Here is a 57,671-nt window from a genome sequence, read left to right on the forward strand (position 1 = left end):
AAGCATCTGCAAAGAGATCCTTTAAGACTCGTTGCTTGGTGACAAGGGTTGATTGGCGTTTTTTATTTTCGATTTGTTGGGTTTCACGTTGCAATTGACGTTGAATCCGCTTGAGCTGCTCGGAGCGTTGATTGAGTTTATCTTGGATCAAACGCTCTTCTTGCGCAGTCTCTTCTTTTAGGATGGTTTCCTTGGCCTCTTCTAAGAGTTTACGCCCTTTTTCGTGGGCTTGGGCCAAGATCGAATCCTTTAATTGGGTTTGTTCATCCATATCGTTTTTTCTCCTATTGCATGCGTCTTGTGTTTTTCACCTCGCGAGGCAAATTCATCAAAGCTAGCTCTTAGCCGACGCGTAGGGTCAATAGGAAGGACACAACGAAGGCCAAGATGGCATAGGTTTCAACCATGGCCGCAAGGATAACACCTTTCATCATGTCTTCAGGACGTTTTGCCAAGATTTGCATCCCTGCTGTCGCAACATTTCCTTGGTGTTTTGCTGAGAAATAACCAACGATCGCAACTGGAAGAGCTGTAAAGAAGTAAGCAACCCCTGTTTCCAGTGGCATATCTGGCTTAATTTGCAACCAGATCAAGATCCCGATAACGAAACCGTACAAACCTTGTGTACCAGGCAACAATTGCAAAATCAGGGCTTGGGCAAATTTTTCGGGTTGTTCTTTCAAGAGCGCTGCTGCTGCTTGACCTGTTTTACCAACCCCAAGGGCAGATCCCATCCCACTAAGTGCGACTGCGATCGCGACACCAAATGCTGCAAAGAAGGCGCCCCCATGGGCTGAAAAATATGATGCTAAAGATTCCATGAATATACTCCTATTTTTTTAAGATAATACTTATTTTTTTGTTTTAATATAGCGTTCAGAAGGTTTAAGAGGACGAAATGGCTTGCCTCCTCCTTCGTAGAACTTACCGAAGAACTCCACAAAGATCAAACGGGCTCCATGCACATAACCTGACAAGAAGGACAGGAACATGTTAATGGCATGTAGGACGATAAAGAGCACAAGCCCTACCGTAAACCGTCCAAGCGGTGGGAAGAGATTGACAATAAGGTTAAAGGCTGAACCGATACTAGCTCCAGACAAGCCCAAGGCCATCAAACGGGTGAAGCTGACCAAGTCTCCGACGTACCCACTGACATTGTAGAGGTTAAAGAGACCAGACGCTAAACCGGACAGCTTCTTGGCACTGACAATGGAAACAATCAAGATCCCAATGGCATTCAAAATAGCCAGCCACTTGCCAATCGGAACCAGAACGCTCATCCCTGGCAAGATATTGCCTACTGCTAGAAGCATCAAGCCAAGTAGGATCAAGACCCAAGCAAAGCCCGCATTATAGGCTTCCGTGTAGTCTTTGAGGCGAACATTTTTCATTCCCCCTAGGAACAATCCCACTAAGACAGTGACAAAACCAAAGACCACTGAGAGGATCAGGATGGTCATGGCGTTACTGGTCGTACTGATCAAGGCAAAAGGCATCTCAAATCCAAAGAAAGAGCCATAGACCACACCCCAAAGGGCAACTGAAATTCCGAGGAGACTGAAGAAACGAAGGTTCTTGGCTGTAGCAGGCTTGAGCTTGAAGGCTTTAAGGGCAAAGCCTGTCGCCAAGGTTAGCAACAGTCCATAACCGATATCTGCGACCATCATGCCAAAGAAAACAAAGTAGAAGAGAGAAACGATTGGTGTCGGATCTTTCTCGTAATACTTAGGCAGGGCGTACATCTCTGTGACTAATTCAAAGGGCTCTACCAAGGCATTATTTCGCAACTGGATCGGAACGTCATCCCAATCTTTTTCCGTCACATCGCGCGTCTCTAGTAAGACCCGAGAACCAAAACCTTCTTGCAAGAAGTCTCGCAATGAGGCCACTTGGGATGTTTCAATCCAACCCTCTAGGGCTACCAAGCTTTGCGTACTGGCAAGAAGCGACTTGGCTTCCTCACGAGCTCCCGAACTCAGCAAGTAATCCATCTGGTACTTGAGCTGGTCCAACTCCTTCTGGGAGTTTTGCAACTCTGCTAGGGTTGCTGCAACTACAGCTTCTTGCTCTTTGATTTCCCCTTCTAGGCGATCCAAGTAGGCGGCCGGGACCTGCTCTTCTTCATAGTCCAATTCTTTGAACCCATGGTCTTCCAGAAGCTCCTGAACAGCTACACGGTCTCCCGAACGATACAAGATGACATAGCCGTGTTCAGTCTCAGACGTAAAGACTTCTTCTAACTCCAGCTCTGGATGAGCTTTTAAGGAAGAACGAACAGCGTCTGTATCGCTATTTGGGATGGTCCCGATCAAGCCATGCACATAGTGAAAAGTAGCGAGGGCAGCTGGCGTCACCTCTAACGGTCGCCATTTTTCTAAGCGCTCTATCTCACCCTTTGCATCCGCAATCTTCTGGCGAGCCTTGTCTAACACGCGCAATTGGCGTTTCAACTTGGTCAATAGAAGATCCTCATCTCGAATCATCCCGTGGGCCTGCAAGTCATCAAAAGACAAGCTTAAGGGTTCTTCCTTCAGAGCTTGCAGGGCCTTCTTCTCATGCATGTAGGGCTCCAGAGTCTGAATCATTTTTTCAACTTGTTCTTGACGTTTTTGCAGCTCTACCAAGGCTTGACGATTGTCCTCTGTCAAGGGTTGAGACAAGGTATTTGCCTCAAAGGCAGCCTGCCATTCTTCATGCTCACTGAGGTCATAAATCTGGATTTTTGCCTCAGACTGTAGCGCTAGTAGGAGACTGTCCAAGTCATCTTTGGGCAAGATGAGGGACAGTTTTTGCATCTGACTAACGGCCATAGCTTGCTACCACCTTTTCTACAATGGCTTCAACTAACCCAGCTCGCTTGTCGGTCATCGCCTCTTGTACCTTGGCATCATTGCGCGCAACCGTTTCTTCCAGATCTTTCGTTAAACGGACGAGTCTTTCCTGGGCGTTTTTTTCTGCCTCTGTGACCAATTGCTTGGTTTCCTCATCGTAATGCTGTGCCACTGTTGCAAGTCGATCGCGCGAATCCGTTCGGATTTGTTCAACTTGAGCTTCATAGCCTACGATCACGCCCTGAGCAGCTTGCTCGATCTCTTGCATCATCTCGAGTGTTGCATTCGACATCGTCACACCTCCTTATTCAACTATTGTTCTTCCAACAACAGTACAATTATCTTAAATTATACCACAATTCATATCGTTTGTTCAGGCCCAACCGGGAATTTTCAGAAAATTGTGGACAACAAATAAGACCTTAGTTTCAAGTTTGGTAGCGTTCTCTTCTTTTCTCCTATCCTGTTCCTAGTTTCAGTATTTCTTGATTTCTTTTACTTGAATAAAGCGGTTACCCATGTTATAATGTGTAATATATTATAGGAGTATCCTGTTATTTCATCTCGTGAGAAAGGAGGATTGCTGTGAAACAAGATCAAGATTTACGCGCCATTATCGCCAGCCATGAAGCTGAGTTAACAGATATGGAACGCGACATTGCCCAATATTTTTTATCATCCGAAGCACGACAGCACTCCCTGTCCTCTTCTCGTGTAACAGAGTTACTCCATGTTTCAAAGGCGGCTTTAACGCGTTTCTCTCAAAAATGTGGCTTTTCCGGCTATCGGGAATTTGTCTATCACTTTAACGAAGAAACCAAAAATCAAAAACAGGTGCAAGAGCATGACGAGCTGACGCTGAGCGTCTTGCAACGCTACCACCATATCAGTAACGTCACTGAAAGTCTGGTAAAAGATTCCCAATTAGATCGGGTCGCTGAACTAATCGGTCAAGTAGACCGAGTCTATTTCTTCGGGATCGGTAGTTCCGGTTTAGTCGCTCGAGAAATGAAATTGCGCTTTATGCGACTAGGCGTCGTTTGTGAAGCCCTGACTGATCAAGATGGCTTTGCCTGGACGACCAGTATTCTCGATTCCTCTTGTTTAGTCATCGGTTTCTCATTGTCAGGAGGTACCAACTCCATTACAGACAGTCTCCTGGACGCCAAAGAAAAAGGGGCTAAAACGGTTCTTGTGACGGCTAACCCGGCTGCCATCCACCAAGGATTCACAGAAGTGTTACCGGCCGCACCTCTTCCTAGTAGTACCTATATCGATCGAATTTCTGCTATTTTACCACTCCTCATTGTGGTCGATTTGATCTATGCTCATTTCCTTAATAAAAGCCGAGAACAAAAGGAAATTGTCTTTAATAGCTACTGGGAAAACAAAAAACTTTCTAATCAACGTTCTCGAAAATCTTAATATGGTCTCCCTATTTAAAAAGCATGAAAGATCAGGTTTTCTTCATCTTTCATGCTTTTTTTGATGAATCAAAAACAAGTCGCCAGCGCGACTTGTTTTATGTTCCATGTTTTTGTCTAAAGTGGTAGTAGGCCCCCAACATACCTGCGGCGTTTTGATGGTGGGCAAATTCCAAACGGATCTTATCTGCTAGGCTAGGAACCAGTTCAGCACACAGGGCTTGATAGATTTTAGGTTTCAGGATGGCTTCCTGAGCCATAATCCCCCCTCCAAGAACAATGACCTCTGGATTGACCACATAGGCGATATTGGCTAGTCCTTTGCCAAGGTAGGTCACCATTCGATCAATTCCAGCCATACAGATCTTATCTCCTTCTGTTGCCTGCTTGAAGATCCGGCGACCATTCCACTGTTCCACAGGATCACCATGATGTTCTGCCACATACTCGACTAAAGCCGTCGTTGAAGCTAGATCCTGAAAGGCACCGTCTGGCAAATGAAGATAGCCAACCTCACAGGCTGAATTGCTAAAGCCATGAAAGACTTGACCATCGAGCAAGAGGCAACCACCGATCCCTGTCCCAATCGTCAGGCAAACAGCATTGTTCGATCCTTTTGCATGGCCTGTAGTGACCTCTGCGAGACCGGCACAGTTGACATCATTTTCAATCTCGCAAGGGATCTGAAAGGTCTCTTCGATTTCCTTTTTGAATTGGGTGCCTGCATAGTTGGGAATTTGTGGGCCGGCATAAAAGATTTCTCCCTTATCAGGATCTACCATTCCGGCCGAAGAAATCGCCACCCCTGCCAAGGGATGCTTCTTCAAATAACGAGCTACGATTTCCTTTGTTGTGTTAAGAATGTGAGGTCCTCCTTTTTGAGCCTCCGTTGGCATTTCATGGGTCTCTAGGAGTTGCCCTTTTGCATCGGCTAAACCATACTTGATACTGGTCCCTCCGATATCAATTACAACATATGGATTCATCTAGACCTCCTTTGATCAAAGGAATCTGGCTTTTGTGTCCTGAATGAGTTGAGCAGCACGTTGAATCACTTCTTGATCCGCTTCTACTACTGGCGTCAAAGGGGAGCGAACAGATCCCAAGTCCAAACCTTCATTAATGCGCAAAACCGCTTTGATGACCGCATACATATTGCCATGAGCAGATGTCAAGACTCCAATAATGTCATTGATGGCAAACTGCAAGGCACGCGCAGTCTCCAAGTCTTTCTCAGCAATCAGCTGATTGAGCTTCAAGAAGAGTTCTGGCATCGCACCATAGGTGCCACCGATTCCAGCATGCGCTCCCATGAGACGGCCACCTAGGAATTGTTCATCTGGACCATTAAAGACGATATGGTCATCGCCTCCCAAAGAAGCAAAGGTCTGGATATCCTGAACAGGCATCGAAGAATTCTTTACCCCAATCACCCGTGGATTTTTCAACATTTCCTTGTAAAGACTCGGTGTCAAAGCGACCCCTGCCAATTGCGGGATATTGTAGATGACAAAGTCTGTATTGGGTGCGGCTGCACTGATTTCATTCCAGTAGTGGGCCACACTGTATTCTGGCAAGCGGAAATAGATCGGTGGAATGGCCGCAATGGCATCCACTCCTAATTCTTCCGCATGTCGTGCCAATTCCACGCTATCCTTGGTGTTGTTGCAGGCTACGTGAGCAATGATGGTCAATTTCCCTTTAGCTACTGCCATCACTTCTTCTAGAATCAGCTTGCGGTCGGCCACGCTCTGGTAGATACATTCGCCAGAGGATCCGTTGACATACAAGCCCTGCACACCTTTCGCGATAAAATATTCTACCAGCGCACGTACCCGCTCCGGGCTAATTTCTCCTTGGTCATCATAGCAGGCGTAAAAAGCGGGGATGACTCCTTCATATTTTTTTAAATCTGACATTTTTTCTCCTTTTGTCGTATCAGTAATATTATTAACCCATGATCTCTGATAATTTAACTTTTCGGTCCTCATTAATGGAACGAGTACAAGCATCAGCAGACGCAATCGCTTCTAACGCCGCTTCTCCGGTTAATAGTTTTTCAAATTCTTTTGATACAGGAGCACCATTCATTATGTCATGAAGGTATTTCATTTCTTTATCAATAACAGAAGATAGCCACAATGGAGTTCGTTTCCCTGGTTTACCATAGGCAATAGCACCATCCATCTCCGTGCTATGATAAATTCTTGTACGGTCATCATCTTCTTCCTGAGATTCATGAATTAAGAAATATGATTCTTTTCCATCTACTTTCAGAGTACCTTTACAATTAAATAGGTCTAATTTTATAGCACCCTTCGTTCCCTGAATCAAGACATAGTGTTCTCCCCAACGATAGGCAGAACCCCATTCAAGCAAGGCAAATCGCTTGCCAGGGAATTCCATATTGACAAAAATCATGTCATCTTCATCACCAAAGTTTTCTCCTTGGTGAGCTACATTTCCACCTGTCATCGTAACTGTTTCAGGAATACCTCCCATTAAAAATTGAACGCAATCCAACTCATGGATATGGTGGTAAAGATGGCCCCCTGATTTTTCACGAATTTTTTTCCATGAAATGGATGGTTGTTGTTCTTCCCAGCCATTTCTCGCTGTATGACAGTATAAAACGTCCCCAATAACCCCTTGATTAATCAATTCTTTAGCATGATGGACACCATTAAAGAAATTCATAATGTGACCAGCCATGAAAATCACACCATTTTCTTTACATGTTTCTACCATCTCTTTACAATCTTCATATGATAAAGCAATCGGTTTTTCACAAAATACATTTTTTCCATTCTGAGCAGCTTTAATCACGGGTTCTTTATGCAAATTATTAGGGGAAGCCACGATCACACAATCCACATCGTCACTTTGAACCAATTCATCTAGTGACGAAGCCACTCGTGCTCCTAATTCTTCTGCTACAGCTTCTGCATTTTCTGGATCATACACAACTGTAATTACTGCACCATCATTTTTTTTCATATATCTTGCTAATTCAGCACCAAAGTATCCTGTGCCGACAACACCATAATTTACAACCATTGTTTTTCTCCTATTCCTATTTTTACTATTTTACGGATCCTTCAGAAAGACCACTTGCGATTTTATTTTGGATAATTGAGAAGAAGATAATTGAAGGCAATACTACAATTACGGATGCCGCCATCATATCTCCCCAATCCAGTATTTCCGAACCATTTAATGAACGCAAAGCCACCGCAACCGTCATCTTACTTGTATCGTTAATCAAGATCAATGCATAAAGGAATTCATTCCATGCATTGATAAAGGTATAGATGGCTGTGGCAACAATCCCTGGTGCAACAATTGGTAACACCACTTTATAGAAGGTAACAAATTTATTCGCGCCATCTATTTTTGCTGCTTCCTCGATTCCAATTGGAACTGTTTGGAAGAATCCTACTAACAACCACACTGCATAAGGGACACTAAACGAAAGATAAACAATCATTAAACCAATTAAACTATTGGTTAATCCAACTTTTGCAATGGCAATAGAATAAGGAATTGCCAACAAGATCGGAGGGAAGATATAGGTAATGACTAGCAACCGGGACATGATCGCCCCTAATTTTGGAAAGAAGCGAACAATACCGTAAGCAGCCATTGCAGAAATGATAATAGCGATGACCGTTGTCGTTAATGCGATTAATAAGCTATTTTTTATATTATTTATAAAATGTAGGTCATTAATAACATGCGTAAAATAATCGAGAGTAAACTGTTTAGGCCAAAATCTTGTTGGAAACTGGGTTAATTCACCTTTTCCTTTCACAGAAGATAGAAGGATCCAAATTAAAGGAAAAATTGCGATAATAGTTGAAATAACTAAAACAACATGTGACCCAATATCAAGGAGTACATTTGTTCTTCTCTTCATCATTTTCTACCCTCCTTCTCCCATTTACTAATTACTCCAAAGTAAATGAAACATACTGCCAATAAGAAAATAAATAGCAAGACTGTTACCGCTGAGGCACGCCCAAGAAGTTTTGTTCCCCAACCGAGATTATATGCAAATATTGGCAATGTTGTTGTTGCGTTTGAAGGGCCACCACCGGTAATCAGATAAATAATATCGAAGTTATTAAAGATCCATACTGTTCTCAGTACAACAAGTAATCCGACTACTACTTTAATGTGAGGTAAAATAACAAATCTAAAAACTTGCCAACTGGAAGCTCCATCAATCCTAGCGGCTTCAAACTGTTCCTCCGGAACCGTTTGTAAGGCAGATAGAACATTGACCATGATCATAGGGGCACCAAACCAAATATTAATAAATACTAAACAGATAAAGGCCCAGGTACTTTCTGTCAAAAATCCAGGAACATGATTCATCAGTCCTAATTTCACAATCAAATTAGGTAGATAACCATATACTCCATTTAAGATCCATTGCCAAGAGAAGGCAATAACAATTGTTGGGAAGGCCCAAGGAACAATCAACAATGTTCTATATAACTTCTTAAAGCGTCTAACTCTATGCAATGCAAGTGCTAACACAAAACCAACAAGCACTTGTCCCAAAAGAGAAAAGACTGTCCATTTAAGGGAGTTAAAGAAGGCATTGTAGAAATTAGGATCCGATAAAACTGCTTTGTAATTTGCTAATCCTACAAATTTATACCGCGGCATGATCAAATGTTTGTTTGTAAAGCTAAAATAGATGCTGGAGAAAAATGGGTAAACAAATAATAGTCCAACAATGATAATAGCAGGTAACACAAACACCCATCGAGTCAAATTTCTATTTTTGACCATATGCTTTTTTCCTCTCTAAAAACAGAGGCTACATTATTGTAGCCTCTGCTATTATTATTTAACATCAACTGCTACAGTTTCGAATAAATCATTCAATTGTTTTTCTGCATCCTTAGCAGCCTCCATTGGGTCTTTACCATTTGTAATAATATCTTGGAACATTTGTTCAATGATATGTTGGTTTGTTAACATTCCAGCTTGAACACTTGGACCATTTTCATATCCAATAGCTGTACCTTTTTCCGCTGCTTTTGTAATAACTTCTTCTGCATGTTGGAATTTCTTGCGGATGTCATTATCTTTATAGGCTGGATCATTACTAATTCCTTTGATGGCAGGCAACATTCCAACAGGAGTTGAATCTAAGAAGCTAATATAATCTTTCTTTTCATACAAAGATTCTAAGAATGCTTTCGCTACTTCTGGATGTTTTGAATTCTTCCAAACTACCAATGGAATATTAGAAGTTTCAATGCCATAATCTTTATCTGATTCTTTTACTTTTGGAATAGGATAAGCGTCAATCGCATCAATCAATTGAGGGCTATTTGCTTGAATACCACCTACATGGAATCCTGAGTTAAAGTCAAATGCTGTCTTTCCTTGATAGAACAAAGTAGCTTGTTGCAAGACATTAAAGTTCAATGAATCTTTCGGAGAAAATTCTTTGTACATCTTCACCCAATATTTAATTCCATCTTGAGCCAGTTTGCTTGTCAAGTTAGCTTTCAAATCTTTTGTCAACAGGCTACCACCGCCACTTCGTACATAGAAATTCAAGAAGCGTGTCCCCATCATATCATTTGTCCCGAAAGGAACAGACAATCCATAAACTCCATTTTCTTTTAATTTTTTAGAAGCTTCATACAACTGATCCCATGTTTTTGGAACTTCAATATTATATTGTTTCAATAAATCAGTGCGAACCCACATAACTTGAGCATGTGAGTACAAAGGCACGGAATAAAAATTGCCATCAACCTTCGCTTCATCTAATGCTGTTTTATTAAATTTGTCTTCTCCAATTGTCTTAATAGTATCATTCAATGGAACCAAAGCATCTGAATTGACCATTTCCATAACTTGGTTTGGCAAAGCTGTACTAATATCTGGAACATTGCCATTTGCTAATCCAGTCGTCCATTTTGTATAGAAGTCATTCCATGAAAATGTCTCAATCTTGATTTTAACCTTTGGATGCTTCTTCATGAACTCATCAGCTGATTTTTGAATACTTTCTAACCGAGGTCCCTGAGTAAATGAGTGCCACATTACAATTTCACCAGATAATTCTCCAGATTTATTACTTCCTTCTGCATCATTTTTTGAAGATGAACATGCAGTGACAAACAATGCGAATAACGCGAGAACCAAAGCGAAAAGAATTTTCTTACTATTTTTCATTGTTTTCCTCTTTCTATTTTAAATACAAAAAATGCAATCTGTGCTTTGAAGCCTTAACTTCTCCGAAAAAACTAACTATATCGCTTATCTCCTCCATTTTCTATTTGACATATCTAATCAATCGCAATTTTGAATAGATACTTTCTGACTATTTCTTCCTGACCTGAATAGCCATTTGGTTGATGAGGTTCACCAGGGAAGAAGACTGCAAAATTATGATAGCCCAAATGAAGTGGATAGAATTTCTCACAATGAACAAAGCCAATATCACTTGCTTCATCAAATGGAATAGCTTCATCTAGGATACGGGAACCGTAGCTAGAAAATTCATGTCCTTCAACTAATAAATGAAGGTCGGCATAACGACGATGATGTTCAAAGCGATCATTTTCATCTTTGTTAAGGGTGTTTTCTTGGACAACGAGAAAGACCTTGTCACCGTCGATATCATATCTCCCGAGATCAAAAGAATCTTTCCGGTGTTCATAGAGAAAATCAATCGCTTGATCCAGATTAGGATGAATCCCTTTGTACAATTTTATGTTTATTAAATCATCAAATATCATCTATTTCTCCTTTTACACTAGATTTATGTTGCAGAAAGTTAAGCAAATATGACTTCCTTCTTGAAATCTTCATCGTTATCCTTCACTGAAACACTCTCATTAAATGAATTCGACTACTCTCTATTCGGTCTCCTCCTCCTTCAATCTACTGTTTTGTTTTCTCATTTTAAGGCTGCGACGAAGCGCTCTGTAATCTCTTTTGGTCGAGTAATGGCACCACCTACAACGATGCCGCGAACCCCGAGATCATGGATTTTATTGGCTTGATCCGGATAGTGGATCTTGCCTTCTGCGATGACATCTACTCCTGCTTGGCAGAGGCTATGGATCAGTTCAAAATCTGGTCCATCGACCTTTGGACTGTAGTCTGTATATCCAGATAAGGTCGTTCCGACAAAGTCTACTCCAGCTTCAACAGCCGTCAATCCTTCTTCCAAGGTCGAGATATCGGCCATCAACAGCTGATCGGGATATTTTTCTTTGACTTGATGGATAAAGTCACTAATCAAAAGGCCATCATGACGGGGACGTTTGGTACAATCCAGAGCAATGACCGCGATATCCAAAGCTGCTAATTCATCAACTTCTTTCATGGTAGCCGTGATAAAGGGTTCTTCAGGTGGGTAATCACGTTTGATAATCCCAATGATCGGTAACTTGGTCACTTCCTTGATTTCCTTGATATCTCGGACACTATTGGCTCGGATCCCGACAGCTCCACCCTGCTCAGCCGCTTTAACCAAGAGAGGAATGACTCCTCCAGTTTCTGTATAGAGCGGTTCGTGAGGGAGAGCCTGACAAGAAACAATGATGCCATCTTTGATTTGCTGGATCAATTCATCTTTTGTAATCTTTGACATAACTCCTTCTCCTTTGATAATAAGGCAACTCGAGTACTTGTAAATTGATTATAATCCATTTTTAAAACGCTTACAATATTAACCCTGCAATTGGATTATAGTTTCGCATTTTGGGAAAAATAAAAAGATCTCTGAAACTAGTTTCAGAGATCTAGGACATGGTGATTCCTTAGGCCATCTTTTGAGTCGCTTTTTCCTTTACGACAAATACAAAGCCAATAGAGCCGACGACTGCTCCAAGCAAGATCCAATAGACCATATCCGATGAAGCCATTGGGCCTGCCAAGAGACCTGCTAGTAAAAAGAGATTGATATACAGTCGGGTATCGCGATAAAAGGTCCAATTGAAATGGTAGCTACCTTCTGGATACTGCCGTGTCGATACAGGCGGTTGAAAGACCTGAAGAAGGATCAAAATTCCAACAAAAGCAAGATAAGCGAGGCTAACTACCGAAAGCGGAGCCTGCATCGTTAAAGCTACAGTCGCTAAAAGCAAGACCAAGATCCAGAAATGGAAGTCCATCCAGAATTCATGATGATAACAAAACCGTTTCATAAGATCACACCTTCCTCTTTATGTAATCGTTTTCTGTACTTCTATTATAAGACAACGAATTTATTTTGCAAGGAATCATTGGCTTTTTGGGGTTGAAAATAGGACCAGAATATCTCTGGCCCGTCTAAAAAAACTATGAACAAATATTAGTCACCACTTCATTCACTGATGTCATTTTCGATAATGACCTTGAGTGCATGGTTTTCACCCGCATGTTTAAAGACATCATAGGCTTTTTCAACTTCTGAGAGTTTGAAGTGGTGGGTGGTGAGCTTGATCCAGCAGTTGCAGATTGCCTGCAGATACATAAGTTGCAGCTTTCACAAGCGACTCCTTTTTTGTTGGTTTGATAAAACCATTTTATTTTCGTTTCTTTGTGAATATTATAACATACTAAGTAAGCGATTGCAAGAATTTATAGGCACATTTTTAAAAGTTTTCGAGCAAACAAAAACATTCCTCTTATCTCTACCAGAGGAATGTTTCAATCACCTTGTTCTAATTGTTGACGCTGCTTATAGTACTCTTGCTGCTCGCGCTCACGCTCTTCTTCTAAACGCTCTTCATAGCGCTTGAGTTCTGCCTCAAACTCTTCTTGCAAGGCAAATAAACGCTCCAAGCCACTTTGGGCCTCCGCACTTGGCGCTTGAAAATGCAAGGCACTCAGCCAGTCCACTAAATTTTCTGTATGTTGGCGGACATCCATACGCATATCCGCATAATCCCACTCCAACTCACTGAGCTTTTGATTGAAGCGGTAATGTCGATCTTCTAGTTGTTCTAATTCACTATTTCCTGAATGGTACATCACATACCTCCTTTAATCGGACTCAATAAAATCGGCTTCTTCACTGCTTTCAGTGCTGTTTCTACCGCGTCCGCTGCTCCTCCTGTAAATCCATCTTTCAAATCACTAACGAGGGTCGTTGTAGCAAAAGAGCGCATCTTTTCGGATTGACCGCCCAAGGTTACCTGCAAACTCATCCCTTCCAACATCATCAAGGCTTTCTGCGTTGCAATCAAACTTCTGATCGCAATCCGCTCTTGCTCCTTTTTAATCTCTCGATGGAGCTCCTCAATTCGTTCTCTGTCCTCTCCCAGGATCTCTAACATCTTTTTCTCCTACTTATGAAAAATCAAAGGCCGTCGCTTGTCCCTTGTCCAAGTCCACCAATTGAGCTGATGCAGCCTCCAGCTGACCTGCCAAATCTGACAAGCGAGTGGAATAGGCCTTTGCTTGGGCGAGGTTCTCCGCCTCTACCGCTTGGTCCCAACAAGCATCCATGGAGAACTCTCCTAATAGTTGCTCCACTTCTGCGTCTGTTAAAAATTGGGCCATGCTGTGGGCCATTTGTGACACCTCAGCGACCTTATGAGAAACCGTCTCCTTGGCCTCTTCCAGCTTATCCTTGACCTCTGCCTCAAAGGCAGTTGCTTGCGCTGAAGCATTCTGCGCTACCGCCAGCACCAATTCCTCCCGCAATTGAATGGTCTGGGTTCCAGACGCGCTCGCTAGTTGCTGATGGAGGCTAGAAATGCTTGGCTTTTCCTGCCCATACATGGAGACCACCGAAGCAGATGATGGCTGATTTTCTGAAGTGGAAGTTTCCCGATCTCGTTGGGGCATTTTAATAATTTTCTGTGCCTGATCTTGTCTTCCTTGCACGTCACCTTCTAACTCCATTTGAGATGGCCTCCTTTCTTGGATTTGTTTTTTCGTTTCCTATAACTGAAAAAGGATCATAACCCTTCAGCTACAGGCAGATTCACACACTATAGGGTAACATAAAATAGCTCGGAATGCTATAAAAATAACACAATTTCTGAAAAAAAGTCTAATTTTTTATGAAAAAACGAGTTTTGGACCCAAATAGCAAAAATCCCCCACTCTTTCGAGTGGGGGTAGCTGATAAACATCAGTTGTTCCTTGGCGTCTTATTTACGACGTCCTGGACGTTCCTTGTAACCATAGTATGCATCTTCGATGATTTCTTGCATATGGTCTACCATTGGAAGACGTGGGTTAGCTGGTGAACATTGATCTTCGTAAGCAAGGAAGGCCAATTCACGAGAATGTTTCTTCCATTCTTTTTCATCGATTCCTTGTGCTTTGAAGTTCATTTCGATACCACAGCGTTCACCGAGTTCGTATACAGCTTTTGCGTAAGCTTCAACGGCTTCTTCTGGAGTAGAGCATGGAAGTCCTAGCATACGAGCGATATCTTGGTATTTTTCATCTGCACGGTAGTAGTTGTACTTAGGCCATGTAGCTGTCTTGGCTGGGCGTGTACCGTTGTAGCGGATAACGTATGGAAGCAAGATGGCATTGGTCCGTCCGTGGATGGTGTGGAATTGCGCACCGATCTTGTGGGCCATGGAGTGAGAAATACCGAGGAAGGCATTGGCGAAGGCCATACCTGCGATGGTTGACGCATTGTGCATCTTTTCGCGTGAATGGAAGTCCGCATTCTTGACTGAGCTTTCCAAGTTTTCAAAGACAAGTTTAATAGCTTGAAGAGCAAGACCATCTGTGAAGTCGCTAGCCATTTGTGATACGTAAGCTTCTGTCGCGTGCGTCAAAACATCCATACCAGTGTCTGCTGCAACAGATCCAGGAACTGTCAATACCAAGGCAGGGTCTACGATGGCAACTGTTGGAGTCAATGAGTAGTCTGCGATTGGGTATTTACGGTTGTTTGCTTTATCAGAGATAACGGCAAATGGAGTAACTTCAGATCCTGTACCAGATGTTGTTGGGATCGCAATAAATTTAGTCTTCTTACCAAGCAATGGGAACTTGAAGGCACGTTTACGGATATCCATGAATTTTTGAACCAAGTCACGGAAGTCCACTTCTGGTTGTTCGTAGAAGAGCCACATTACTTTGGCCGCATCCATTGGTGATCCACCACCAAGAGCAATGATGGTATCCGGTTTGAAGGCACGCATGATCTCTGTACCACGTTCAACAGTTGTGATATCTGGATCTGGTTCTACGTCTGCAAAGATTTGGTAAACTACCTTATTGCGACGAAGGTCAAGCTGTTCGATGATACGATCAAGGAAACCAAGCTCTACCATAGCGTGGTCTGTAACGATCATGACACGTTCAACGTCACGACATTTTTGTAGGTATTCAATTGAATCACGTTCAAAGTATGTTTTTGAAGGAAGTTTCATCCATTGCATGTTATTTCTCCGGCGTCCGACTTTTTTGATATTCAAGAGGTTGATGGCACTAACGTTGTCCCCAACAGAGTTACGTCCGTAAGAACCACATCCAAGTGTCAATGATGGCAAGAAGGCATTGTAAACATCCCCGATACCACCGAAAGTCGAAGGAGAGTTGCAGATCACACGAATAGCTTTGACCGCTTTACCAAATTCTTTGGTCAATTCTTCATCAGCAGTATGGATGGCTGCTGAGTGACCAAGACCGTTGAATTCAACCATTTGGCGAGCTTTGTTAATTCCGTCTTCACGGCTTTCAGATTTCAAAACAGCGATGACTGGTGACAATTTTTCACGAGTCAACGGTTCTTTTTCGCCAACTTCTTTACATTCTGCCGCAAGGATATTGGTTCCTTCTGGTACAGAGAAGCCAGCTTGTTCAGCGATCCATGCTGCTGGTTTCCCAACGATGTCCGCATTCAATTTCGCACCTGCACAGTTCTTGCTATTGGCTTTTACGCCGAAGCAGAACTCTTCAAGAAGGGCTTTTTCTTTTTTGTTAACAAAGTAAGTGTGGTAAGATTTGAATTCTTCAACAAACTCATCGTAGATTTCTTTATCGATGATAACCGCTTGTTCAGACGCACAGACCATACCATTGTCAAATGATTTAGACATGACGATATCGTGTGCTGCTTGGCGGATATTGGCTGATTTTTCAACGTAAGCAGGAACGTTTCCGGCACCTACCCCAAGAGCTGGTTTTCCACAAGAATAAGCTGCTTTTACCATGGCGTTACCACCGGTCGCAAGGATGGTCGCAACTCCTTCATGGTTCATAAGGGCACTGGTTGCTTCCATAGAAGGTTGGGTAATCCATTGCACACAGTTCTCAGGTGCTCCAGCTGCAATTGCTGCATCGCGTACGATTCGTGCCGCATGAGCAGATGATTCTTGAGCAGATGGGTGGAAGGCAAAGACGATAGGGTTCCGTGTCTTCAAGGAAATCAAGGCTTTAAAGATTGCTGTTGAAGTAGGGTTGGTTGTAGGAGTGATCCCGCAGACAACTCCGACTGGCTCAGCAATCAGGGTCAAACCAGTGACGTCATCTTCTGAAATGACACCAACCGTCTTGGTGTGACGCATGTTGTTTACAACGTGTTCACAAGCGAACAAGTTCTTGGTTGCTTTGTCTTCAAAGACTCCACGACCAGTTTCTTCATAAGCATGAAGAGCGAGCTCACCGTGTGCGTCAAGAGCAGCTACAGATGCTTTCGCTACAATGTAGTCCACTTGCTCCTGGTTCAATTTGCGCATTTCTTCAAGCGCCACTAGCGCTTTTTGCACCAACTCGTCTACGTGTTTTTCAGCAGCGAGTTTCTTTTCTTCAGGTGAGAGAGTTTTTTTATCAGCCATTTGATGCTTTCCTCCAATGTTTGAAACCCTTATCCTTTTCTAGAACTTTTTCATGTTTTCTGAAATTTTCAAGAATAGTGTAAGAAATTTCGATTTGTTAATTATTTCACAATATAATTGTACTCTATTTTGAGATTTTTGTAAACACTTCCAAGCAACTTTCACAAAGATTTTTTTGAAGTTTGTGAAATTTTTATCAATCTTATTGATGTGAAAGCAATTGTCTAGCAAAATTGTGAAAAAATAATTAAAAAAATTTTTTCTTCACAAAGAGATGTTTTCAATTGATTTTTGTAAGCGTTTTCTTAATCTTACTAAAATAAGCAGCTTTTTACAAGTAAAAAGTTGCTTTTTGTTTTATTTTGTTAGGATTTGTTTTGTTTCAGTTTCAGAGAAGCATTGTTACTTCTTGACCGGACCTTTTTCGGCCTTATCAAGGGCTTCTTTGACTGTTTGAGCATAGAGTTCCCCACCATTGGTTTCCATATTGAAGTGAACAGAGTCTGTTCCCACCCAAATGTTTGGATTTTCAATTGCTACTTGGTACCAGTCCGCAATCGTGATAAAGTCGTATTTCTTAGCTAGTTCCAACTCATAAAGACGCGTTTGAACCGATTCACTGGACTGATCGTTGGCATAGCGCCCATCATATGGTGTCACAAGGATCAAGCGACGGCCTTTTGGAAGTTTCTCAACATACTGATCCAGCAATTCTTTGTAGTTGCTTACAGTATTGGTTCCTAGGGCAATGACCACATTTTTTAGGAGAACTTTATTGGAGATATCGGTCTCAAAGACCTTCATTCCATTTTCCAACTGACGGCTCACCACTGCATCGATCTGGATGCCAGGGATGGCTTTAGTCAGGTAGTCCTGCGCTCGCAAGTTAACGGAATCACCGATCATGGTCACACCATTTGAGACGTTATAGTCTGTTGCCGTCGCATTATCCACTTGCGTCCGTGTGACCTGCATTTTGCTGTCTGCTTGATTGAGCCCACTCACTACCAAACTCTCATCAAAAGCTCCAACGGTTGGTGCAAAGGCGGAGATTCCAATCATCAAGAGAGCCAGAGGAATCATGAGGTAAAAGATCGGCTTGGTCAAAAAACTGAGATCCATCTTCATGCCGAAGACACGAGGTTCCTTGCCTGCAATAGTTGGCTCCAAAATATAGAAGGACAGAGCCGTTAGAATCAAGGAAACGATCGTCGTCACAAGGGCTGCCATCATATTTCCCAAATGTTGAGAGAAGATGATAAAGAAAGGCCAGTGGAAAAGATAGACACCATAACTAGTATCTGCCAAGAAATTGAGAATGGCTGGTTCTTTTTTATCTGGCGTCTTTTCATGGAGAATGCGGGCCGACAGAATCATGGCACAAGCTGCGATTGTCGCTGCTAAAAAGCCAAACAGATAGGTCCACAAGCTATCAAATGGCAAGAAAAGACTGAGCACAAACAAGAAGGCAAAGCTTCCACCCAAGACCGATAAGGTCTTTTTCATGCTCCAAGACTGCACCAACTTTGTAAAGTTCGGGCTGACATTAGCAATCCCTGTTACCGTTGCTAGACATGATCCCGCAAAGAAGGGGAAGATGTGAGTGAAGCTAGAAAAATAGATAGTGGAGAAATTAGCTGTCAGAAAGGCGCGGATGAACATAGACAAGAAGGTGAAGAGAAAGAGTCCGCTGGACGCCAGGAAGAGCATGCCTCGGTATTTCCCAACTGTCTTAGCCCGCTTAGCCAAGAACCATGCCAAAAGTGCCCAGAGCACATAGTAATGCACTTCTAGAGCCAAACTCCAGGTATGAAGGAAGAGATGTGGAATGAAGTTACTTTCGTAACTACCACCCGTTGCCATCTCAAAGAAATTGGTCACAAAACCGAAGACCGCCGCAATCTGAGTCCCAATACCAGCCACGTAGTCCCGTTGGACCATAAAGGTAAAGGGCATCACGACCAAGACCATAAAGACAAGGGGTGGTACGATCCGGTAAAAGCGCCGTTTCAAGAATGCCAGGTAGTCGATTCCTTGCTTGCGCGCAAATTCATCGATCAAGAGCGCTGTAATCAAAAATCCTGAGAAGGTGAAGAAAATATCTACCCCAATAAAGCCTCCAGGAAAGGCTTTTTGGAAGAAATGGTAAAGCAATACCAATAAGAGTCCTGTAACACGGACTAGTGAAAACCATTTAATGCGCATTTTGATAAATCCCCTGCTTGAATGTTCCTTTGTATACGACGTTGGCTTCTGTGGTTAAGGTGCCTTTGCCCTCCGGCTGGCCATTAACAAACTGCCCTTCATAGGTCCAGCCATCCTTGGACTTAAACTTACCATAGCCACTAAAAGAGCCGTTGACGAGGTTACCTGTATAGGTATCCCCATTTTTAAAGGTGACGGTTCCCTTGCCATTCATCTTGCCACGGACCAAACTTCCGTCGTAACGGATCGCCCCCTTGTCCAAGGTCAAGACGCCCTGACCTGGAATGGCTGAAAGGAAAACCAGCAAAGCAGATAGAATAATCACGACTAATGCTGCTATTTCTAAATTTTTTCGCGTCAGATAGACCTTATAGGTCTCATAAAATTCTTTCATATTCTGTATTCTCTCACATATCAAACTCTTAAAAAGTTGCTAACTGATCTAACCAAGCCTTACAGCCGCTCAGGACTCTGGAATAGGTCTCTTCAAAATCACCGGTATACCACGGATCTGGCACACTTTCAGCAGCAAAAAGATGAATCTTGTGTTCTGTTCCTGCAGGAGCCATTTGCTTCAGATCTGCTACATTGTTTTCGTCCATCCCTAGGATCAAATCAAAGTTGTAAAAATCCTCTTCCTTGATCTGTAAGGACGTCTTAGCTGGATCATATGGGACCTGGTGTTGTTGAAAGATTTTCCGGGTTCCCTGATGGATGGGATTGCCATGTTCCCAGCTCGAGGTGGCCCGACTTTCAATCTCATACTGATCCGTCAAGTCCTTCATGACAAACTCCGCCATGGGGCTCCGACAAATATTTCCTAAGCAGACAAAGACGATTTTTTTCATGATTCCACCTAACTCCTTGTTCGGACTGCCCAACCTAGCTGAGCTCTTGGCTTTCCACTATGGAAAACCAGCATACTATTACCATTATAACAAAAATGTGACAGAAAGATGACAAAGGGACTCCATCATTTTAAAGAAAAATCAGATTCCTTTTTCAAATCTGATCTGTTTCTCTATTTTGGAAAACGAACCTCTAATGGAGGCCATTTACTCTGCCAATCCTTCTTTTTCATCCGCTCTGTATAAACCGCTAAACGCTCTGGGCTGGCTAAAAAATGCGGAGTTGGCTGAACGATGAAGTCTTCGATATCCTTTGTCCCATAAGGGAGAAAGAGCTCTAGCTGACCATCTTTTCTTAAGCGAACTGCAAGTGCCGTACACTGCTCGGGGTATTTGGAAACCGCATCACAGGCACTGCGATAAGGAGCCGTCCCCGGACTATGCTGGTGCATGTAGACTTGATTCTTCACTTCCCAAGCGTACTGGGGATAGGTCTTCTTTAATTCCTGCTCGATCTGCAGAGTCTCCTCATAGCTGATCGCAGGGTCATAAAAGACCAGATCCATATCGGTTGTCGCATCAAACCCTGGTTTTCCAGAGAGCCGGTTCCAGATGAAATTTCGCACCGCGCCCGCCACTAACCAGGCATCTGCCAAGTTGAGATCTCGAATAATGGCCAAGACTTTCATCATCTCCTGATCCGCTTGGATCTGTTCTACGATCGCTTTTTCCGTCAGCATCTTCTTCTAATCTCCATTGTAGGGATAACCCAGGTGTTCATAGGCCTTGCGGGTCGCCACGCGCCCTGTCCGGGTCCGCATGATAAAACCTTTCTGAATCAAGTAAGGCTCATACATATCTTCTACGGTCTCGCGCTCTTCGGCAATATTGACCGATAGGGTCCCAAGACCAACCGGGCCACCGCCATACATCTCAATCATGGTGCGCAGGATCTTTTGATCGACATAGTCCAGCCCTTCATGGTCCACATCTAGCATAGAGAGGGCCTTGTCCGTAATGGTGTTATCAATCAAGCCATCGCCCATAATCTGAGCAAAATCGCGCACCCGTTTAAGCAAACGGTTGGCAATCCGAGGAGTCCCCCGACTACGAAGAGAAAGCTCTTCGGCAGCTTCGTGGGTAATCTCCATCTCAAAGATTTCGGCGGTCCGCTCGACAATCTCTGTCAGATCATCTTGCTCATAGTATTCCATGTGCCCCGTAATTCCAAAACGAGCGCGCAAGGGATTGGACAGCATACCAGCTCGAGTCGTCGCCCCAATCAGAGTGAAGGGAGGAAGATCCAGATGAACACTCCGGCTGGTCTCGCCAGCACCAATCATGATATCGATGTAAAAATCTTCCATGGCGCTGTAAAGCACTTCTTCGACTGACATAGGCAGACGGTGGATTTCATCGATAAAGAGGACATCGCCCGGCTCTAGATCATTGAGGATAGCTACCAAGTCACCAGCCTTTTCAATGACAGGACCAGAAGTCTGCTTGAGATTGACACCCAGTTCATTGGCAATGACAAAGGCCATGGTGGTTTTCCCCAGTCCCGGAGGGCCAAAAAGAAGGACATGATCCAGCGCTTCATCCCGAAGCTTAGCTGCCTCGATAAAGATTTTCAGCTGGTCCTTGACCTTATCTTGACCGATATATTCATGTAAATATTGCGGGCGCAACGTCCGTTCAACGGCCTCTTCATCGCCCATGATTTCATTGTCTAAAATTCTACTCATACAGTCTATTATAGCAAAAAATGATACCTTCGGTACCATAAATAGAATGTGTTTTTTAAAGATCCTGGTTCTCACTAGCGTTCGTTAGAATAAGTTGAACAGTTGCCCTCATCGCCAACCTTTCTTTTTATTATACAGTCCCTTCTTCATCTATCGCTCACCATTTCACTTTATAATTATTTCCTTTAATGATAAAATTAAAGCAACAACGTTTAGGAGGTAAATTTATGTTTACTAAAACAAAGAAGATCCTTTTCGGTTTCTTGGCATTCTTTGCAGTGCTCCTTATTGCGGGATGTCAGTCTTCTCCATCGCAGTCTTCTAAAACAAATAAGTCTTCTCAAACAGATAAATCTCCTCAAACAATAAAAGCACCACAAGATCTTACAAAGGATCAACAAGGAACTTGGAAATGGACTGACCAACAAATGACCATTCAAAAAGTATTCCTAGCTTCTAATATCAAAAAACTTGCCGCTGTACTAATGCTTGATGACTTCGATAAGGTTAAGATGACGATGACCATTAAAGATAAAACCGTTGAATTGAAGTACCATTTTGATTACAGAGAACTGTATGAGGATCAAGCATTTGCAACAGGAGAGAACAAAGCAAATTATGAATCGTATTTAAAAAATAAAACTGCTGAATTTAAGAATTATATTCCAAATTTGAAACATACAAAGATTACTCTTGACGAACCTAATTATGCCTATGATTACTCTCTAACTGGAGAAATCGATACACAGAAACATACTATTACGTTCCCTGAAACACCTACATTTTTAAGTAGAATTGTTATGGGAACCACGTATAATTCACTTGTACCAATTACTTATACTTACACCGTTGAAGGTAACCAACTAACACTTTATGCTGAAGGTAAAGATGAACAAAGTCATTTTAGAGTAATACGTCTTCGTTTCAATTACGTAGAAGACAATCATTAGAAGGAGTGATCAATCATGAACAATATGAAAAAAAGTTCCCTATGGATGTTTTCCCTTCTTGCTCTTCTATTGGTATCAGGATGTGGGCAACAGAAACAACAGCAACAGAAACAACAAACAACCGCTGAGACTACAACAGTTGCAGAAACTACCACAGTAGCACCGACCCCAGTCTCACTCGAAGGGGACTGGAAAGCTGTAGATTTTAGAGATACAGTGGAACGTACTTTCTTAATTTATTATGGTGATGCTAATAGTCGATTAAAGGTTACTGAAGCCTTCCAAGATATCGTTCCGACTCTAAAAATCACAGGAACAGATGTAACTTATTCTTATAGTGCTGATATGAATAAGTATATTGATTTTTATGCTGAACAGAATAAAGATGAATATCCTACAAAAGAAGAAGCTACTGCCATCCTTCTAGGCGTAAGAGAAAAGAAATTTGGAAGTTTTAAACATCAAACTGGAACGTTTGATAACGATACAAAAGTGTTAACTGCAACGTTAAAAGATGGAGTTTTAAACGAGAATGCAAAAACGATCGTATTCCCTGAAGTCCCAAACATCTTTGGAGTTCTACCTCTTTATATTAATTCTACAGACGTACCAATTACTTATCACTACGAATTGAATGGTGACATCCTTACAATTTACGCTGAAAAAACATTCGAAGAAACAGGAGCACATCTCGTTTATCCAATGAAATTCAAGAAAGTTTCAGATCCTAAAACTAATTAAATAGCTCACCGCCCCTTGAGAATTTCTCAAGGGGCTTTTGCGTGCAAACAAAATAATTTAGGAAGCCTTGAGAATCTCATCTATTGGGTACTCTGCTACATACAATTTTTCCGTTTCTTATGTTGAATAATCGGTCAAGTTACAAAACAAAATTGTGATTCGTTTGAAAGCCCTTGCAAAACAATTATGTTGCACGTATAATATAAGCGTAATACAATCATCTATTTTAAGGAGGTCTAGCGATGATTAGACGTTATAAAAAATTATTTTTAGCATTCGTTGCTCTGCTCTCAGTCTTCCTACTAGCTTCTTGTTCTCAAAAACAAAGTGGCTCTAAAAAGGCTGCTAAAACAGAAACAGCAAAAGTCGAAACGATTGATGGCGAATGGGAATTAGTCGATACTCTCGATGCTTTAACGGAATCCATCGGTGCCTATACCCTCCATGGAATCCACTTTGCACACTTGCTTGAATCTGTTAAAGACTTCAAAATGGACATGAAGATTGAAAACAATACGGCAACCATTAAATACGACTATAACATTGATAACTTTATTAAAGCTTTCTCCACTGTCACAACAGAAGCTAGAGGCAAGACTGAAGAAGAATTCAAAAAAATCATGTATGACTCTCATGAAGGATTTGCAGGCGACTTTAAGAAATACAAAGTCAGCATGAATAAAGATACTGGCGTGTTTAGCTACGAAGCAACGGGTTCTATTGATCAAGGTGCCAAAACAATGACCTTTGATGAAGGACTTTCAGTAGCAAACTCATTCTTCTTCTCATTCGGTGAAAATCGCGTTTCGCCAAACACATATCACTACAAATTAAAAGACGACATGCTTTATGTCACGATTGATGGAAAAGCGAAGAAAAATAATCTTCCAGTTCACTATGAACTACACTTCAAACGTAAAGGAAGCACTACTCAAAAAGACCCTGTTCCAATTGAAGGAAAATGGCAAGCCATCGACTTCCGACCAGCTCTTGAACGTAGCTTAGCCTTTAAAGATTTTGACAATGATGATTCGGCTATCAAGCTTATCTATCCTGAGGCATGGAAAGATTTAAAACCAACGTTGAACATTACAGGTACATCTGTTGAATTCGACTATACTGTATCTCTAGCAGATGGTTTTGGAAGGTTCTACGATTACTTAAAACAAAAAGATGCATCTAAAGTGACTCAAACGAAAGAAGAATATATTAAAAATCAATTTAATAAATTATCAGTCAATCTACAGGATGGCGCTAAAGACTTGCCCAATACAACTTATGAATTTGATAGAGGTAATGCTAAAATTCATTCTGTATTGAAGAACGGTAAATTAGATACAGCAAACCAAACGATTATCTTCCCAGAAGCTATCAATATTGTGCAACTTGCAACCATGTCCATTGGACCTGTCGCTAAAGAAACTACGTATAAATACTCTATTGATGGAGATATTTTAACGTTGACGATTGAGCAACGCGATGGACATAATAATCTAAATACGATTATTTCAGCAAAATTCAAAAAAGTGTCTGACACAACGAGCGATTAGTCATTCCACTACCCCTTGAGAATTTCTCAAGGGGGCTTTTTTGTGTGCAAAAAAATAAAGAGCTTACGCTCTATTAAAATACTTCGGTACCTTTGGTTCGGTTAGGAAGGAACGTAGTTTTCGCTCCGCTCAAACTGCATCAATGTACCTAAGCTCGTCTACGTCCCTATCAGGCTTGGTTAGATGAAATAGGTTTAGTAATAATTACATAACGCAGTGGTTGATTGGTATCTTTGTTCGCTCTTATAGCTCCAAAGATTACCTAATCAACTGTGCGGGGGTGAGACAACGAACAATTTTAAAAAATTGTTCTGTCTCACTCCCAGAAAAAAGCCACCGGCTTTGGTGGCTCTTATAGGGAGATTATTATGAAAAAGTTTTAGGAGTTTTATCATTCAAAGTTAGGAGGTCTTTGATGATGGTATTAGTATACGATAGGAAGCTTAAAATTTCCTTATAGTTTTTCTAAAAAATTTTTTTTGAGAAAAAGAGGAGGTCTCAAGCAAGGATTTCACATCCTTGTTTGGCCACTCCCCTTTCCTTCTTATTTCTTAGCGATGGCATGGTAGCTAGTCTTGCTGGTGAAGACTTGACCTGCTCTCAAGATGACCTTTTCTGCCTGGTCGCTATGAATGGCATCTGGCACTGTTTGGAATTCTAGAGCCAAGCCATTGTGCTGAACCATTGGTTGGCCTTGCAGATGAACAGTCTCGTCTACGAAATTGGCTGAATACACCACCAAGGCTGGGGCTTCTGACTTGAAGGTCAAGAAACGTCCAGATGGCTGATGGTAAAGAAAGCCAGCATTTTCATGCCCTTCTGGAAGAGCAAATGGATGGTCTAATCCTTCTACCAGGCGGATTTGCGGATCAGAGTCCTTAAAAAGATCCTCCAAGAGCATAGCTTGGTAGAGATGCTGAACAACCGGACTTTCTCTATCCACGGTCTGAAGAGGAACACCGTCTGGATGGATAGGGTAAAGCCCTTGATGGTTGATCTGAAAGACATGGTCATTGATCGGTTGGGTGAAGTCCCCAGATAGGTTGAAATAGCTGTGGTTGGTCGGGTTAACTAGAGTATCTTGATCCGTTTCTACCCGATAAGCAATCTCGAGCTCACCTGCTTCAGTCAAACCATAGGTTACCCAGATCTTGAGATTTCCAGGGAAACCGCCGGTACCATCTGCACGCTCTGTGTACAGGGTGATTTCTTGGTCTGTCACGGATTCCACGCTAAACAAGGCGCTGTCCCAACCCGTCGGTCCACTGTGGTTGCAGTTGGCACCGTTATTGGCTTCCAAGTGGTAGGTTTGACCATTGAGTTCAAAGCTTGCCCCTGCAATCCGACCTGCTACCGGGCCAATACTAGCCCCATATTTAGGGCTATTGTCCACATAATCCTCAAAACGATCAAAACCTAAGATGATATTGGTAAACTGGTCTTCTTTATCAGGCGTCACATATTCTAAGATCGTCGCCCCATAGGTCATGACAGATAATTGGTAGCCCTTATCATTTTCGAGGCGATAAGCCCGAACCTCTTGATTCTGCCATTCCCCAAACACGCTTTCTTGATACTGTTTCACAAACCTTCTCCTCTCACTGTTTTTCTCCATTGTATCAGTTTCACAAGAAGAAACACTCCACTTTTTATAGAAAATTAGTGGCTATTCTTTATGAAATGGATGAATGATCACCCCTTGAACAACCCGATTGACGGTACCAGTTGGTGAAGGTGTGTCTGGGCGATTTTGCACCTTGAGCGAAGTCAAGAGAGAAATCAATTGACCATAGATAATGTATGGGAAGGCACGGTAGATATCTAGAGAGTCTGCTGATGCTTTCACCAACACTTCCCGTACATGCTCAATCCCTGCAGCTTGATCGGTCAAGAGGACAACTTGACGGGCAATTTGATCCCCTGCAACTTCTCGAACCAAGTCCAGATCATACTGACGTGTGTATGGATCAATGGATCCAAAGACCAAGACGAGGGTCTGGTCATTGATGAGGGATTTCGGACCGTGACGGAATCCGACAGGACTCTCATACATGGTTGCGATTTTGCCTGCTGTTAATTCCAAAATCTTGAGCTGGGCTTCATGGGCTAGGCCAAAGAAAGGTCCTGCCCCCAGATAGATCACGCGCTCGAAGTCTAGATCGACCACTTCTTTGACCGCACGGTCCTTCTCCAAGATTTGCTCAGATAGATGAACCAGCTCTTCTACTCGTTTTTCCTTGATCTCTTCCTCGCTTGGATCAAAGACCAAGAGAGCTGTCAAGAGCATGGAGGTAAAGCTAGAGGTCATCGCAAAGCCGGCATCATTGGTTTCTTTAGGTTGGAGAAGCAAGAGATTGCGCTCATCCCCATGCGCCTGCAAAGCCAGTTTTCCTTCTTCGGCACAGGTAATGGTGATCTGATAGAGTTCATCAACCAGATCTTGGGCCAACTGCACAGTTGCAACACTTTCTGGCGAATTGCCACTCCGGGCAAAGGATACTAAAACCGTCGGAACCTCTTTTTTCAAATAGGTTTGTGGATGCGCCACGATATCCGTCGTCGCAATGGATTGGAAATTCCAGTGGCGTTCATCGTGCACTTCCTGCAAGTAAGGAACCAAGGTATCTCCCACATAAGCCGAGGTCCCAGCCCCTGTCAAGATGACCTTGATATAGTCATGCTCTTGCCCAATTTTTTCTAAGAAAGCTTTTATTTCCGCTTTTCTTTCTTGGTACAAGCGAGCTGTTTCTTTCCAAACACTTGGTTGTTGGTAGATCTCACGAGTGGTGATCTCTGCTCCTAGCTCCTGCAAGTCTTCTTTTGTATAGTCTAACATAGAAACTGTTGTTCCTTTCTACAATCTAACGTTGATAAATGGGAAAGGAGCCTGAGATGATGCTCCCAGACTCCCATACCAACCTACTCATCTTCATCATCATCAAGGTTTGACAAGAGGTCATTGACCTTGACAATACTTTCTTTTGCACGTTCAGGGTAGTCCCCTTCATTACCAGTCAGGCTACTATTGATGAACTCGATGACCATCGGAAGATTCATCCCTGCGTATAAGTCAATCGCACGTCCTTCAAGGATCAAGCGGCTCACGGTGTTGCAAGGAGTTCCTCCCAAGAGATCGGCAAATACAATATAGTCTTCTAGACCTTGGACGGTTGCTTCAAATTTAGCGGTAAAGTCTTCTGGCCCTTCTTCTGGTAAGAGTGCAACCGTATGGATGGATTCTTGTGGCCCCATAATCATCTCTGTGCTCGCTTTGAGCTCTTCACAAAAGCGACCATGGCTGACCAGTACTAACTCTTTTGCCATACCCTACTCCATTACTGCATGCCGAAGCAGAAATGACCAAAGGCAGAGAAGGCAATCGCTGCGACGATAATCAACAAGATAGCTTTAGTTGAGTTCATTCCTTTACGTCCAAGCAACCAGTAAATCACACCTGTGATAATAGCTGGAACCAAGCGTGGGAAGATCAAATTGAGCATGTCTTGGATATCGATGGCTTTGTCCCCGATGTGTGGCATCCAGGTTACATCCACATTGATCATCGTTGCAATCAAGGCACCGACCATGAAGATACCAAGTACAGAAGCTGCTTCGATCAAAGCTGTCAAGGTACTTTGCATGTTGTTGATTAAGTTGGTACCTTCTTTATAAGCGAATTCCAACTGTTTCCAACGGAAGATATCATAAGCAACTGCCACAGCAATCCAAAGGAAGATACCCCATGGTTGACCTTGTGACGCGATGGTTGCTGCAATAGATCCCATAATAGCTGGAACCAAAGATCCAAAGATAGAGTCTCCAAGAGGGGCAAATGGTCCCATGAGACCTGTCTTGATCCCGTTAACCGCATCTTTAGAGTTGACACCATCTTTTTCTTCCAAAGCCAAATCAAAACCAGTGATAATGGTGTGGAAGAATGGAGAAGTATTGAAGAATTGCGTATGCAATTTCATCATTTCTTTCAATTCAGGTGTGCCATCTCCATACATTTTCCGCAATTGTGGAAGAAGCATGTAAAGGTAACCAGAAGCCTGCATCCGTTCGTAGTTCCAACCTAATTGGAAGGTGAAGAGGCTACGTTTGTTGATTTGTTTAAAATCCTCTTTAGTGAGTTTGTAGTTATTAGAATTCGTCATCTTCAATTTCCCCGCTTTCTACATTGCTTGCTGGAGCAGCTACAACTGTACGTTGGCTGTTTTTAAAGTGTTGCACTGCAAGGAAGATACCGATGATGGCAACCCCGATCATAGATACAGATTTGAAGTTGTTTGTGAAGGCAACCATTTGTTCTTTTGGAAGTTTTGCAAACGCATCTGTTCCAAGCATAGCAGAAATTGCAGCACCAACACTTTGAACATTGCTGTAAAGCACTGTCAACATCGCTGTCAAGCCAAAACCAAGGGCAAGATAGTGAAGGTGACGTTTCACAGGCAAGTAGTGAAGCAAGATCGCAAATCCAAGACCAGGAAGCATACGTCCTGCAAGAGTCAAGCCGTTTGCGAACCATTGATATTTTGCAACAAAGTCAACAACAGATTGGACAAAAGCACCACCAAAGGCAAGAGCCAAGAAGACTGGAAGGGCACGAGAGAGAGCCCAAGGAACAGCACCAAGAAGGTAGTTGCGTTCAATTCCTTTATAATCAAAGCGTTCGATCGCCGCATCAATACGGTGTGCAAAGGCAGTAGTACTCATACGGCCAAGGATATCTGCATAGGTCAAGAGAGCAGCTACGGGAACGGCAATAGTTGAAATCGCAATTTCTGGTTTAATACCTTGCGCTACTGAAAAGGCAGTTGCAAGAACGGCACCAGAAGTGGCGTCAATACGAGAAGCTCCACCGAAAGTACCTACACCGAGCACTGTCAATTGGAGAGACGCTCCGATAAAGAGACCTGTTCCTAAATCCCCCATAACAAGTCCTGTAATGAAACCAGCAAAGACTGGTGAGCCTGCTGATGAAACAATCGTCAACTCATCACAGATTTGATAAGCTGAGTACAAAGTAAGTAGTAAAATTTGCCACCATTGTATCATGACAATTTCCTCCTAAAAATTTTCTTTTACTTTAATAACTTCATAAAGTCTTCTGCAGTGTCGTTTGGCACCATCTGAGACGTAATCTTTACACCTTTTTCGTGGATCTTGTTGAAGTCTTCCACGTCCGCGTCCACCACATTGATCGAGCGGGTAATCGCACGTGTCTCATCAGATTGAGACATATTGCCGACATTCAGCGTTTCAAGCTGAACACCTGCTTCGATCAAACGAAGGAAACGATCAGGTTTGCGAGCTACGATAAAGAGTCGTTGGCTATCATATTTTCCAGCCAAGATATTTTCCGCAGCCTTTGCGACTGGCAAGATACTGAGCTTAACACCAGGTGGTGTCGCTAGTTTCAAGCCACTTTTTTCAATATCATTTTGAGCGACTTCATCATCGATCACCATGATACGTGAAACATTTAGTTTGGTAGTCCAAAGATTGGCTACCTGCCCGTGGATCAAACGTCCATCGATACGGCATCCTACAATAGTCATAAGTTTTCCCCCTTTACTTCTTTGAATGTAGGTTGTTGAACAAGTTGAAGTGTCTCTTGGTACCGCCCTTCTGTCTCAAAGACGATCAGGCTATTGGCTCCTTCTTTGAGGAAGCCATGAGGCACGTAAAGTGAAGTGGTCGGTCCGACCTCCCAGAAGCGACCAAGGTTATGGCCGTTGACAAAGACGACCCCTTTCCCAAATCCTGTCATATCCAGATAAGTGTCAAGGGTGTGGTCCAGCTGAAAATCATATCGGTAAAAGGCTGGAGCACCTGTCTGCCATTCCTTTGAAAAATCGAGCTGACTGAGATCTTGTAAATCCAGTGGGTACTGCTTCCAATGAAGGTGGAAATGCAAATCCACACAGACACCTGTGCGAATGCCCTTGTGCTGGCTATCAGCTAAGAGCTTGTGGCCGTAGTTGACACGTCCCATATTCTCAAGCAAGATTTTTAAATTCGTAACCGCTTTCTTTTTTCCTTTGATAAAAAGATCTTCACCGATCTCTGTTTGGTATTGCGTTGCTACATGTTGATCATCCAGGTAAATCTGTACCCGATCCCGGCCATCAATGATGCGCAGTTTTTCTTCTTCCGCATCCAACTCAAGGTCTGTCTCATATAGCAGATAACCTGTGGTTTGCCCTAACCCTTCCATCTTTTCCGGATAGAGACTGGTTTTGACTTGAGCCAAATTGTCCAGATTCCCAAAAAGACTAGTCTTGGTTGCCAAATGTAAAGTCTGCTCTGGCAAACACTCTTTGATGAGTGGTTCTTGCTGTGGGTATTCCGGATAATAGGTCGCCATCATTTTTTGAATAGCATAATACTTCTCCGTCGGATTGCCCTGCTCATTGAGCAAAGCCCCATAGTCATAGGATGTCACCTGTGGCAAATCAAGCGTACCCCGAGCTGAGCAACCATTCATGAAGCCGAAATTGGTTCCGCCATGAAACATATAGAGATTGATGGAGCCGAGCTCCAAGACCTCATGTACAGCTTCTGCCAACTCCTCTGGGTCCCTTCGAATCACGGGTTCCTTCCAGCGGGTAAACCAGCCATCCCAGAATTCCATACACATCAAGGGCCATTTCTTGCCGTATTCGTCAAAGAATTCTTTCATCTGACCAAAGTTATAGGCTGCTTTGGAACCGAAGTTTCCCGTCACAAAGAGGTCTTCTTCAATCAGGGTTCCTGTTCTTAGCGTTGCTCGCCATGGCCCATCCGATGTAAAGAGAGGACAGGTCACGCCTTTTTCCTTCATCAAATCCCGAATGGCACGCAGATAATCCTTATCTTCTCCATAAGAGCCGTACTCATTTTCCACCTGCATCATGAGGATTGGACCACCTTGATCCACTTGGTAGGGTGTCAACAAGCCAAGCAAGCGATCATAATAACGATCCACCGCTTCGATAAAGGCTGGGTCTGATGAGCGGATTCGCAGGTCTTCTTCCAAGAGCCAGGCTGGTAATCCACCAAATTCCCACTCTGCACAGATAAAGGGCGACGGCCTTACAATCATGTAAAGTCCTAGGGACTGGGCTGTTTGAATGAAACGCTCTAGATCCAATCGACCACTAAAGTCAAACTGCCCTTTGCGGGGTTCATGCGCATTCCAAGGGACATAGGTCTCAACCGTGTTAAAACCCAAAGCCTTTAGATTATACAAGGAATGATACCAGTCTGCTGGGTCAATTCGGAAATAATGGATCGCTCCGGATAAAATCTTGAAGGGTTGATCTTTTAAATAGAAAGCATCGCGAATCTCAAAAACTCCCATAAACGCCCCCCTTTCTTATATGTAACCCTTTTCATTTATTAATATAATAAATTATTTAAAAAATGTCAACACTTTTATAAAAAATATGTTAAAATAGGGTTAAATAAGAGAAATCTAAAGAGAGGTAGCACTATGGCAATTCCAAAGTACCAACACATCAAAGATGAATTGAAGCAGCAAATTATCTCCGGAAAATTTGAAAATGGAGATAAATTTTATACTGAAGCTGAACTCATTAAAATTTATGATGTCAGCTCTATCACCGTTGTCCGTGCTTTGAACGACCTCGCTGCTGATGGCTACATTGTCCGTCAGCAAGGAAAAGGAACCTTTGTTTCTCGTGCTCGAAAACACAAACTGGTTGAATTTTCAGATGTTGAAACCTTCCCAATCCAAAAGGCCAAAGTCAAAGTTCTCTCTATTAAACGTGGAAATACCTTAAGCATCCTAGACAAACTAGGCCTCAACCCAACGCAATTCTACTATAAGATCGAACGGACTCGCCAGACAGGGGATGATACCTATATCTTCCACCAAACCTATATTCCTGAACAATACATCAATCCAAACTATCCAAATTTGGAATACTATAGCTCTATCTATGATCGCTTCAAAGAAGACTACCACATTCATATGAATGATGAACACTTCGAAGAAGTCAACGAAATCGTCTTTCCTACACCAAACAAGGTTGCTAAAGTATTGAACATCGACGAAAATTTCCCAACGGTCAAACAAGTGAAGACGACCAAGCTAGAAGCGACTGGCCAAATCCTTGAATACACGGAAACCTATAAACGCGGTGACTACTACAAGATCAAGTTCATCTCCTGTGACCGCGATCACTAAGAACCAAAAAGACTGAGACATCTCGGTCTTTTTTATAGATCCAGTATAGCATGTTGAAAACGATTTCTAAAGACCTCTTTAAAAATATATATAATTAGTGATAGTTTAACTATAAAAAGTTTAAAAAGGGAGTGGGAAAGAACTCCGACTAGTTAAAAAGAGTTCGTCTTCCCCACCCCCGCACAGTTGATTAGGTCATCTTTGGAGCTTCATAAGCGAACAAAGATACCAATCAACCACTGCGTCTTGCAGTTAGTCTTATCAAACATCAAAGGCTGGACAGTTTTTGCCCAGCCTCTTTCGTCTATTTTTCAAATTCCCTTTTTCGTTGCGCTTAGTCACCCAAACCGATGCGTTCGAAGATTTCATCCACCCGTTTGGTGTAGTAAGTTGGGTTGAAGATTTCGTCGATTTCTTCTTGAGTGAGACGTGAAGTTACTTCTGGATCTGCTTCAAGAAGTGGTTTGAAGTCTACTTGGTTATCCCATGATTGGGCAGTCTTCGGTTGAACAAGGTCGTAAGCTTGCTCACGTGTCATCCCTTTTTCAATCAAAGTCAACATGGCACGTTGGCTGAAGATCAAACCAAATGTAGAGTTCATGTTGCGAATCATGTTTTCTGGGAAGACTGTCAAGTTCTTAACGATGTTTCCGAAACGGTTGAGCATGTAGTCAATCAAGATAGTTGTATCTGGTGCGATGATGCGCTCAGCTGATGAGTGAGAGATATCACGCTCGTGCCAAAGGGCTACGTTTTCATAAGCTGTGACCATGTGACCACGGATCACACGCGCAAGACCTGTCATGTTTTCAGAACCGATTGGGTTACGTTTGTGAGGCATTGCTGAAGATCCTTTTTGACCTTTGGCAAAGAACTCTTCCACTTCACGTTGTTCAGATTTTTGAAGACCACGGATTTCAGTTGCCATACGCTCGATAGAAGTTGCGATGCTCGCAAGAACTGCAAAGTACTCAGCGTGAAGGTCACGAGGAAGGACCTGTGTAGAGATTTCTTGAGCACGGATACCCAATTTATCGCAGACGTATTTTTCAACGAATGGTGGGATGTTAGCAAAGTTACCAACCGCACCAGAAATCTTACCAGCTTCCACACCAGCAGCCGCATGCTCGAAACGCTCGATGTTGCGCTTCATTTCGCTGTACCAAGTAGCCAATTTAAGACCAAAAGTTGTCGGCTCAGCGTGCACACCGTGGGTACGACCCATCATGATAGTGAACTTGTGCTCTTTCGCTTTGTCAGCGATGATGTTGAGGAAGTTTTCAAGGTCCTTACGGATGATGTCGTTGGCCTGTTTGTAGAGGTAACCATAGGCAGTATCTACTACGTCAGTAGATGTCAAACCATAGTGAACCCACTTGCGCTCTTCACCAAGCGTTTCAGAAACCGCACGTGTGAAGGCCACCACATCGTGACGAGTTTGCTGCTCGATTTCAAGAATACGGTCGATGTCAAAGTCCGCTTTTTCACGGATCAAAGCCACATCTTCCTTAGGAATTTCTCCCAATTCAGCCCATGCTTCGTCAGCCAAGATTTCCACCTCAAGCCAAGCACGGTATTTATTTTCTTCAGTCCAAATGTTCGCCATTTCAGGGCGGCTATATCTATCAATCATGTTTAATTTTCCTTTCTTTTGATGTTTTACATCAGTTAGCAACCGACAGTCGCTTTACTCAAATTCTTCTTTCCCGATCCACACAGATGGATAGTGATCGAGTGTATTCAAATCCGTATCCAGTGGGACATCATAGATGGCTAAATAGTTTTCAGGATATTGAGCAGTCAGCTCTTCATACTTAGCTTTCACTTTTTCGTGATCGCTACTCGCATACAAGACTTCAACGACTGCTCCAGTCTTATCCTTCTCAACGAAAGCATTGACAATGAGTTGAATCATAAAACCTCCTAAAGCGAAATGCCCTTCATATTTGCTTCCAGAATAGGCATCTTGACACCTAATTCTTGACCAGTCTGATAAACACTTTGACAACAATAGAAGATGTCCTGTTTATCATTGTGCAAAGTCATAATTTTTCGAGTCAGCTCATTTTTCGCAAACATGACTTTCATGGCTTTGCCGGCTATCCAAGCCGGAATTTTGTATGGCAAGAGTTCGGCTTTGTAAAGCTTCAAATTCACACCACGCGCTTCTACGACTTTCAAAGCTTCTCGAATGGCCTTGATGGCTAATGACAATTCCGAAGAACTATTCATTAAATTCAAAGCCAGTTCTTCTGGGTTTTCCAGATTCCCTGAACGTGCTGCTGTCGAAGTGACACCTGCATTAATCGCCATGTGAATCCAAATCCACTCGACCATATCATGAGGCACTTCCCACTTCAAATCTGCAGAAGTCAGTAAAGACGTCAAATCAGCATAGTTAGAAATCTGTGCTTTTTGCTCACCTTCTAGCATTAAATGGTCAAACAAGACACCATCCAAATGGTCCTCCTGCATGTGACCTCCAGCTGTCGGAAATGCCAGAATATAGTCGTAATCCCCTGCCCACTCTTGGACCTCTTTTCGAGTATCCCAGAAATTGCAGAAGAAAACAAGGGTACCTTTGATATTATTTTTTCGCAAGGTCTCCACAGCTTCTTTGACAAACCCATGACGCACACTCAGAAAAATAAAATCATATTCCGAATCAGCTTCCGCCACATGAACCTCATAGGTATCATGCTTATTCTCACCCTTGGAATGATAGCGACCATCTAGCAAATCAACCGACAACTCCTTCGGAGCTGTGCTTTTCTTACTATCTCTCAGTACGTGTTCCACTTGATGGCCTGCTTTTTGAAAGGCGTAGGCATAAGTGGTCCCGATGACTCCAAGTCCTAGAATCACTATTTTCACTTAAAAATCAATCCCTTTCCAGCAGTAGTTGTCTGGCTTCTCTTGTCGATTTTTCGCCTGCGACAAGCCTAGTCAACCTTGCAGGGGTAAGACGACGGACCTTATTGCTGGGGTCCTGTCTTACTCCCCAAACTCTTCAACCTCGTCTGCCACATCACTAAACAAAGTCACATGTCCCATTTTGCGGTTATGCTTTGCTTCTAGTTTACCATATAAGTGGAGGTGAGCGCTTGGATTTTCTGTCACATATGTTTCAGCAGCCTCGACGTGTTGGCCGAGAACATTGAGCATCACAGCAGGTGCATGGAGGTGAATAGCAGGAAGTGGTGCTCCGAGAACACCCAAGATGTGCGTGTCAAACTGGGAGAAGTCACAAGCTTCAATTGAGTAGTGGCCTGAGTTGTGTGGACGTGGAGCAATTTCATTGACAAGGATGTCATCAGAAGTTGCAAACATTTCCACACAAAGAGTTCCGGAGAGGGTCAGTTGTTCTGCGATTCGCACGGCCATGGCTTTGGCTTTTTCAGCTAGACTTTCTGAAATGCGAGCAGGCACAATAGTCTTAGACAGAATATTATTGCGGTGGATATTTTCCTGAACTGGGAAAACCGTCACATCCTTGCCATTTCCTGATACGATGACAGAAATCTCAAGGTCAAAGTTGACGAATTCTTCCAAGACGCAGTCTGCTGAATCGGCTAAAGTGTATGCTTCTTCCAAATCTGCTTCTGAACGAATGACCTTCTGACCATGGCCATCGTAACCACCGGTCGCCGTCTTGAGGACATAGCTTTTCGACAGGTCGATATCTGCCAAATCTTGGCTTGAGGTCACGACCTTGTAGGGAGCCACCGTTACTTGAGCCTTATTGGAGAGAAAGTCCTTTTCAAAAATCCGATTTTGAGAAATGCGAAGCAGATCTGTTCCTTGTGGAAGCTGGCCTTCTTTGATAACAGCATCAAGGCCGTCAGCATCGACATTTTCAAATTCATAGGTGAGAACATCACAGCGATCAGCCAACTGACGAAGAGCATCTACGTCGTCGTAAGGGGCCACGATGATTTCCGCCACACGGGATGCTGGACAATCAGCTGCTGGGTCCAAGGCGATAACCTTGTGTCCCATGTAGATAGCTGAGATCGCCATCATCTGACCGAGCTGGCCACCACCGATAATGCCGATTGTTTTAGATGAGCTCATTTGTAGACTCCTCTGCAATTTTTCCTTGTTCTTCTGCGAAATCAGCCAAAGATGTTGCGATAGCCTGATCCTCTACTGAGAGGAGACGGAGGGCAAAGAGAGCAGCGTTGGTCGCACCTGCTTCACCTATCGCCATGGTTGCGACAGGCACTCCACCTGGCATCTGAACGATAGAATAAAGAGAATCCACACCGCTAAGGGCACGAGACTTGACGGGTACCCCGATAACTGGAAGGGTCGTTTTAGCTGCGACCATCCCTGGCAAGTGAGCTGCGCCACCCGCACCTGCGATAATGACCTTGATGCCACGGCTACGTGCTTCTTCGGCATGTTTGAACATGAGGTCCGGTGTACGGTGTGCGGAAACAACTTTCTTTTCGTAAGCTACACCGAAACGGTCTAGGACTTCGGCGGTTTTTTGCATGGTAGCCCAGTCGGATTTTGAGCCCATGATAATGGAAATTACTGGTTTCATTTTTTCTCCTTTTTCGATAATCGTCTATTGTAGTGCGGACGTAAGCGACCGCCTGTAGCGTTCCATTACTAAAACTGGAGCCTGAGTCTCCAGTTTTCCGCTCCTAGTAGCTCTGCTACTAGGAGTTCCACTACTGCGACGATTATCCTATACTAGCTCGCTAACGCTCGCAAATCAAACGACCATTATCTTAGTTTGGCTCGCTTTCGCTCGCCATGACAAAGTTAGTATCTGTTAATCTTTTATTGCCTTACTACCAATGTCATTTCGGTAGAACAGGCCTTCTGTGTTTTGTTTGTTGAGTTCGTTGTAGATAATATTTTGGCCGTCTTTAACGGTGTCTGCTGTGGTGACGAGCATGTAAACACGTCCGCCGTTTGAGAGAAGGTCTTGGCCGTTTTCAGCGAATTTGGCACCAGCATAGTAAGTGATGATATCACCTTCTGTCTTGGCTGGAAGCTTGACACCTTTCTCATAAGCGAGTGGGTAGCCGTTTGAAGCTACAACCACGCCCAGTGTCACCCCCTTGTCCGTCCAAGTGATGGCCGGCTCTTTGCCATCCAAAATGTCAGTGATGTTTTGTGCAAAGTCAGATGTCAAACGAGGCAAGATAATTTGCGTTTCAGGATCACCAAAACGAGCGTTGAACTCGATAACTTTCGGTCCATCAGCTGTCAAGATAAGCCCCGCGTAAAGGACACCAAGATACGGACGCCCTTCTTTGATCATGCCTTCAAGAACTGGCTTGACAATAGTGTCAACCGCTGTGTCAACCACGCTCTGTGGCAAGTGAGGAACTGGCGCATAGGCACCCATCCCACCAGTGTTGGGACCCTTGTCACCATCGTAGGCACGTTTGTGGTCCTGCGCTGTTGGCATAATGTAGAACTTATCCCCATTGACAAAGGCAAAGAGAGAGAACTCTTCCCCATCAAGGAATTCCTCGATGACCACACGCGCACCTGAATCACCGAATTTATTGTCCAAAAGCATCTCGTGAGCGGCTTCAACTGCTTGCTCAACCGTTTCTGCAACGACGACACCTTTCCCAAGGGCCAGACCGTCTGCCTTGACGACGATTGGAGCGCCTTTTTCTTCGATGTAGGCCTTGGCTTCCTCGAAATCTGAAAAGGTTCCATAGGCTGCTGTCGGAACATTGTATTTGACCATGATTTCCTTAGCAAAATCCTTAGACCACTCAAGCTCAGCTGCAGCCTTGGTCGGACCAAAAGCCTTGAGACCAGCTGCATTGAAGTCATCCACGATCCCCGCCGCAAGGGCATCATCTGGACCGATAAAGGTCCAAGCAATATCGTTGACTTTTGCGAAGTCAATCAGCTTAGAATGTTCGGAAATTCCGATATTGATCAAATCCAGACCATCTAATCGCATCCCGTCATTACCAGGAGCCACAAAAACCTGCTCAACGTCTGTAGACTCCAACAATTTCTTAGCAATCGCATGCTCACGACCGCCAGATCCAACAACCAAAAGTTTCATCTCGAACCTCTTTTGCGAATTATTTTATTAAATTATATCATAATCGTTCGTTTTATTCTAATGATTTCAGCAAAAGTCTCCTATTTTCAGTAGAATCCAAACATTTTTTGCTATTTTCTCCTATTTCTCATTTTTTTCCGAATAGTATAGGTGAGACCTACTAATTGACGAAAAGGAGTATTATGCAAACGATCAAAAAATTTCTCGTATTGACTTGTGCGACATGGGGGATGCAAGCCTCTATTGCCCATGCAGATCAAGCGACCAATGCCATCTATGCCGAAAAAGGGCAGCTGGTAATTCATCTTGGAAACGTCCCGGATAAGTATCAAAAGATCCAAGTTCCCATCTGGTCTGACCAAAATGGTCAAGATGACCTTATTTGGTATCCTGTGGAACACAGTGACAAGGGATTTGACCTACAGGTACCATTGATCAACCATTCTGATCAAGCCGGACTTTATCATGTCCATGTCTATGGGGTGGAGGTAAATGAACAGCTAACCGGCCTTTACCCTCTCACGACCAGCGTCCAGCAAAAAGACCTGGCTTCTTCCCAGCCAAAAATCACGATCACACCCATCTCCTCACAAGAATTCGAGGTAGACCTGAAGTTATTCGAAGACGTTGACGAGATTGTCTTCCCCATCTGGTCAGAAGGAAACGGGCAGGATGATCTGGTCTGGTATCCCGCAAAGAAGATTGCACCTGGACATTTCCAACTGCGCTTTCAGGCTCAAAAACACAAGGGAAGTGGTCTATTTCATCTCCACGTCTACCAGAAAAGCCAGGGACAACTAAAAGGGCTATTCCCCACTACCTTTCAAGTAGAAAAGGCAAAGCCAAATCTCACTCCACTCGCGACACACCCGGGAAATACCTACCCCATTGGTGAGTGCACCTGGGGAGCCAAAGAATTAGCCCCTTGGGCCCACAACTCGTGGGGAAACGGTGGCATGTGGGCAGCTAGTGCACGCGCTGCTGGATTCCGGACAGGAGACACTCCAGAGGTCGGTGCCATCGCCTGTTGGGACAATGGGGGATATGGGCACGTCGCCTTGGTTACGGATGTCGAACATGACCAAAAAATTCAGATCCAAGAAGCTAACTACAACGGCCATCGCTATATCGACAACTTCCGCGGTTGGTTCGATCCAACCAACCCCATCTGGGGGACCGTCACCTATATCTACCCAGATTAAGGTCTTCTTAATCAGCAAAAAAGGCACTCATTCAACGATGAGTGTCTTTTTTGATTAATGTCTAAAATGTCTCACACCTGTAAAGATCATGGTCAAGCCATATTTATCAGCCGCTTCGATAGACTCTTGGTCACGGATATTGTTGAATTCTATTTCATGTACTTTTCTAGACTTATTTGAATTTTTGGCATGATTTGGTGCATGACTTTAAGATTCGTATAGGCTAATGCCATCGCTATGAAAAGGTAGACAATGACTGACAACAGGGACATTTCAGAAGGCCAATAGTGGAAAATGATCATTAAAACAATGGGTAATTCTAGAGTTACTGTGACAACCCCGGGAACATAACCTCTAAATTGCAGACACATGATATAATGGATCATGAAGTGAGATGTATAAGCTATTACAAAAGCTAAATAGAGTACGGTGTTGTGAGTCATTTGACAAAGACCAGAAATAAACAGCAAAATGATAAACTCCTCTAAAACACCTACTGCAAAAGCAGAGCCCTGCGTAACAGGACCAAAGAATGGTTTCTTAAAAGACACTAACTTTTGATGATACCGTTTTTTCCACAAGGGCATAAAGATCATTTCTTCAAAATCGTGTAAAATAAATAAAATAGGTAGCATCCAAACATCAAAAAGAATGCCCATATCTTTACCTCCTTAATAACAACTAACAATTGTACAATGTTCAAAACAAATAATAATTCTACATCGCGCGCAACACTTTTAGTATAAAGACAAACTGTTACAAAAACAAGAGGTTCAGTGAAATTGGCACAGTTTGAACAAAAGTGTGACAGGAAAGGAGAACTCTACTATGGAATCTCAAACACGGCAATGGCTGGAGGAAGCCTTGTTCGATTTATTAGCAACTAAGAAATCCCTGCACAATATCAGCATTGCAGAACTCAGTGAGCACGCTCAGATTGCTAGGCGCACGTTTTATCGTTATTATCATTCAAAAGAGCAGGTTCTTACGAACTATTTAGACCGTTTAATCCAAGACTATATCATCGAACTTCAAACAGAAAAACTGACTAATTTTGAGGATTTAGTAAACTTTTTCTTTCAGTATTGGAGCCAGTACACTGAGTCATTAAAGATTTTACAGGATGCAAACCTGCTAGTACTTATCTTGCAAAGGTCTTATGATAAGCTTCCTGATGCTTATAGTACTGTCATGGCACCTTGGCACATCACAAACAGTGATCAAAAACAAATCACCTATGATATCAGATTCATTACCGGCGGTCTCTACAATATTTTTGATGAATGGTTAAAAACAGATCACCAGACAATGCCTGTTAACGAGTTGGTCACTACAGCTTTAAACACCCTAAAACGAATGAAAGATAGTTAAGTGAGAAGCTGAGTTTTTCGAGATTAGTCATGAGCAACTCCAACAAAACATTTTCATAATTTCTAAAACTAAAATGCTTATTATTTCAGCCATACAAAAAGAGAAGACCACTTGCATCTTCTCTTTTTGTTAGCTATCAGTCATTCATGATAGTTGATAACGAGCTAATTTTTAAATAACCATTAATGTCTAAAATGTCTGACTCCTGTAAAGATCATGGTCAAGCCATATTTATCAGCCGCTTCGATAGACTCTTGGTCACGTACTGATCCACCCGGTTGGATGATCGCTTTAATCCCTGCTTTGGCGATTTCTTCCACATTATCCGCAAATGGGAAGAAGGCATCGGAAGCAAGAACAGCGCCGTCAAGACGGTCTTTAGCTTGGTCAATAGCGATGCGAACGGAAGCCACACGGTTGGTTTGACCTGGACCAACACCAAGTGTCATATGGTCATTGGTCACGATGATCCCATTTGATTTGACGTACTTGATCGCTTTCCAAGCAAACTCAAGAGCTGTCGCTTCTGTTTCAGTTGGTTGGCGTTTAGTCACCACTTGCCAGTCAGCTGGACTTTCTTTCACCACGTCTTGGTTTTGAACGAGGAGTCCACCGACAACACCTGTGTATTCTGCTTCCACTTCGCTAGCATCTTGAGCGTCAAATGGTAGCTCAAGAATCCGCAAGTTTTTCTTCTTGGTAGTCAAGATTTCAAGCGCTTCGTCTGTATAGCTTGGCGCAATGATGATTTCAAGGAAGACACCGTGCATTTTTTGAGCTGTCGCAGCGTCCACCTCACGGTTGAGAACGACAATACCACCGAAGATGGATACTGGGTCAGATTCATAAGCGTAGTCCCAAGCCGTTTCGATATCGTCAGCTTGACCAATGCCACATGGATTCATGTGTTTCAAGGCCACAACGGTTGGACGGTCTTTAAAATCACGGATGATCCGGATAGCGGCATCCGCATCACGGATATTGTTGAAGGACAATTCTTTCCCGTTCAACTGTTTCGCTGAAGCGATGGAGTAATCCGTTGGCAAAGCTTTTTGATAGAAGTCTGCGTCTTGTTGAGGGTTTTCACCGTAACGCATTGGTTGCTTAAGATCATAAGTCAATGTGAGTTTTTCAGGTTTTTCTTCACCCACTTGAGCAGTGAAGTATTCTGCGATCAAAGCATCATAGGCTGCTGTGTGGCGGAAGACTTTCGCTGCCAAACGTTGGCGAGTTTCATAACTTGTTTCGCCGTTGGTTGCCAATTCGTCCAAAACCACAGCATAGTCAGCAGGGTCTACCACAACTGTGACACTAGCGTGGTTTTTAGCTGCTGAACGAAGCATAGAAGGCCCACCGATATCGATATTCTCCACCGCATCCGCATAAGTCACATCTGACTTGAGGATAGTTTCCTTAAATGGGTAAAGGTTTACCACCACAAGGTCAATCAATTCGATATTATTGTCTTTAGCAGCCTCTAGGTGGCTATCGAGGTCACGACGAGCGAGGAGACCACCGTGGATATTTGGGTGGAGAGTCTTCACACGACCGTCCATCATTTCTGGGAAACCAGTCACATCGTTAATGGCGATAGTGTCCACCCCAGCATTATCAAGGGCAACTTTAGTACCACCTGTTGAGATGATGTCCCAACCGAGTTTTTTGAGTTCTTGGGCAAATTCAACAATGCCCGCTTTGTCTGAAACACTAATTAGTGCGCGTTTAGTCATTTTCTTTCTTTTCCTTTTTTAAAAAAGTTCTTTATCAGCTACAGTCGAAAATGTTTTTTCCGATCAATGGCTTCCTTATTTTCGTGCTACTCCCAAACGTTCCAAGACTTCTGGATAGAGCTTGTACTCTGTTTCGTGGATGCGAGTTTCGAAAGTATCAAGGGTATCCCCTTCAAGACGTGGCACACGGACTTGTTTGATAACCTTACCGGTATCAACACCAGAATCCACCCAATGGATAGTCACACCAGACTGATCAACACCTGCATTCCAAGCATCTTCAATACCATGAGCACCAGGGAATTCAGGGAGATAAGCCGGGTGAATATTGATGATACGGCCTTCATAAGCTGCTAGCAAGGTTGGACCGACGATTTTCATATAGCCGGCCAAACAAACTAGGTCAATCTGGTGCTCATCCAAAAGTTTGACGATAGCTTCTTCATAAGCTACTTTATTGTCAAATTCCTTGAGTTCAAAGGCATGACTAGCCACACCAAGGTTCTTGGCACGTTCTAAGACATAGGCATCACGGTGATCTGAAAATACAAATTCTACTGGAAATTGTTCTGCAATCACCTGGAAGTTTGAGCCGTTGCCAGAGGCAAATACAGCAATCCTTTTAGCCATTATTTAATCACCACACTTGCGCCATCTTTCTTCACAATCCGACCGATTTCATAAACAGGTTCGTCAAGAAGTTCTTTGACACGTTCCACATTTTCTGGTTTCACTGCAAGCATGAGACCAATCCCCATGTTGAAGATTTCAAACATTTCTTCATGTTTAATTTGGCCATATTTTTCAAGAGCTTTGAAAATTGGAAGAACTGGGACTTTGCTTTCGTCAATTTCAGCAGCCAAGTCATCTGAGAACATACGTGGTACATTTTCGATGAAACCACCACCTGTGATGTGGGCAATTCCGTTGACCAATTCTTCTTTGATGAGTGGCAATGCTGCTTTGACGTAGATACGAGTTGGCTCCAAAAGAACGTCTTTAAGTTTCTTCCCTTCCAATTCTGGGAGAACTTCTTCACCTGTGTAATCCGCAAAGACACGACGAACAAGTGAGTAACCATTTGAGTGGATACCGCTTGAAGCAAGTCCAAGAATCACATCCCCTTCAGCTACTTTTGAACCGTCAATGATTTGAGATTTTTCTGCAACACCGACAGCAAACCCAGCCAAATCATAGTCATCTTCACCATACATACCAGGCATTTCAGCCGTTTCTCCACCGATAAGGGCTGCACCAGCCTGCACACAACCTTCTGCAACACCAGCAACGACTTGCTCTAATTTAGCAGGTTCATTTTTACCAGTTGCGATATAGTCAAGGAAGTAAAGGGGCTCCGCACCTGCAGCGATGATATCGTTAACACACATAGCCACACAGTCTTGACCGATCGTATCGTGTTTGTCGTACTTAATAGCAAGCATGAGTTTAGTACCGACACCATCTGTACCTGAGATCAAAACGGGCTCTTTGACACCTGTTTTTGAAAGGTCAAACATGCCACCGAAGCCACCGAGAGCTCCCATAACACCTGCGCGTTCCGTACGAGCCACGTGTTTTTTGATCCGTTCAACAACTTCATAACCTGCTTCAACATCCACACCAGACTGCGCATACGCATTTTTATTTGTCATTTGTTTCATTCCTTTTCTTTTGCACTGCTCTTAATAGAAAGAAGTATGTTCTTTCAAACTTTCCACATAGCGTTCTTCGTAGTCATACAAAGGCGTTGGATATTTTCCATCAAAGTAAGCCACACAAAGACCGCCATTTGGAGCATCTGTATCAATTCCAATAGAATCAATCAAGCCATCGATTGACAAATACGTCAAGCTATCTGCACCAATGATATCGCGTGTTTCCTCTACTGTATGATTGGCAGCAATCAATTCCTTACGTGTTTGAATATCGATCCCGTAGAAACATGGGTAGGCAAGGGCTGGGCTACCGATTGCTACGTGGACCTCTGTAGCTCCTGCTTCTTTCAATAGCTTCACAATTCGACGTGATGTTGTCCCACGTACGATAGAATCATCAATCATGACAACCCGTTTGCCTTTCACGACACCGGATACGGCAGAGAGCTTCATCCGAACCCCTTGCTCCCGTAGTTCTTGTGTTGGTTGAATAAAGGTCCGTTGGGTATATTGGTTTTTAATCAAGCCCATTTCATTTGGTAGGCCAGATTCTTCCGCAAATCCCATGGCTGCGCTAAGTGAAGAGTTCGGTACACCGACCACAATATCTGCTTCATGTTTGAATTCACGTGCCAATTGAGCCCCCATACGTTTACGAGCTGTATGGACATTGACCCCTTGGATATTGGAGTCTGGGCGGGCAAAGTAGATATACTCCATTGAGCAAACAGCCAATTGAGTATCTGTTGTATACGTATCATAAGTGATGCCATTATCATCGATAATTACGACTTCACCCGGATTTACATCCCGAATCCACTCTGCTCCAACCACTTCAAAGGCACAGGTTTCAGATGAAACCACAATAGCTCCGTTGGCCATTTTCCCAATCGAAAGAGGACGGAAACCATTTGGATCCAAGGCCGCAATCAGCTTATCTTCCAGCATGAGAAGATAAGCAAATCCACCTTTCACCGTGTTCAAGGCTTCTTTCACCTTACCCATGAAAGAGGGGTTGTGGCTCCGACGAATCAAGTGAGCCAAAATTTCTGAGTCAGAAGTTGAGCTAAAGATCGCCCCGTTATTTTCCAACTCCCGTTTGAGGGACTTAGCATTGGTCAAATTCCCGTTGTGGGCTAGTCCAAACTGGGTATCATGAAAGCGAAAGAGGAAGGGCTGGATGTTATCCACCGAAGCTTCCCCAGCTGTCGCATAGCGAACATGGCCAATCGCTCCCGTTCCTGTTAACTTATCCAAGTTAGCAGGATTTCGAAATACTTCTGAGAGAAGACCCGTATCACGATACCGTTTTAGTTGACCCGCATCATTCGAAAGGATCCCCGCCCCTTCTTGACCACGGTGTTGAAGACTGTGTAATCCGAAATAAGTCAGTTTTGCAGCATCTGGGTGTCCCCAGATCCCAAAAATACCACATTCTTCATTAAGAGATTTAACTTCGTATGTCATTTTGTATACCTTTTATTTTCCAGTAAAGTATTTAACCGCTGATGCAAAGAGATGTTGATCTTTATTTCCTGGAATATTTTGGAAGAGACCGTTTTCGAAACGTTCTGAGTGACCCATCTTCCCAATAATTTGACCGTTCTTACTTGTGATACCTTCAATCGCATTGACAGATCCGTTAGGATTATATTTTGAATCCATGCTTGGTTTCCCTTCGAAGTCAACATATTGGGTAAAGATTTGACCATTGTCACGAAGCTCTGCGAATTCCTCAGCTGTCACGACAAATTTCCCTTCACCGTGTGATACTGGAATGGCATGGATGTCACCAACTTCTACTCCGGCAAGCCATGGTGAATTCGTGTTGGCAATCCGTGTTTCCACCATTTTAGCCACGTGTTGGTTGGCATCATTGTAGAAGAGGGTTGGACTCGTGCTGCTTGCATCTTCAAAGTTACCGTATGGAAGAAGACCTGATTTAACAAGGGCTTGGAATCCGTTACAGATACCGATGATCAAACCACCTCGTTCGATGAAGCTATCAATGGCTGCACGTACTTTTTCATTGAGCAAGATGTTCACGATAAATTTAGCTGATCCATCTGGTTCATCCGCTGCTGAGAAGCCACCTGCAAAGAAGATAATGTTAGCTTTTTCGATATTGTCAACCATGGTGTCAACAGACTTGACAATAGCTTCTTCATTCAGTGTGACAAATGGTACCAAGTTGACTTTTGCACCTTCTTTTTCAAAGGCCTTAGCTGAATCGTACTCAGAGTTAGTACCTGGGAATACTGGGATGTAAACCACTGGTGTATCAACTGTTTCTTTAGCTTTGATCACAGCATCTGATGCCACAGCTGGTACTTCTTCCAACTCAGTTGCCTGTGCAAATTCCGTTGGGTAAACTTCTTCCAATTTACCTTGGAAAGCGCTGTCAAGTTTATGTCCATCAAGCGTTACACCATTGACAGTAAGTGTAAAGTCAGCTGCTGTTTTTCCGATCGTAGCAACACCTGCAATTTCTTCAGGCGAAGTGAAAACGAATCCACCCAATTGGGCTGTCAAGCTAGTGTCAAGATTATCTAATTCAACATTAGCTCCGATATGGTTCCCAAATGTTGCAAGGGCAAGAGCTTCAACCACACCACCATATTTGACAGCGGATGCTGCTGTTACTTTGTGATCAGCTTGGATGGCTTCAAATTGAGCAAAGTTAGACTTGATAAGATCAAAGTCAATTTCTTGTGCCAAAGCTTGACCTGGGATGTAATAGATATTTTCACCAGTAGCTTTAAATTCTGGAGAAAGGACCTTACGGCTATCTGCAGTTGTCACCCCAAAAGCAACCAAGGTTGGTGGTACTGTCAATTCTTCAAAGGTACCAGACATAGAGTCTTTCCCACCGATAGATGGCAAACCAAGTTGAATCTGAGCTTCAATGGATCCAAGAAGAGCTGCTACTGGTTGACCAAAACGCTCTGCTTGTTTATCCATCCGCTCGAAGTATTCTTGATAAGAGAAACGAGCCTTAGACCAGTTTGCACCAGCAGCAACCAAACGAGCGGTTGCTTCGATGACCGCATAGGCAGCACCATGATATGGAGACCATTCTGCTACATAAGGGTTGAATCCTTGCGCCATAACAGAAGCGGTTGTTGTCACGCCATGTTGGACTGGTAATTTCTGTACAGAAGCTTCCGTTGGTGTGATTTGGTAGCGACCACCAAGTGGGTGATTGACTGTTGAACGACCAACTGAGCTATCAAAGATGGTTTGTAAACCTTTTTGACTGGCATGGTTCAGGTCAGCCAAGACTTCAAGAGTATCCGCTTCAAGGGTTTCAGCAGATGTTTGACGTTCTTCTGGAAGCTTGACATCCTTGTCAACCACCTTAGCATCTACAACCACACGTACACCGTTTGTATCAAGGAAACGACGTTCCAAATCAACGATTGTTTCACCATTCCAGTGCATGACAAGATTTGGTTTTTCAGTCACTGTCGCAACGACAACAGCATCAATATTTTCTTTATTACATTCAGCAACGAAGGCATCTACATCTTCTGGACGGACCACGACAGCCATCCGTTCTTGAGATTCAGAGATGGCAATTTCTGTACCATTCAAACCTTGGTATTTCAATGGCACTTTGTCTAGATCAATTTCAAGACCATCTGCCAATTCACCGATCGCCACACAGACACCACCAGCACCAAAGTCATTTGATTTCTTGATCAGACGTGTCACATCCCCATTACGGAAAAGACGTTGAATCTTCCGTTCTTCGATGGCATTCCCTTTTTGAACCTCAGCACCAGCTGTTTCAACAGATTCAACGGTTTGAACTTTAGAAGAGCCTGTCGCACCACCGACACCGTCACGTCCAGTTTTCCCACCGAGAAGAATCACGACATCACCTGCTTCAGGTTTTTCACGGACAACATTTTCCTTAGGAGCCGCACCGACAACTGCACCTAGCTCCATACGCTTAGCAACGAAACCTGGGTGGAAGTATTCACGAACATAAGTTGTCGCCAAACCAATTTGGTTACCGTATGAAGAATAACCATGAGCCGCTGTTTTAGAAATCACTTGTTGTGGCAATTTACCAGCGCGAGTCGCTGAAATTGGAGCTGTAATATCACCAGCACCTGAGATACGCATAGCTTGGTAAACGTATGAACGACCTGACAATGGGTCACGAATGGCACCACCGATACAAGTAGCTGCTCCACCAAATGGTTCGATCTCCGTTGGGTGGTTGTGCGTTTCGTTCTTGAACATGAGAAGCCATGGTTCTTTGACACCATTGACATCCACTTCAATTTCAACAGAGCAGGCATTGATTTCATCAGACACTTCCATGTCATCCAAACGACCATTAGCACGCTCATAACGGCCAAAAATAGTTGCCATATCCATCAAGGTTTGAGGTTTTTCGGTACGTCCCAACTCATCACGCATGGCAATATACTTGTCATAAGTCGCTTGCAATTGTTTTTCAAATTTAGAAGCTGAGAAGTCGATGTTTTTCAACTCAGTCTCGAAAGTTGTATGACGGCAGTGGTCAGACCAGTAAGTATCCAACACCTTCAACTCAGTCTCAGTTGGAACACGTCCAATAGACTTGAAGTAATCTTGAATGAAGAGAAGGTCATCCACTTCCATTGCCAATCCTTGCTCAGCCTTATACTGTGCAAAATCTTCTGCAGTATAAGTTTCAAAGAAATCCAAGCTTGGAATGGTCTTGTCAGACTCAGAGAAATCCTGTTTCGCAATACCAACAGTGATATCTTTGAAACGAGAATCCACTGGGTTCAAAAGGTAGTTTTTGACAGCTTCCAACTCATTCGCATCGATATCCTTGTTAACCAAGTACAATTGCGCTGTATTCACTGTTACGTCATTTGAACTACCAAGCAAAAGCAAAGCTTCTTGTGAAGATGCCGCACGTTGGTCAAATTGACCAGGCAAGCTTTCAATCGCAAAGAAAGCATACTTCTCAAGATCAGCCTGAACCGCAGCCTCGTCCAAAACAGTATCAGTCACTTGCTCAGAGAAGATGTGTTTTTCCGCACGCGCAAACAAGTCCTCTGCCAAACCAAAGACATCGTAAACTTGAACAATCCGAAGATCATTCAACGTTTTCAACTGAAGATTATGCTGCAATTCTTTTACTAAAGAGTCCGATTTCACACGAAAATCAGCTTTTTTCTCAACGAAAATACGTTTATCCATTTTAGTTCCTTTATTTCTATTCAAAAATGCTCTTGAAGACGAAGGTTTTCCGTTTCAACCAAATTATTTCAAGTCTTGCAACTTCTCTAATACAACCTTATATACATCCGTTAGGCTACCCAAATCTCTACGGAAAACATCCTTGTCCATATGGTGCCCTTCAGCATCCCAAAGGCGGCAGTTATCTGGAGAGAATTCATCTGCCAAGATGATCTTGCCATCCTTATCAAAACCAAATTCCAATTTGAAGTCAATCAAGCGAAGACCAATTTGTGCAAACCAATCCTTCAACAATTCATTGATGCGACGTGTTTCTTCCTTGATATAGGCAATTTGCTCATCATTGGCAATATCCAAAAACTTGACATGTTCATCATTGATGAATGGGTCATCCAAATCATCGTTCTTGTAGTAAAATTCAACGATTGGAGTCTTCAAGTCCAAACCTTCTTCAACGCCAAAACGTTTAGAGAAAGAACCAGCAGTCACATTACGAAGAACCACCTCCAAAGGAATAATTTTTACTTTCTTGTTGAGTTGTTCTGTGTCAGAAATACGTTTTATAAAGTGAGTCGCAACACCCGCAGCATTCAATTTTTCAAAAATAAGAGACGAAATCTGATTATTTAGTACACCTTTCCCCTTAATCGTCTCTTTACGAGCACCATTAAGCATGGTTGCCTGGTCCTTATAGACCGACTTAATCACATGTTCGTCCTCAGTAGTATAGATATCCTTAGCTTTTCCAGTATAAATCAGTTGATTGGTCATGACTTTGTTCGCCTTTCGTATTTTATCACCTTCATTCTATCACATACAAAGTGTATTTTCAATAAAATTCCGTACAATATAAGCAGAATCCGAATAAAAAGGACAGAAAAAAAGATCATCCAGAATAATCTCTGAACGATCCCTTTTTCATTAGTGACCAGCAGTTCGTTTTTCGATATAGTCGACAACATCCCCTACTGTGTTAAATTCATCAATAGCCTTGTCCGGAATCTCAATTTGGTATTCATCCTCAAGATTGATAATAAATTCCATCAATTCAACAGAATCCGCCTGTAAATCCTTACGTAAGTCAGATTCCAAAGATACTTGAAAGTCTGGACCCTTGCGATCTTTGAGAAATTCCTCAATTGTAACTAAAATTTCGTTTTGTTTACTCATACATTACCCTTCCTTCGATAATTCCTTCACTGATTTTCCAACAACATCTGTCTCTAACATGGTCCGAATCTGACGAATCGTGCTATAGACAGCTTTGGCATCACTCGAACCATGCGTTTTAACAACAGGTGCTTGAAGACCAAACAAGACCGCTCCTCCAACATCTGAGAAATCCAAGGTTTGCTTCAATGATTTCAAACGGTCCTTGAGCAGAAAAGCTCCCAATTTCGCCTTCCAGTTTCCTGTGGCAATTGCTTGTTTTAATTGCTTCAAGATCCCAAAAGCCGTTCCTTCCATCGTTTTCAAGACAGCGTTTCCCGTGAAACCATCCGCCACAACGACATCAGCAACGCCATCCATCAAGTCACGCGCTTCCACGTTTCCAACAAAATGAATCGACTCATCCTCAGATAACAATTGGTAGGTTTCCTTGCGCAAAGGATCTCCCTTACTAGCTTCTGTCCCATTGTTCAATAGACCCACGCGTGGTTTTTGAATCCCACGAACATTTTCAGCATAGTAAGACCCCATCACAGCATACTGATGCAAGTGCTCTGGTGTATTTTCCGCATTGGCCCCTAAGTCTAGCATATCATAGCCACGACCATCAACCGTCGGAAGTGTCGACATCAAACCTGGGCGTTCCACCCCTTTGATGCGGCCAACGATAAAGAAACCAGCCGCCAATAGCGCACCTGTATTTCCTGCAGATAGCATGGCATTGACCTTACCATCCTTCACATCCTTGGCAGCTAAGACCATCGAAGCCTGTTTTTTCCGACGAATAGCCCGTGTTGGCTCATCATCTGAATCGATTTTTTCTTCCGTATGCACAATCGATACACGTTCTGTTGCGGTTAAATAGTCTTTGATTTTTGCCTCATCGCCATACAAGACAATCTCAATATCATCAAAATCACGAATGGCTTGATTCACGCCTTCTACCAAGGCTTGAGGTGCATTATCGCCCCCCATTGCATCTACTGCAATTTTTTTCATGTTTCACCTCCAGATGAATCTTTCATAATCGCTCCCCAGTCACTCAAGGAATCGATAAACTTTTTAGCTTTTAAATGGATCCCTACATACTCCTCATACAACTGATCAATTGCCTGACGTAGAGCTGCTTTCATCTCCGCTTGTAGGGAAATCGTCTCTAACTCACTGAATCGTACTGCTTGAAACTGATCCAATAAATAGAGAACATTCGGATGCCAGTGAGCACGTCTCTCATCCTGATCATAATGATCCGGACAAAGGACCCCACTATAGCGAAAAGAGTAATCAAAAGGAAGTCCAACCCGATGACAGAAACAGCATTCATGCAGATTCAAGACAACTCCAAATCGTGATAGAATCTGAATCTCAAAAATATTGGTTAAAACCTCATAATCCAGTCCCTCTTCCATCAAAGACAAAGTCTTTTCCAAAAAAGCAAACAGGGCCGGATCCACCTGATTATCCTGAATACTTGCATCTGCAAGCGCCAGAACATAGGTCGCATAAGAAAGGGCAAAAAGATCTGCATTAATTTTCTTATAAATCTGCACATCTTGAAAATCATCAATATAACTCAACCCATCATCATTGATTTTCAACAACATATCTGCCGTTACCAAAGGTTGCAACATGGGATTCAACCGTGATTTTCCCGCATGTTTCACAAAAAACATCCGCTTCCCTGACTTATCTGTGAAGATTTTGACCAGCTTGTCATCCTCACGAAACTCCCGATTATACAGGACAATTCCCCGGGTCTCAATTGACTCCAGCATGTTCTTTCATATACTCCTTCAAGCGTTTCATAGCTTCCTTGATAACCTCCATGCTGGCTGCATACGACAAACGCACATAACCTTCACCATATTGACCAAAAGCAGCACCAGGAATAAAAGCAACCGCTTTTTCACGCGCAAAATCCTGCAAGAAAGCGAAGGAATCTTGATTAAAACCAGCTGGTATTTTAGCAAAAATATAGAAAGCTCCATCTGGCTTAATCATCTCAAACCCAAGCGCGGACATCTGTTCGATAATATAATCCCGACGCTTCACATATTCCTTCTTCATTGGCTCCGCATCATCCCGACCTTCCGTCAAAGCTTCGATCGCAGCATACTGGTTCATGGTTCCAGCAGCCGTTACCAAATACTGATGGCTCTTGATGAGTTGGGCTGTCAATGCAGCAGGCGCAAAGATAAAGCCAAGCCGCCAGCCTGTCATGGCATGAGATTTGGACAAGCCATTAATAACAATGGTCTGCTCAGGAATAAAGGAGGCCATAGAGACATGCGCTTCTCCAGTATAAGTCAACTCTGAATAGACTTCATCACAAATCACAAAGACTTCATATTTTTTTAAGACAGCAGCTAATTCTGCCATCTGTTCGCACGAATAAGTGACACCCGTTGGATTAGCTGGATAATTAAGAATAACAGCCTTCAATTTTTCACCCTGCTCTAGAATGGCCTTTTCCAACTTTTCAGGAGTCAAGACAAAACGATCTGCTGTCGTATCAATTTCGACAACATCTGCTCCCACCAAATTTATAATCGGCTCATAACCAGGGTAGGCCGGTGCCGGAAGAAGTACTACATCTCCAGGTTCCAAGATTGCTGTCAAGGTTGCAGATAGGGCTTCAGTCGCACCAATCGTTACCAATATCTCATCCTCAGGACGGTAGTGAATACCATATTTATCAGCCACAAACTGACTCGCAGCCTCACGCAAAGCCAGCAAACCACTCATCCCAGTGTAATGGCTAAAATTCGCATCAATGGCAGCCTTTCCTGCTTCTTTTACATGTTCAGGAGTTGTAAAATCCGGTTCCCCTAAAGTCAAACGCAAGACACCAGGAATGGAAGAAATTGATTGATCGAACTGACGAATCAAAGAAACTTCGATCCGATTCAGATTTTTATTAAAACGTTTCGTTAAATCCATAGAACACCTCCAAAACACTTATATTCATTATACTATAAATAGGACCCCATCGCAAAAGAACAAGCCAGATCCCCACCTTTTGCTTACCACCAAAGGACATTTCAAAAATTCTTCCATGCAAAAAAGACTTAGCAATGCTAAGTCTTTCAAGTCATTATTGTTGGCCACGGGTTGCCACATATTTCAATTGATCTGCATGTTTCGCCACAAAATCCTTCATTTCTGAATCAGGAATTTGACGAAGATAGAGGTTAGAACGAATGGTTTCATCCTCTTCACGACAAGTTGACAATACTAAATACTTATCAGATGCTTTGATCTTAATATTAGGATTCTTCGTACGAGCTGACTCATAGATATTCTTCAATTGTGTCGTAAAATCATTGTCATCAGTAAAGCTTGTACGGTAGAAAGCGGTGTCCTCTGGGACAATGACCAATCCCATTACTTCATAATAATATTTCCGCTCTGGTGTCTCAATCACAACATACGGATGTTGGTCTAAATACTCTTGTTTGTCATAGTAGTTGACATCATTAAACATGCGATGATCGCCGACCTTACTACCACGAGCATGACCAAACAACCAAGTCAAACGATCACTGAAGTCTTTCTTGTTGTCCATATCCATGAAGACTGTCCCCATGTATGGTTCATTTCCACCATCAAACGTCTTATTCAAATAAGTTTCATTGTCAGTGGTTTGTACAACAGGTTCATCCAACTCAGTACCCGGTGCATAGACATAAGCAATTGTCTCAGGGTTAACAGCTGTTAACTGAGCAAAACGATTTTTCAAGTAATCTTTTTCTTCTTGGCTTGGTTCATATTTAGTTTCTTGCTTGGTTGAGCTTGTTCCAGTTGTTTTTTTAGCCGTGCTAGATGACTTAGTTCCTCCAAATGGATTAAAGAAAATAAATCCAGCAACAAGAACAACAACTGCAACAAGAGCAGCAATTACAAGACCCAATTTATTTGAACTTTTTTCCCCAGCTCTTTTCATTGATCGATCTCCTCTTGATGATTTTTTCTAAAAAATAACACTGAACCCGAAGGTCCAGTGATATTTTACGAGCTAATTAATAATCAAATTATTTAACTGCGCTTGTTTTTGGAAGAGCTTTACCAGCTTGTTTTGAACCAGCTTTACCAGCTTTAGCTGCGTCTCCACCTTTGTTTTCGCTAGATTTAGCTTCGTTTGTAGCTTGACCGTTAGCATCAGCTGCATCAGCAGAACCACCATGGTTAAGAGCTTTATCTTCTTGATCACGCATGTCTTTTGTTTTGTTGTCTTGAACGCCAGTTGGGTCGTTCCAGTATTTACCTTCACGTTGAGCTGCTGCACGGTATTGATCTTGAAGGTTAGCTACATATTTGTTGCGTACAACATTACGTGCTTCAGTGCGAGCTGCTTCAAGTTTAGCAACGTAATCGCCGTAAAGGTGACCTGATCCGTATGCTTCAAGAGCTTGTCTTGCTGCTACAACTGTTGGATAGTTTTCAGCTTCTGCGTTGATTTCAGCTTCGTGTGCTGCTACTTGTGTGTTTGCTTCGTCAGCGATATCGCGTTCTGAAACGTAGTGTTTTTGAATCAATGCATTTGAGCTATATGAATTGTCAGATGCAAATGCTGGAGCTGCTGCAGCAAATACTGCAAGAGCTGCTACTGATGATAATAAAACTTTTTTCATTGTTTTATCTCCTTTTTTTCTTTTCAAAAATTATTCGTTACTTCGTAACTATGACTAGTATACTAGGATATTCTGCCTATGTCAAGACTTTTCTTAGTTTTTTTAAAAAAACTATCAATTTTTTTCTATTTCAAATAACTATTTTTTTCATATAGCAAATTGAATTGCTCAATTTATATCTTAGTTTATGTTATCGAATGTATAAAAAAGAGGGCAGTTGCCCTCTAAAAATTATATCCAATCTATTATTGGTTTACTACTGAAGAGTAGTTTGTGCTAACAAATGTTTCAACAGTCTTGAATGTTTCGTATTGTTGACCATCTTTAGCAGTTTCTTCTTTTTGTGAAGCAGAACCATAACGAGAATTTGGATCAACAGTCACAAGACGTTTACCATCGTCATATGAACCATTATAAGAATAGTTAGTGTTTCCGTATGTTTCTACAGCTTTGAATGTTTCATATTTTTGACCATCTTTAGCTGTTTTTTCTGTTTGTGAAGCAGAACCGTAACGAGAGTTAGTTGTTCCAGTTACATTTTCTTCTGAAGGAAGGTCTTTTTTAGCTGTAACTGCAACTGGTTTTTTAGGTGCAGCTGGAGTAGATACTTCTTGAAGAACACCATCTTTTTTATCACCTTTTGGTTGTTGAACTTGTACCACTGCAACTGGTTTTTTAGGTGTAGCTGGTTTTTCTGATGTAGCCGGTTTTTCTGGTGTAGCTGGTGTAACTTGAGTTGGTTTTGAAGGAGCTTCTACCTTGTTTCCAAGTCCAAGATAAGTTTGAGCGTAGTATGATCCAAAACGGTTATTTGGATTATCTTTGCTATTTGCCAATGTTGAAGCAAAAACAACTGAAGTTGCTGCTACAGCTGAGAGAACGACTGCACTTGATAATAAAACTTTTTTCATAATAGTTTTATCTCCTTTTTCATATTTAATATAGATTGCTCTACAGTGAACATTTTATACATATATGTTGGGTTTGTCAAGTGTTTTTTCAACAAAACACTGTAATATCAAGAAATTAATTTTAAATCATGGTCTATTTGATACCAAAAATTACGATATTGAGATAATTCTACAAAAAGAAAAAGAAATGATAAAACTTCTTCTTTTTCTTCAAACTATTTTACCACCCCATTTTTTGGCAATCGTTTCTTGGGCAAACTAGGATCAGCCTTTGCTTCTAGTTCTTTAGCTGCTTGAACCAGTTTTTTCCGTTTCTTTTCTTTTTTTAGATTTTCCAACCATTTTCTGATTTCCATTTGTATATCCTCCTAAATAAAAGAGGCCAGTTACCCAGCCTCCTTATTGTTAACATTTTTTGGCATTTCCGATTTCAAATAGAGGAGAAAGAGGGCGATTTTCGTGAATGCGAACAATGGCCTCTGC

General features: G+C 42.7%; 58 protein-coding genes and 2 pseudogenes (2 of these 60 only partly in view). 7 read left to right on the plus strand and 53 right to left on the minus strand.

All coding sequences use genetic code 11. The annotated features are described in order from the left end of the window. The 4 genes from NML76_RS08505 to NML76_RS08520 all read right to left on the minus strand — a co-directional run. Nucleotides 1-271: the beginning of a hypothetical protein gene (locus tag NML76_RS08505; RefSeq protein ID WP_195190045.1), read on the minus strand. It extends 320 nt beyond the left edge of the window; 271 of the gene's 591 nt are visible here — the first part of the coding sequence; its start codon is at nt 269-271; the stop codon falls past the left edge of the window. Nucleotides 272-341: 70 nt separating this feature from the next. Then, entirely contained in the window at nt 342-821 is a 480-nt protein-coding gene (locus tag NML76_RS08510; RefSeq protein WP_003009435.1) for a V-type ATP synthase subunit K, read from the minus strand. Nucleotides 822-851: 30 nt separating this feature from the next. Then, nucleotides 852-2,813, minus strand: coding sequence for a V-type ATP synthase subunit I (locus NML76_RS08515; protein ID WP_195190044.1), 1,962 nt, complete (start codon nt 2,811-2,813; stop codon nt 852-854). Continuing rightward, on the minus strand, nt 2,803-3,126 hold the full coding sequence (locus NML76_RS08520) for a hypothetical protein (protein WP_003015405.1): 324 nt from the start codon (nt 3,124-3,126) through the stop codon (nt 2,803-2,805). The genes NML76_RS08515 and NML76_RS08520 overlap by 11 nt, the downstream gene beginning before the upstream one ends. A gap of 293 nt (nt 3,127-3,419) precedes the next feature. Between NML76_RS08520 and NML76_RS08525 the strand changes: the two genes are divergently transcribed. Then, complete coding sequence (locus tag NML76_RS08525) at nt 3,420-4,259, plus strand: MurR/RpiR family transcriptional regulator (protein ID WP_003009426.1); 840 nt, start codon at nt 3,420-3,422, stop codon at nt 4,257-4,259. A 97-nt stretch (nt 4,260-4,356) separates the two neighbouring features. Here NML76_RS08525 and NML76_RS08530 read toward each other — a convergent pair whose 3' ends face one another. The 19 genes and pseudogenes from NML76_RS08530 to ruvB all read right to left on the minus strand — a co-directional run bounded on the left by NML76_RS08530 (nt 4,357) and on the right by ruvB (nt 21,829). Then, complete coding sequence (locus NML76_RS08530; RefSeq protein ID WP_195190043.1) at nt 4,357-5,244, minus strand: ROK family protein; 888 nt, start codon at nt 5,242-5,244, stop codon at nt 4,357-4,359. A gap of 15 nt (nt 5,245-5,259) precedes the next feature. After that, on the minus strand, nt 5,260-6,177 hold the full coding sequence (locus NML76_RS08535; RefSeq protein ID WP_037608222.1) for a dihydrodipicolinate synthase family protein: 918 nt from the start codon (nt 6,175-6,177) through the stop codon (nt 5,260-5,262). Between the two features lie 31 nt (nt 6,178-6,208). After that, nucleotides 6,209-7,315 carry a Gfo/Idh/MocA family protein gene (locus NML76_RS08540; protein WP_045760115.1) on the minus strand — a complete coding sequence of 369 codons (1,107 nt, stop codon included), beginning with the start codon at nt 7,313-7,315 and terminating at the stop codon, nt 6,209-6,211. A 25-nt stretch (nt 7,316-7,340) separates the two neighbouring features. Beyond that, nucleotides 7,341-8,174, minus strand: coding sequence for a carbohydrate ABC transporter permease (locus NML76_RS08545; protein ID WP_037599884.1), 834 nt, complete (start codon nt 8,172-8,174; stop codon nt 7,341-7,343). Continuing rightward, the gene (locus NML76_RS08550; protein ID WP_006595263.1) at nt 8,174-9,058 is read right to left on the minus strand and encodes a carbohydrate ABC transporter permease; all 885 of its coding nucleotides are present in this window, start codon (nt 9,056-9,058) and stop codon (nt 8,174-8,176) included. Before NML76_RS08550 ends, NML76_RS08545 begins: the two co-directional genes overlap by 1 nt. 54 nt (nt 9,059-9,112) lie before the next feature. Beyond that, nucleotides 9,113-10,462, minus strand: coding sequence for an ABC transporter substrate-binding protein (locus NML76_RS08555; protein WP_195190042.1), 1,350 nt, complete (start codon nt 10,460-10,462; stop codon nt 9,113-9,115). 113 nt (nt 10,463-10,575) lie between these two features. Then, nucleotides 10,576-11,028 carry a YhcH/YjgK/YiaL family protein gene (locus NML76_RS08560; RefSeq protein ID WP_195190041.1) on the minus strand — a complete coding sequence of 151 codons (453 nt, stop codon included), beginning with the start codon at nt 11,026-11,028 and terminating at the stop codon, nt 10,576-10,578. A gap of 161 nt (nt 11,029-11,189) precedes the next feature. After that, complete coding sequence (locus NML76_RS08565) at nt 11,190-11,888, minus strand: N-acetylmannosamine-6-phosphate 2-epimerase (protein WP_195190040.1); 699 nt, start codon at nt 11,886-11,888, stop codon at nt 11,190-11,192. A gap of 169 nt (nt 11,889-12,057) precedes the next feature. Further along, nucleotides 12,058-12,444: an ABC transporter permease gene (locus tag NML76_RS08570; RefSeq protein WP_195190039.1), complete on the minus strand. Its 387-nt coding sequence runs from the start codon at nt 12,442-12,444 to the stop codon at nt 12,058-12,060. 158 nt (nt 12,445-12,602) lie between these two features. Further along, nucleotides 12,603-12,719: pseudogene (locus tag NML76_RS08575) on the minus strand (alcohol dehydrogenase); the annotation flags it as partial. A gap of 209 nt (nt 12,720-12,928) precedes the next feature. Next, on the minus strand, nt 12,929-13,252 hold the full coding sequence (locus NML76_RS08580) for a hypothetical protein (RefSeq protein ID WP_003009394.1): 324 nt from the start codon (nt 13,250-13,252) through the stop codon (nt 12,929-12,931). Then, a complete protein-coding gene (locus NML76_RS08585; protein ID WP_049472664.1) occupies nt 13,252-13,557 on the minus strand; it encodes a hypothetical protein in 306 nt (101 codons plus the stop codon). The genes NML76_RS08580 and NML76_RS08585 overlap by 1 nt, the downstream gene beginning before the upstream one ends. A gap of 13 nt (nt 13,558-13,570) precedes the next feature. Then, nucleotides 13,571-14,128 carry a hypothetical protein gene (locus NML76_RS08590; RefSeq protein WP_070590664.1) on the minus strand — a complete coding sequence of 186 codons (558 nt, stop codon included), beginning with the start codon at nt 14,126-14,128 and terminating at the stop codon, nt 13,571-13,573. Nucleotides 14,129-14,379: 251 nt separating this feature from the next. Then, nucleotides 14,380-17,031 (minus strand): bifunctional acetaldehyde-CoA/alcohol dehydrogenase, encoded by a 2,652-nt coding sequence (gene adhE / locus NML76_RS08595; RefSeq protein ID WP_049485591.1) that lies wholly within the window; start codon nt 17,029-17,031, stop codon nt 14,380-14,382. Between the two features lie 402 nt (nt 17,032-17,433). Next, nucleotides 17,434-19,236, minus strand: a complete 1,803-nt coding sequence (locus tag NML76_RS08600; protein ID WP_023920066.1) for an acyltransferase family protein — start codon at nt 19,234-19,236, stop codon at nt 17,434-17,436. Next, nucleotides 19,226-19,630, minus strand: coding sequence for a hypothetical protein (locus NML76_RS08605; RefSeq protein WP_070586627.1), 405 nt, complete (start codon nt 19,628-19,630; stop codon nt 19,226-19,228). Before NML76_RS08605 ends, NML76_RS08600 begins: the two co-directional genes overlap by 11 nt. 28 nt (nt 19,631-19,658) lie before the next feature. Continuing rightward, on the minus strand, nt 19,659-20,084 hold the full coding sequence (locus NML76_RS08610) for a low molecular weight protein-tyrosine-phosphatase (RefSeq protein WP_134974815.1): 426 nt from the start codon (nt 20,082-20,084) through the stop codon (nt 19,659-19,661). Between the two features lie 173 nt (nt 20,085-20,257). Continuing rightward, nucleotides 20,258-20,824 carry a nucleotidyltransferase family protein gene (locus NML76_RS08615; RefSeq protein WP_134974816.1) on the minus strand — a complete coding sequence of 189 codons (567 nt, stop codon included), beginning with the start codon at nt 20,822-20,824 and terminating at the stop codon, nt 20,258-20,260. A gap of 6 nt (nt 20,825-20,830) precedes the next feature. Next, complete coding sequence (gene ruvB / locus NML76_RS08620; RefSeq protein WP_134974817.1) at nt 20,831-21,829, minus strand: Holliday junction branch migration DNA helicase RuvB; 999 nt, start codon at nt 21,827-21,829, stop codon at nt 20,831-20,833. Between the two features lie 227 nt (nt 21,830-22,056). Here ruvB and NML76_RS08625 point away from each other — a divergent pair, with 227 nt between their 5' ends. The 3 genes from NML76_RS08625 (at nt 22,057) to NML76_RS08635 (ending at nt 25,070) form a co-directional block, all read left to right on the plus strand. Next, nucleotides 22,057-22,779, plus strand: a complete 723-nt coding sequence (locus NML76_RS08625) for a hypothetical protein (RefSeq protein WP_254733303.1) — start codon at nt 22,057-22,059, stop codon at nt 22,777-22,779. Between the two features lie 15 nt (nt 22,780-22,794). After that, nucleotides 22,795-23,520, plus strand: a complete 726-nt coding sequence (locus NML76_RS08630; protein ID WP_118228651.1) for a hypothetical protein — start codon at nt 22,795-22,797, stop codon at nt 23,518-23,520. Between the two features lie 242 nt (nt 23,521-23,762). After that, nucleotides 23,763-25,070, plus strand: coding sequence for a hypothetical protein (locus NML76_RS08635; RefSeq protein ID WP_195190035.1), 1,308 nt, complete (start codon nt 23,763-23,765; stop codon nt 25,068-25,070). 544 nt (nt 25,071-25,614) lie between these two features. On the opposite strand, the gene NML76_RS08640 is transcribed toward NML76_RS08635, so the two are convergent. The 7 genes from NML76_RS08640 to NML76_RS08670 all read right to left on the minus strand — a co-directional run bounded on the left by NML76_RS08640 (nt 25,615) and on the right by NML76_RS08670 (nt 32,415). After that, a complete protein-coding gene (locus NML76_RS08640) occupies nt 25,615-26,655 on the minus strand; it encodes an aldose epimerase family protein (RefSeq protein ID WP_118228653.1) in 1,041 nt (346 codons plus the stop codon). An 81-nt stretch (nt 26,656-26,736) separates the two neighbouring features. Next, on the minus strand, nt 26,737-27,906 hold the full coding sequence (locus NML76_RS08645) for an SIS domain-containing protein (protein WP_134974818.1): 1,170 nt from the start codon (nt 27,904-27,906) through the stop codon (nt 26,737-26,739). Between the two features lie 83 nt (nt 27,907-27,989). Then, a complete protein-coding gene (locus NML76_RS08650) occupies nt 27,990-28,394 on the minus strand; it encodes a PTS sugar transporter subunit IIA (RefSeq protein ID WP_003002366.1) in 405 nt (134 codons plus the stop codon). A gap of 11 nt (nt 28,395-28,405) precedes the next feature. Next, nucleotides 28,406-29,227 (minus strand): PTS system mannose/fructose/sorbose family transporter subunit IID, encoded by an 822-nt coding sequence (locus tag NML76_RS08655; protein ID WP_003002374.1) that lies wholly within the window; start codon nt 29,225-29,227, stop codon nt 28,406-28,408. After that, nucleotides 29,214-30,128, minus strand: coding sequence for a PTS mannose/fructose/sorbose/N-acetylgalactosamine transporter subunit IIC (locus NML76_RS08660; protein ID WP_003013827.1), 915 nt, complete (start codon nt 30,126-30,128; stop codon nt 29,214-29,216). Before NML76_RS08660 ends, NML76_RS08655 begins: the two co-directional genes overlap by 14 nt. A 26-nt stretch (nt 30,129-30,154) precedes the next feature. Continuing rightward, nucleotides 30,155-30,631, minus strand: a complete 477-nt coding sequence (locus NML76_RS08665) for a PTS system mannose/fructose/N-acetylgalactosamine-transporter subunit IIB (RefSeq protein WP_003009322.1) — start codon at nt 30,629-30,631, stop codon at nt 30,155-30,157. Beyond that, nucleotides 30,628-32,415 (minus strand): beta-galactosidase family protein, encoded by a 1,788-nt coding sequence (locus tag NML76_RS08670; RefSeq protein ID WP_049490663.1) that lies wholly within the window; start codon nt 32,413-32,415, stop codon nt 30,628-30,630. Before NML76_RS08670 ends, NML76_RS08665 begins: the two co-directional genes overlap by 4 nt. 132 nt (nt 32,416-32,547) lie before the next feature. On the opposite strand from NML76_RS08670, the gene NML76_RS08675 reads away from it, so the two are divergent. Then, entirely contained in the window at nt 32,548-33,264 is a 717-nt protein-coding gene (locus tag NML76_RS08675) for a GntR family transcriptional regulator (protein ID WP_134974819.1), read from the plus strand. A 334-nt stretch (nt 33,265-33,598) separates the two neighbouring features. Here NML76_RS08675 and purB read toward each other — a convergent pair whose 3' ends face one another. The 6 genes from purB to purD form a co-directional block, all read right to left on the minus strand. Further along, entirely contained in the window at nt 33,599-34,897 is a 1,299-nt protein-coding gene (gene purB, locus NML76_RS08680) for an adenylosuccinate lyase (protein WP_003002393.1), read from the minus strand. A gap of 54 nt (nt 34,898-34,951) precedes the next feature. Further along, entirely contained in the window at nt 34,952-35,179 is a 228-nt protein-coding gene (locus NML76_RS08685) for a hypothetical protein (RefSeq protein WP_045613324.1), read from the minus strand. 8 nt (nt 35,180-35,187) lie between these two features. After that, on the minus strand, nt 35,188-36,138 hold the full coding sequence (locus NML76_RS08690; protein WP_214260029.1) for a 2-dehydropantoate 2-reductase N-terminal domain-containing protein: 951 nt from the start codon (nt 36,136-36,138) through the stop codon (nt 35,188-35,190). A 120-nt stretch (nt 36,139-36,258) separates the two neighbouring features. Next, the gene (gene purK, locus NML76_RS08695) at nt 36,259-37,338 is read right to left on the minus strand and encodes a 5-(carboxyamino)imidazole ribonucleotide synthase (protein ID WP_118228658.1); all 1,080 of its coding nucleotides are present in this window, start codon (nt 37,336-37,338) and stop codon (nt 36,259-36,261) included. Then, on the minus strand, nt 37,325-37,813 hold the full coding sequence (gene purE / locus NML76_RS08700; protein WP_254733305.1) for a 5-(carboxyamino)imidazole ribonucleotide mutase: 489 nt from the start codon (nt 37,811-37,813) through the stop codon (nt 37,325-37,327). The genes purK and purE overlap by 14 nt, the downstream gene beginning before the upstream one ends. Before the next feature lie 234 nt (nt 37,814-38,047). Next, nucleotides 38,048-39,313: a phosphoribosylamine--glycine ligase gene (gene purD / locus NML76_RS08705; protein ID WP_254733306.1), complete on the minus strand. Its 1,266-nt coding sequence runs from the start codon at nt 39,311-39,313 to the stop codon at nt 38,048-38,050. A gap of 182 nt (nt 39,314-39,495) precedes the next feature. On the opposite strand from purD, the gene NML76_RS08710 reads away from it, so the two are divergent. Continuing rightward, complete coding sequence (locus NML76_RS08710) at nt 39,496-40,515, plus strand: GBS Bsp-like repeat-containing protein (RefSeq protein ID WP_254733308.1); 1,020 nt, start codon at nt 39,496-39,498, stop codon at nt 40,513-40,515. A gap of 54 nt (nt 40,516-40,569) precedes the next feature. Here the strand turns inward: NML76_RS08710 and NML76_RS10270 are convergent. Beyond that, nucleotides 40,570-40,656, minus strand: a pseudogene (locus NML76_RS10270) (IMP cyclohydrolase); the annotation flags it as partial. An 8-nt stretch (nt 40,657-40,664) separates the two neighbouring features. Beyond that, a complete protein-coding gene (locus NML76_RS08715; RefSeq protein ID WP_118228662.1) occupies nt 40,665-41,174 on the minus strand; it encodes an HXXEE domain-containing protein in 510 nt (169 codons plus the stop codon). Between the two features lie 169 nt (nt 41,175-41,343). Between NML76_RS08715 and NML76_RS08720 the strand changes: the two genes are divergently transcribed. Next, nucleotides 41,344-41,886: a TetR/AcrR family transcriptional regulator gene (locus NML76_RS08720; RefSeq protein WP_118228663.1), complete on the plus strand. Its 543-nt coding sequence runs from the start codon at nt 41,344-41,346 to the stop codon at nt 41,884-41,886. Nucleotides 41,887-42,068: 182 nt separating this feature from the next. Here NML76_RS08720 and purH read toward each other — a convergent pair whose 3' ends face one another. The 15 genes from purH to NML76_RS08795 all read right to left on the minus strand — a co-directional run. After that, nucleotides 42,069-43,616, minus strand: a complete 1,548-nt coding sequence (gene purH, locus NML76_RS08725; protein WP_118228664.1) for a bifunctional phosphoribosylaminoimidazolecarboxamide formyltransferase/IMP cyclohydrolase — start codon at nt 43,614-43,616, stop codon at nt 42,069-42,071. A gap of 75 nt (nt 43,617-43,691) precedes the next feature. Further along, on the minus strand, nt 43,692-44,246 hold the full coding sequence (purN, locus tag NML76_RS08730; RefSeq protein WP_118096358.1) for a phosphoribosylglycinamide formyltransferase: 555 nt from the start codon (nt 44,244-44,246) through the stop codon (nt 43,692-43,694). Continuing rightward, on the minus strand, nt 44,246-45,268 hold the full coding sequence (gene purM, locus NML76_RS08735; protein ID WP_031574112.1) for a phosphoribosylformylglycinamidine cyclo-ligase: 1,023 nt from the start codon (nt 45,266-45,268) through the stop codon (nt 44,246-44,248). The genes purN and purM overlap by 1 nt, the downstream gene beginning before the upstream one ends. 30 nt (nt 45,269-45,298) lie before the next feature. Further along, nucleotides 45,299-46,738 carry an amidophosphoribosyltransferase gene (gene purF / locus NML76_RS08740; protein WP_049490649.1) on the minus strand — a complete coding sequence of 480 codons (1,440 nt, stop codon included), beginning with the start codon at nt 46,736-46,738 and terminating at the stop codon, nt 45,299-45,301. A gap of 12 nt (nt 46,739-46,750) precedes the next feature. Next, nucleotides 46,751-50,476, minus strand: a complete 3,726-nt coding sequence (locus tag NML76_RS08745) for a phosphoribosylformylglycinamidine synthase (RefSeq protein WP_254733310.1) — start codon at nt 50,474-50,476, stop codon at nt 46,751-46,753. A gap of 63 nt (nt 50,477-50,539) precedes the next feature. Then, nucleotides 50,540-51,247, minus strand: a complete 708-nt coding sequence (purC, locus tag NML76_RS08750; protein WP_118096366.1) for a phosphoribosylaminoimidazolesuccinocarboxamide synthase — start codon at nt 51,245-51,247, stop codon at nt 50,540-50,542. A gap of 150 nt (nt 51,248-51,397) precedes the next feature. Beyond that, complete coding sequence (locus NML76_RS08755) at nt 51,398-51,646, minus strand: acyl carrier protein (protein ID WP_021154192.1); 249 nt, start codon at nt 51,644-51,646, stop codon at nt 51,398-51,400. Nucleotides 51,647-51,649: 3 nt separating this feature from the next. Next, on the minus strand, nt 51,650-52,645 hold the full coding sequence (gene plsX / locus NML76_RS08760; RefSeq protein ID WP_070675988.1) for a phosphate acyltransferase PlsX: 996 nt from the start codon (nt 52,643-52,645) through the stop codon (nt 51,650-51,652). Beyond that, nucleotides 52,642-53,421 carry a DNA repair protein RecO gene (gene recO / locus NML76_RS08765; protein WP_118228667.1) on the minus strand — a complete coding sequence of 260 codons (780 nt, stop codon included), beginning with the start codon at nt 53,419-53,421 and terminating at the stop codon, nt 52,642-52,644. The genes plsX and recO overlap by 4 nt, the downstream gene beginning before the upstream one ends. Beyond that, nucleotides 53,405-54,586 carry a pyridoxal phosphate-dependent aminotransferase gene (locus NML76_RS08770; protein WP_254733312.1) on the minus strand — a complete coding sequence of 394 codons (1,182 nt, stop codon included), beginning with the start codon at nt 54,584-54,586 and terminating at the stop codon, nt 53,405-53,407. The genes recO and NML76_RS08770 overlap by 17 nt, the downstream gene beginning before the upstream one ends. A 154-nt stretch (nt 54,587-54,740) precedes the next feature. Continuing rightward, complete coding sequence (gene srtB / locus NML76_RS08775; protein ID WP_118228669.1) at nt 54,741-55,589, minus strand: class B sortase, LPKTxAVK-specific; 849 nt, start codon at nt 55,587-55,589, stop codon at nt 54,741-54,743. An 88-nt stretch (nt 55,590-55,677) separates the two neighbouring features. Next, nucleotides 55,678-56,277, minus strand: a complete 600-nt coding sequence (gene abpA, locus NML76_RS08780) for an amylase-binding adhesin AbpA (protein ID WP_049490637.1) — start codon at nt 56,275-56,277, stop codon at nt 55,678-55,680. A gap of 245 nt (nt 56,278-56,522) precedes the next feature. Beyond that, nucleotides 56,523-57,188, minus strand: coding sequence for a hypothetical protein (locus NML76_RS08785; RefSeq protein ID WP_118228670.1), 666 nt, complete (start codon nt 57,186-57,188; stop codon nt 56,523-56,525). A 215-nt stretch (nt 57,189-57,403) separates the two neighbouring features. After that, entirely contained in the window at nt 57,404-57,544 is a 141-nt protein-coding gene (locus tag NML76_RS08790) for a hypothetical protein (protein WP_173018797.1), read from the minus strand. 49 nt (nt 57,545-57,593) lie between these two features. Beyond that, on the minus strand, nt 57,594-57,671 hold the final stretch of the coding sequence (locus NML76_RS08795; RefSeq protein WP_049490632.1) for a ribose-phosphate diphosphokinase. It continues 897 nt past the right edge of the window; only the last 78 of its 975 coding nucleotides appear in the window; its start codon lies off the right edge, out of view — the gene reads right to left on this strand; the stop codon is at nt 57,594-57,596.

The organism is Streptococcus sp. CF8_Ac1-9 (assembly GCF_024295565.1).
In the GTDB taxonomy this organism is placed as follows: Bacteria; Bacillota; Bacilli; order Lactobacillales; family Streptococcaceae; genus Streptococcus; species Streptococcus parasanguinis_X.

Bases quoted from the DNA above. Each gene is read 5' to 3' on its own strand.
- NML76_RS08555 (WP_195190042.1), bottom strand. From the start codon at position 10,462: ATGAAAAATAGTAAGAAAATTCTTTTCGCTTTGGTTCTCGCGTTATTC.
- NML76_RS08520 (WP_003015405.1), bottom strand. From the start codon at position 3,126: ATGTCGAATGCAACACTCGAGATGATGCAAGAGATCGAGCAAGCTGCT.
- NML76_RS08720 (WP_118228663.1), top strand. From the start codon at position 41,344: ATGGAATCTCAAACACGGCAATGGCTGGAGGAAGCCTTGTTCGATTTA.
- NML76_RS08770 (WP_254733312.1), bottom strand. From the start codon at position 54,586: ATGGATTTAACGAAACGTTTTAATAAAAATCTGAATCGGATCGAAGTT.
- NML76_RS08560 (WP_195190041.1), bottom strand. From the start codon at position 11,028: ATGATATTTGATGATTTAATAAACATAAAATTGTACAAAGGGATTCAT.
- purB (WP_003002393.1), bottom strand. From the start codon at position 34,897: ATGATTGATAGATATAGCCGCCCTGAAATGGCGAACATTTGGACTGAA.
- adhE (WP_049485591.1), bottom strand. From the start codon at position 17,031: ATGGCTGATAAAAAAACTCTCTCACCTGAAGAAAAGAAACTCGCTGCT.
- ruvB (WP_134974817.1), bottom strand. From the start codon at position 21,829: ATGAGTAGAATTTTAGACAATGAAATCATGGGCGATGAAGAGGCCGTT.
- NML76_RS08570 (WP_195190039.1), bottom strand. From the start codon at position 12,444: ATGAAACGGTTTTGTTATCATCATGAATTCTGGATGGACTTCCATTTC.
- NML76_RS08685 (WP_045613324.1), bottom strand. From the start codon at position 35,179: ATGATTCAACTCATTGTCAATGCTTTCGTTGAGAAGGATAAGACTGGA.
- NML76_RS08645 (WP_134974818.1), bottom strand. From the start codon at position 27,906: ATGTTAGACTATACAAAAGAAGACTTGCAGGAGCTAGGAGCAGAGATC.
- NML76_RS08745 (WP_254733310.1), bottom strand. From the start codon at position 50,476: ATGGATAAACGTATTTTCGTTGAGAAAAAAGCTGATTTTCGTGTGAAA.
- NML76_RS08545 (WP_037599884.1), bottom strand. From the start codon at position 8,174: ATGAAGAGAAGAACAAATGTACTCCTTGATATTGGGTCACATGTTGTT.
- NML76_RS08530 (WP_195190043.1), bottom strand. From the start codon at position 5,244: ATGAATCCATATGTTGTAATTGATATCGGAGGGACCAGTATCAAGTAT.
- recO (WP_118228667.1), bottom strand. From the start codon at position 53,421: ATGCTGGAGTCAATTGAGACCCGGGGAATTGTCCTGTATAATCGGGAG.
- NML76_RS08510 (WP_003009435.1), bottom strand. From the start codon at position 821: ATGGAATCTTTAGCATCATATTTTTCAGCCCATGGGGGCGCCTTCTTT.
- NML76_RS08665 (WP_003009322.1), bottom strand. From the start codon at position 30,631: ATGACTATTGTAGGATGCCGTATCGATGGACGTTTGATCCACGGGCAG.
- NML76_RS08675 (WP_134974819.1), top strand. From the start codon at position 32,548: ATGGCAATTCCAAAGTACCAACACATCAAAGATGAATTGAAGCAGCAA.
- NML76_RS08710 (WP_254733308.1), top strand. From the start codon at position 39,496: ATGCAAACGATCAAAAAATTTCTCGTATTGACTTGTGCGACATGGGGG.
- NML76_RS08670 (WP_049490663.1), bottom strand. From the start codon at position 32,415: ATGGGAGTTTTTGAGATTCGCGATGCTTTCTATTTAAAAGATCAACCC.
- plsX (WP_070675988.1), bottom strand. From the start codon at position 52,645: ATGAAAAAAATTGCAGTAGATGCAATGGGGGGCGATAATGCACCTCAA.
- purF (WP_049490649.1), bottom strand. From the start codon at position 46,738: ATGACATACGAAGTTAAATCTCTTAATGAAGAATGTGGTATTTTTGGG.
- NML76_RS08585 (WP_049472664.1), bottom strand. From the start codon at position 13,557: ATGTTAGAGATCCTGGGAGAGGACAGAGAACGAATTGAGGAGCTCCAT.
- NML76_RS08625 (WP_254733303.1), top strand. From the start codon at position 22,057: ATGTTTACTAAAACAAAGAAGATCCTTTTCGGTTTCTTGGCATTCTTT.
- NML76_RS08565 (WP_195190040.1), bottom strand. From the start codon at position 11,888: ATGTCAAAGATTACAAAAGATGAATTGATCCAGCAAATCAAAGATGGC.
- NML76_RS08515 (WP_195190044.1), bottom strand. From the start codon at position 2,813: ATGGCCGTTAGTCAGATGCAAAAACTGTCCCTCATCTTGCCCAAAGAT.
- purC (WP_118096366.1), bottom strand. From the start codon at position 51,247: ATGACCAATCAACTGATTTATACTGGAAAAGCTAAGGATATCTATACT.
- NML76_RS08550 (WP_006595263.1), bottom strand. From the start codon at position 9,058: ATGGTCAAAAATAGAAATTTGACTCGATGGGTGTTTGTGTTACCTGCT.
- NML76_RS08580 (WP_003009394.1), bottom strand. From the start codon at position 13,252: ATGTACCATTCAGGAAATAGTGAATTAGAACAACTAGAAGATCGACAT.
- NML76_RS08615 (WP_134974816.1), bottom strand. From the start codon at position 20,824: ATGCTGACGGAAAAAGCGATCGTAGAACAGATCCAAGCGGATCAGGAG.
- purM (WP_031574112.1), bottom strand. From the start codon at position 45,268: ATGACAAATAAAAATGCGTATGCGCAGTCTGGTGTGGATGTTGAAGCA.
- abpA (WP_049490637.1), bottom strand. From the start codon at position 56,277: ATGAAAAAAGTTTTATTATCATCAGTAGCAGCTCTTGCAGTATTTGCT.
- purD (WP_254733306.1), bottom strand. From the start codon at position 39,313: ATGAAACTTTTGGTTGTTGGATCTGGCGGTCGTGAGCATGCGATTGCT.
- NML76_RS08630 (WP_118228651.1), top strand. From the start codon at position 22,795: ATGAACAATATGAAAAAAAGTTCCCTATGGATGTTTTCCCTTCTTGCT.
- NML76_RS08715 (WP_118228662.1), bottom strand. From the start codon at position 41,174: ATGGGCATTCTTTTTGATGTTTGGATGCTACCTATTTTATTTATTTTA.
- NML76_RS08655 (WP_003002374.1), bottom strand. From the start codon at position 29,227: ATGACGAATTCTAATAACTACAAACTCACTAAAGAGGATTTTAAACAA.
- NML76_RS08650 (WP_003002366.1), bottom strand. From the start codon at position 28,394: ATGGCAAAAGAGTTAGTACTGGTCAGCCATGGTCGCTTTTGTGAAGAG.
- NML76_RS08535 (WP_037608222.1), bottom strand. From the start codon at position 6,177: ATGTCAGATTTAAAAAAATATGAAGGAGTCATCCCCGCTTTTTACGCC.
- NML76_RS08635 (WP_195190035.1), top strand. From the start codon at position 23,763: ATGATTAGACGTTATAAAAAATTATTTTTAGCATTCGTTGCTCTGCTC.
- NML76_RS08785 (WP_118228670.1), bottom strand. From the start codon at position 57,188: ATGAAAAAAGTTTTATTATCAAGTGCAGTCGTTCTCTCAGCTGTAGCA.
- NML76_RS08540 (WP_045760115.1), bottom strand. From the start codon at position 7,315: ATGGTTGTAAATTATGGTGTTGTCGGCACAGGATACTTTGGTGCTGAA.
- purH (WP_118228664.1), bottom strand. From the start codon at position 43,616: ATGACTAAACGCGCACTAATTAGTGTTTCAGACAAAGCGGGCATTGTT.
- srtB (WP_118228669.1), bottom strand. From the start codon at position 55,589: ATGAAAAGAGCTGGGGAAAAAAGTTCAAATAAATTGGGTCTTGTAATT.
- purN (WP_118096358.1), bottom strand. From the start codon at position 44,246: ATGGCTAAAAGGATTGCTGTATTTGCCTCTGGCAACGGCTCAAACTTC.
- NML76_RS08790 (WP_173018797.1), bottom strand. From the start codon at position 57,544: ATGGAAATCAGAAAATGGTTGGAAAATCTAAAAAAAGAAAAGAAACGG.
- NML76_RS08600 (WP_023920066.1), bottom strand. From the start codon at position 19,236: ATGCGCATTAAATGGTTTTCACTAGTCCGTGTTACAGGACTCTTATTG.
- NML76_RS08610 (WP_134974815.1), bottom strand. From the start codon at position 20,084: ATGAAAAAAATCGTCTTTGTCTGCTTAGGAAATATTTGTCGGAGCCCC.
- NML76_RS08605 (WP_070586627.1), bottom strand. From the start codon at position 19,630: ATGAAAGAATTTTATGAGACCTATAAGGTCTATCTGACGCGAAAAAAT.
- purE (WP_254733305.1), bottom strand. From the start codon at position 37,813: ATGAAACCAGTAATTTCCATTATCATGGGCTCAAAATCCGACTGGGCT.
- NML76_RS08590 (WP_070590664.1), bottom strand. From the start codon at position 14,128: ATGGAGTTAGAAGGTGACGTGCAAGGAAGACAAGATCAGGCACAGAAA.
- NML76_RS08755 (WP_021154192.1), bottom strand. From the start codon at position 51,646: ATGAGTAAACAAAACGAAATTTTAGTTACAATTGAGGAATTTCTCAAA.
- NML76_RS08660 (WP_003013827.1), bottom strand. From the start codon at position 30,128: ATGATACAATGGTGGCAAATTTTACTACTTACTTTGTACTCAGCTTAT.
- purK (WP_118228658.1), bottom strand. From the start codon at position 37,338: ATGAGCTCATCTAAAACAATCGGCATTATCGGTGGTGGCCAGCTCGGT.